This is a genomic window from Mesorhizobium sp. M8A.F.Ca.ET.181.01.1.1 (assembly GCF_004792025.1).
In the GTDB taxonomy this organism is placed as follows: domain Bacteria; phylum Pseudomonadota; class Alphaproteobacteria; order Rhizobiales; family Rhizobiaceae; genus Mesorhizobium.
In genome coordinates this window covers 283886-340065 of the sequence record NZ_SRTV01000002.1, presented here as the reverse complement: position 1 = coordinate 340065, position 56180 = coordinate 283886, and the positions used below count along the sequence as shown (strand labels likewise).

At 63.8% G+C, this 56180-nt stretch carries 57 protein-coding genes and 2 tRNA genes (2 of these 59 running past the window's edge); 23 read left to right on the top strand and 36 right to left on the bottom strand.

Annotated elements, in window-relative coordinates:
* Window positions 1–582, bottom strand: partial view of a TetR/AcrR family transcriptional regulator gene (locus EN824_RS09985; RefSeq protein WP_189343625.1) — the 5' portion only. The gene continues 48 nt to the left of window position 1, outside the view; 582 of the gene's 630 nt are visible here — the first part of the coding sequence; it begins with the start codon at window positions 580–582; its stop codon lies beyond the left edge, outside the window.
* A gap of 148 nt (window positions 583–730) precedes the next feature.
* On the opposite strand from EN824_RS09985, the gene EN824_RS09980 reads away from it, so the two are divergent.
* The gene (locus EN824_RS09980) at window positions 731–1498 is read left to right on the top strand and encodes an NIPSNAP family protein (protein ID WP_135932192.1); all 768 of its coding nucleotides are present in this window, start codon (window positions 731–733) and stop codon (window positions 1496–1498) included.
* On the opposite strand, the gene EN824_RS09975 is transcribed toward EN824_RS09980, so the two are convergent.
* Together EN824_RS09975 and choX are read right to left on the bottom strand one after the other, a co-directional pair.
* On the bottom strand, window positions 1499–2332 hold the full coding sequence (locus EN824_RS09975; RefSeq protein WP_189522152.1) for an alpha/beta hydrolase: 834 nt from the start codon (window positions 2330–2332) through the stop codon (window positions 1499–1501). It lies immediately after the preceding gene.
* Entirely contained in the window at window positions 2329–3267 is a 939-nt protein-coding gene (choX, locus tag EN824_RS09970) for a choline ABC transporter substrate-binding protein (RefSeq protein WP_135932191.1), read from the bottom strand. Before choX ends, EN824_RS09975 begins: the two co-directional genes overlap by 4 nt.
* An 81-nt stretch (window positions 3268–3348) precedes the next feature.
* On the opposite strand from choX, the gene betI reads away from it, so the two are divergent.
* From betI to EN824_RS09945, 5 genes are all read left to right on the top strand, one after another.
* The gene (gene betI / locus EN824_RS09965) at window positions 3349–3987 is read left to right on the top strand and encodes a transcriptional regulator BetI (RefSeq protein WP_135863855.1); all 639 of its coding nucleotides are present in this window, start codon (window positions 3349–3351) and stop codon (window positions 3985–3987) included.
* A 109-nt stretch (window positions 3988–4096) separates the two neighbouring features.
* The gene (locus tag EN824_RS09960; protein ID WP_127871490.1) at window positions 4097–4870 is read left to right on the top strand and encodes an SDR family oxidoreductase; all 774 of its coding nucleotides are present in this window, start codon (window positions 4097–4099) and stop codon (window positions 4868–4870) included.
* A 319-nt stretch (window positions 4871–5189) separates the two neighbouring features.
* Window positions 5190–6587, top strand: a complete 1398-nt coding sequence (gene fumC / locus EN824_RS09955; protein WP_135932190.1) for a class II fumarate hydratase — start codon at window positions 5190–5192, stop codon at window positions 6585–6587.
* 446 nt (window positions 6588–7033) lie between these two features.
* Entirely contained in the window at window positions 7034–7456 is a 423-nt protein-coding gene (locus EN824_RS09950; protein ID WP_135863851.1) for a DoxX family protein, read from the top strand.
* Window positions 7457–7579: 123 nt separating this feature from the next.
* Window positions 7580–8002 (top strand): DoxX family protein, encoded by a 423-nt coding sequence (locus EN824_RS09945; protein WP_135932189.1) that lies wholly within the window; start codon window positions 7580–7582, stop codon window positions 8000–8002.
* Here the strand turns inward: EN824_RS09945 and ppx are convergent, their stop codons facing one another.
* Both ppx and EN824_RS09935 read right to left on the bottom strand, forming a co-directional pair.
* On the bottom strand, window positions 8003–9538 hold the full coding sequence (gene ppx / locus EN824_RS09940) for an exopolyphosphatase (protein ID WP_135919726.1): 1536 nt from the start codon (window positions 9536–9538) through the stop codon (window positions 8003–8005).
* Window positions 9538–11730: an RNA degradosome polyphosphate kinase gene (locus tag EN824_RS09935; RefSeq protein ID WP_127277326.1), complete on the bottom strand. Its 2193-nt coding sequence runs from the start codon at window positions 11728–11730 to the stop codon at window positions 9538–9540. The genes ppx and EN824_RS09935 overlap by 1 nt, the downstream gene beginning before the upstream one ends.
* A gap of 167 nt (window positions 11731–11897) precedes the next feature.
* On the opposite strand from EN824_RS09935, the gene EN824_RS09930 reads away from it, so the two are divergent.
* Both EN824_RS09930 and EN824_RS09925 read left to right on the top strand, forming a co-directional pair.
* Window positions 11898–12143: a zinc-finger domain-containing protein gene (locus EN824_RS09930; RefSeq protein ID WP_127871484.1), complete on the top strand. Its 246-nt coding sequence runs from the start codon at window positions 11898–11900 to the stop codon at window positions 12141–12143.
* Window positions 12144–12163: 20 nt separating this feature from the next.
* Entirely contained in the window at window positions 12164–13402 is a 1239-nt protein-coding gene (locus tag EN824_RS09925; RefSeq protein WP_135932188.1) for an FAD-dependent monooxygenase, read from the top strand.
* A gap of 17 nt (window positions 13403–13419) precedes the next feature.
* On the opposite strand, the gene EN824_RS09920 is transcribed toward EN824_RS09925, so the two are convergent.
* From EN824_RS09920 to EN824_RS09890, 7 genes are all read right to left on the bottom strand, one after another.
* Window positions 13420–14085: a TIGR02117 family protein gene (locus EN824_RS09920; RefSeq protein ID WP_135863842.1), complete on the bottom strand. Its 666-nt coding sequence runs from the start codon at window positions 14083–14085 to the stop codon at window positions 13420–13422.
* Between the two features lie 113 nt (window positions 14086–14198).
* On the bottom strand, window positions 14199–15002 hold the full coding sequence (locus tag EN824_RS09915) for an amino acid ABC transporter ATP-binding protein (RefSeq protein ID WP_127277334.1): 804 nt from the start codon (window positions 15000–15002) through the stop codon (window positions 14199–14201).
* Between the two features lie 24 nt (window positions 15003–15026).
* Window positions 15027–16184: an amino acid ABC transporter permease gene (locus tag EN824_RS09910; RefSeq protein ID WP_127277336.1), complete on the bottom strand. Its 1158-nt coding sequence runs from the start codon at window positions 16182–16184 to the stop codon at window positions 15027–15029.
* A 4-nt stretch (window positions 16185–16188) separates the two neighbouring features.
* Window positions 16189–17376: an amino acid ABC transporter permease gene (locus EN824_RS09905; protein ID WP_135915369.1), complete on the bottom strand. Its 1188-nt coding sequence runs from the start codon at window positions 17374–17376 to the stop codon at window positions 16189–16191.
* 62 nt (window positions 17377–17438) lie between these two features.
* Window positions 17439–18467, bottom strand: a complete 1029-nt coding sequence (locus EN824_RS09900) for an amino acid ABC transporter substrate-binding protein (protein ID WP_127871480.1) — start codon at window positions 18465–18467, stop codon at window positions 17439–17441.
* Between the two features lie 425 nt (window positions 18468–18892).
* Window positions 18893–19753, bottom strand: coding sequence for a DUF2182 domain-containing protein (locus tag EN824_RS09895; protein ID WP_127281049.1), 861 nt, complete (start codon window positions 19751–19753; stop codon window positions 18893–18895).
* 9 nt (window positions 19754–19762) lie between these two features.
* Window positions 19763–20398 (bottom strand): DUF1326 domain-containing protein, encoded by a 636-nt coding sequence (locus EN824_RS09890; protein WP_127871479.1) that lies wholly within the window; start codon window positions 20396–20398, stop codon window positions 19763–19765.
* A 345-nt stretch (window positions 20399–20743) separates the two neighbouring features.
* Between EN824_RS09890 and EN824_RS09885 the strand changes: the two genes are divergently transcribed.
* The 5 genes from EN824_RS09885 (at window position 20744) to EN824_RS09865 (ending at window position 24992) form a co-directional block, all read left to right on the top strand.
* Window positions 20744–21925: a cystathionine beta-lyase gene (locus EN824_RS09885; protein ID WP_135883565.1), complete on the top strand. Its 1182-nt coding sequence runs from the start codon at window positions 20744–20746 to the stop codon at window positions 21923–21925.
* Between the two features lie 218 nt (window positions 21926–22143).
* The gene (locus EN824_RS09880) at window positions 22144–23223 is read left to right on the top strand and encodes an HPP family protein (RefSeq protein ID WP_135863836.1); all 1080 of its coding nucleotides are present in this window, start codon (window positions 22144–22146) and stop codon (window positions 23221–23223) included.
* 126 nt (window positions 23224–23349) lie between these two features.
* Window positions 23350–24036: an RNA polymerase sigma factor gene (locus EN824_RS09875; RefSeq protein WP_189522151.1), complete on the top strand. Its 687-nt coding sequence runs from the start codon at window positions 23350–23352 to the stop codon at window positions 24034–24036.
* A 105-nt stretch (window positions 24037–24141) separates the two neighbouring features.
* On the top strand, window positions 24142–24666 hold the full coding sequence (locus EN824_RS09870) for a DUF4142 domain-containing protein (RefSeq protein ID WP_135863834.1): 525 nt from the start codon (window positions 24142–24144) through the stop codon (window positions 24664–24666).
* Complete coding sequence (locus EN824_RS09865) at window positions 24663–24992, top strand: cupredoxin family copper-binding protein (RefSeq protein ID WP_189343623.1); 330 nt, start codon at window positions 24663–24665, stop codon at window positions 24990–24992. Before EN824_RS09870 ends, EN824_RS09865 begins: the two co-directional genes overlap by 4 nt.
* 160 nt (window positions 24993–25152) lie before the next feature.
* Here EN824_RS09865 and EN824_RS09860 read toward each other — a convergent pair whose 3' ends face one another.
* Window positions 25153–26043 carry a crotonase/enoyl-CoA hydratase family protein gene (locus EN824_RS09860; protein WP_135863832.1) on the bottom strand — a complete coding sequence of 297 codons (891 nt, stop codon included), beginning with the start codon at window positions 26041–26043 and terminating at the stop codon, window positions 25153–25155.
* 85 nt (window positions 26044–26128) lie between these two features.
* On the opposite strand from EN824_RS09860, the gene EN824_RS09855 reads away from it, so the two are divergent.
* Window positions 26129–26722 carry a TetR/AcrR family transcriptional regulator gene (locus tag EN824_RS09855; protein ID WP_135863830.1) on the top strand — a complete coding sequence of 198 codons (594 nt, stop codon included), beginning with the start codon at window positions 26129–26131 and terminating at the stop codon, window positions 26720–26722.
* Here EN824_RS09855 and EN824_RS09850 read toward each other — a convergent pair.
* The 6 genes from EN824_RS09850 to EN824_RS09825 all read right to left on the bottom strand — a co-directional run bounded on the left by EN824_RS09850 (window position 26719) and on the right by EN824_RS09825 (window position 31179).
* On the bottom strand, window positions 26719–27945 hold the full coding sequence (locus tag EN824_RS09850; protein ID WP_127276647.1) for an anion transporter: 1227 nt from the start codon (window positions 27943–27945) through the stop codon (window positions 26719–26721). The two genes, EN824_RS09855 and EN824_RS09850, sit on opposite strands and share 4 nt — an antisense overlap.
* A gap of 149 nt (window positions 27946–28094) precedes the next feature.
* Entirely contained in the window at window positions 28095–29057 is a 963-nt protein-coding gene (locus EN824_RS09845) for a glycosyltransferase family 4 protein (RefSeq protein ID WP_127276645.1), read from the bottom strand.
* Window positions 29058–29265: 208 nt separating this feature from the next.
* Window positions 29266–30054 (bottom strand): GGDEF domain-containing protein, encoded by a 789-nt coding sequence (locus EN824_RS09840; protein ID WP_127276643.1) that lies wholly within the window; start codon window positions 30052–30054, stop codon window positions 29266–29268.
* A 191-nt stretch (window positions 30055–30245) separates the two neighbouring features.
* Window positions 30246–30467 (bottom strand): hypothetical protein, encoded by a 222-nt coding sequence (locus EN824_RS09835; protein WP_127276641.1) that lies wholly within the window; start codon window positions 30465–30467, stop codon window positions 30246–30248.
* A gap of 284 nt (window positions 30468–30751) precedes the next feature.
* Window positions 30752–30828: transfer RNA gene (locus tag EN824_RS09830), tRNA-Arg, on the bottom strand.
* A gap of 45 nt (window positions 30829–30873) precedes the next feature.
* A complete protein-coding gene (locus EN824_RS09825) occupies window positions 30874–31179 on the bottom strand; it encodes an ETC complex I subunit (protein WP_127276639.1) in 306 nt (101 codons plus the stop codon).
* Window positions 31180–31303: 124 nt separating this feature from the next.
* On the opposite strand from EN824_RS09825, the gene EN824_RS09820 reads away from it, so the two are divergent.
* Both EN824_RS09820 and EN824_RS09815 read left to right on the top strand, forming a co-directional pair.
* A tRNA-Pro gene (locus EN824_RS09820) sits at window positions 31304–31380 on the top strand.
* A 146-nt stretch (window positions 31381–31526) separates the two neighbouring features.
* Complete coding sequence (locus EN824_RS09815; protein ID WP_245464286.1) at window positions 31527–31913, top strand: hypothetical protein; 387 nt, start codon at window positions 31527–31529, stop codon at window positions 31911–31913.
* A 190-nt stretch (window positions 31914–32103) separates the two neighbouring features.
* Here EN824_RS09815 and hdaA read toward each other — a convergent pair whose 3' ends face one another.
* The 3 genes from hdaA to EN824_RS09800 form a co-directional block, all read right to left on the bottom strand.
* A complete protein-coding gene (hdaA, locus tag EN824_RS09810) occupies window positions 32104–32808 on the bottom strand; it encodes a DnaA regulatory inactivator HdaA (RefSeq protein ID WP_127276636.1) in 705 nt (234 codons plus the stop codon).
* A 1-nt stretch (window position 32809) separates the two neighbouring features.
* Window positions 32810–33985, bottom strand: coding sequence for an AI-2E family transporter (locus EN824_RS09805; protein ID WP_127276654.1), 1176 nt, complete (start codon window positions 33983–33985; stop codon window positions 32810–32812).
* Between the two features lie 79 nt (window positions 33986–34064).
* The gene (locus EN824_RS09800; RefSeq protein ID WP_127276634.1) at window positions 34065–34619 is read right to left on the bottom strand and encodes a CDP-alcohol phosphatidyltransferase family protein; all 555 of its coding nucleotides are present in this window, start codon (window positions 34617–34619) and stop codon (window positions 34065–34067) included.
* 206 nt (window positions 34620–34825) lie between these two features.
* On the opposite strand from EN824_RS09800, the gene purM reads away from it, so the two are divergent.
* Genes purM through EN824_RS09785 form a run of 3 tightly spaced genes read left to right on the top strand, consistent with a single transcriptional unit; the run spans window position 34826 to window position 37170 of the window.
* On the top strand, window positions 34826–35935 hold the full coding sequence (gene purM / locus EN824_RS09795; RefSeq protein ID WP_127276631.1) for a phosphoribosylformylglycinamidine cyclo-ligase: 1110 nt from the start codon (window positions 34826–34828) through the stop codon (window positions 35933–35935).
* Window positions 35932–36645: a phosphoribosylglycinamide formyltransferase gene (purN, locus tag EN824_RS09790; protein ID WP_127276629.1), complete on the top strand. Its 714-nt coding sequence runs from the start codon at window positions 35932–35934 to the stop codon at window positions 36643–36645. Before purM ends, purN begins: the two co-directional genes overlap by 4 nt.
* 15 nt (window positions 36646–36660) lie before the next feature.
* Window positions 36661–37170, top strand: a complete 510-nt coding sequence (locus EN824_RS09785) for a histidine phosphatase family protein (protein ID WP_127276627.1) — start codon at window positions 36661–36663, stop codon at window positions 37168–37170.
* Between the two features lie 47 nt (window positions 37171–37217).
* Here EN824_RS09785 and EN824_RS09780 read toward each other — a convergent pair whose 3' ends face one another.
* Complete coding sequence (locus EN824_RS09780; RefSeq protein ID WP_127276624.1) at window positions 37218–37460, bottom strand: DUF680 domain-containing protein; 243 nt, start codon at window positions 37458–37460, stop codon at window positions 37218–37220.
* Window positions 37461–37897: 437 nt separating this feature from the next.
* Between EN824_RS09780 and EN824_RS09775 the strand changes: the two genes are divergently transcribed.
* Both EN824_RS09775 and EN824_RS09770 read left to right on the top strand, forming a co-directional pair.
* Window positions 37898–38575, top strand: coding sequence for a response regulator (locus tag EN824_RS09775; RefSeq protein WP_127276622.1), 678 nt, complete (start codon window positions 37898–37900; stop codon window positions 38573–38575).
* Window positions 38572–39930, top strand: coding sequence for a sensor histidine kinase (locus tag EN824_RS09770; protein ID WP_127276619.1), 1359 nt, complete (start codon window positions 38572–38574; stop codon window positions 39928–39930). Before EN824_RS09775 ends, EN824_RS09770 begins: the two co-directional genes overlap by 4 nt.
* Window positions 39931–39955: 25 nt before the next feature.
* On the opposite strand, the gene EN824_RS09765 is transcribed toward EN824_RS09770, so the two are convergent.
* From EN824_RS09765 to EN824_RS09725, 10 genes are all read right to left on the bottom strand, one after another.
* On the bottom strand, window positions 39956–40834 hold the full coding sequence (locus EN824_RS09765; RefSeq protein ID WP_127276617.1) for an ABC transporter permease: 879 nt from the start codon (window positions 40832–40834) through the stop codon (window positions 39956–39958).
* Window positions 40835–40845: 11 nt separating this feature from the next.
* Window positions 40846–41655: an ABC transporter ATP-binding protein gene (locus EN824_RS09760; protein WP_127871470.1), complete on the bottom strand. Its 810-nt coding sequence runs from the start codon at window positions 41653–41655 to the stop codon at window positions 40846–40848.
* A 105-nt stretch (window positions 41656–41760) separates the two neighbouring features.
* Window positions 41761–42777, bottom strand: a complete 1017-nt coding sequence (locus EN824_RS09755) for an ABC transporter substrate-binding protein (RefSeq protein WP_127280273.1) — start codon at window positions 42775–42777, stop codon at window positions 41761–41763.
* A 159-nt stretch (window positions 42778–42936) separates the two neighbouring features.
* Complete coding sequence (gene dapB, locus EN824_RS09750) at window positions 42937–43719, bottom strand: 4-hydroxy-tetrahydrodipicolinate reductase (protein WP_127280272.1); 783 nt, start codon at window positions 43717–43719, stop codon at window positions 42937–42939.
* 9 nt (window positions 43720–43728) lie between these two features.
* The gene (locus EN824_RS09745) at window positions 43729–45822 is read right to left on the bottom strand and encodes an ATP-dependent helicase (protein ID WP_127280271.1); all 2094 of its coding nucleotides are present in this window, start codon (window positions 45820–45822) and stop codon (window positions 43729–43731) included.
* Between the two features lie 71 nt (window positions 45823–45893).
* Window positions 45894–46067, bottom strand: a complete 174-nt coding sequence (locus EN824_RS35160) for a hypothetical protein (protein ID WP_167531203.1) — start codon at window positions 46065–46067, stop codon at window positions 45894–45896.
* 286 nt (window positions 46068–46353) lie between these two features.
* Complete coding sequence (locus tag EN824_RS09740) at window positions 46354–46551, bottom strand: hypothetical protein (protein WP_127871467.1); 198 nt, start codon at window positions 46549–46551, stop codon at window positions 46354–46356.
* Between the two features lie 281 nt (window positions 46552–46832).
* The gene (locus tag EN824_RS09735; protein WP_127280575.1) at window positions 46833–47993 is read right to left on the bottom strand and encodes a M20 aminoacylase family protein; all 1161 of its coding nucleotides are present in this window, start codon (window positions 47991–47993) and stop codon (window positions 46833–46835) included.
* Window positions 47986–49233, bottom strand: coding sequence for a Zn-dependent hydrolase (locus EN824_RS09730; RefSeq protein WP_127280576.1), 1248 nt, complete (start codon window positions 49231–49233; stop codon window positions 47986–47988). Before EN824_RS09730 ends, EN824_RS09735 begins: the two co-directional genes overlap by 8 nt.
* Window positions 49230–50438: a diaminopropionate ammonia-lyase gene (locus tag EN824_RS09725; RefSeq protein ID WP_135863814.1), complete on the bottom strand. Its 1209-nt coding sequence runs from the start codon at window positions 50436–50438 to the stop codon at window positions 49230–49232. Before EN824_RS09725 ends, EN824_RS09730 begins: the two co-directional genes overlap by 4 nt.
* Before the next feature lie 105 nt (window positions 50439–50543).
* Here EN824_RS09725 and EN824_RS09720 point away from each other — a divergent pair, with 105 nt between their 5' ends.
* Together EN824_RS09720 and EN824_RS09715 are read left to right on the top strand one after the other, a co-directional pair.
* Window positions 50544–51023 carry an Lrp/AsnC family transcriptional regulator gene (locus tag EN824_RS09720; protein ID WP_127280719.1) on the top strand — a complete coding sequence of 160 codons (480 nt, stop codon included), beginning with the start codon at window positions 50544–50546 and terminating at the stop codon, window positions 51021–51023.
* Between the two features lie 64 nt (window positions 51024–51087).
* Window positions 51088–52230, top strand: a complete 1143-nt coding sequence (locus tag EN824_RS09715; protein WP_127280718.1) for an NAD(P)/FAD-dependent oxidoreductase — start codon at window positions 51088–51090, stop codon at window positions 52228–52230.
* A 15-nt stretch (window positions 52231–52245) separates the two neighbouring features.
* Here EN824_RS09715 and speB read toward each other — a convergent pair whose 3' ends face one another.
* The 3 genes from speB to EN824_RS09700 form a co-directional block, all read right to left on the bottom strand.
* Window positions 52246–53052 carry an agmatinase gene (gene speB, locus EN824_RS09710; protein ID WP_127280717.1) on the bottom strand — a complete coding sequence of 269 codons (807 nt, stop codon included), beginning with the start codon at window positions 53050–53052 and terminating at the stop codon, window positions 52246–52248.
* Between the two features lie 110 nt (window positions 53053–53162).
* On the bottom strand, window positions 53163–55283 hold the full coding sequence (locus EN824_RS09705; protein WP_135863812.1) for a molybdopterin oxidoreductase family protein: 2121 nt from the start codon (window positions 55281–55283) through the stop codon (window positions 53163–53165).
* A gap of 238 nt (window positions 55284–55521) precedes the next feature.
* Window positions 55522–56180: the 3' end of an ABC-F family ATP-binding cassette domain-containing protein gene (locus tag EN824_RS09700; RefSeq protein WP_135932187.1), read on the bottom strand. Its footprint extends 1219 nt past the window's final position; only the last 659 of its 1878 coding nucleotides appear in the window; its start codon lies off the right edge, out of view; the stop codon is at window positions 55522–55524.

Genomic DNA, 56180 nt, shown 5'->3' with positions numbered 1-56180 from the left:
CGGATCGCCCTGCGATGATGCCGCTTGCGCGGCGCTCTCGAACGCCGCAAGGCAATCGCGCAACGGGCTGGCGTCCTGCGCTGCCTTGGCCATCGACATGGCACCGGAATAGGCGGCGACGGCAACCATCGCAAACTGCCGGGGGTCCGTGCCTTGCTCCCTGCCCTCCTGCTGGTCGGCGCTGATCTTGTCGGCGATCGCCTGGCGCCATGCAGCGAAGATGCCGGCAAGCGCAATCCGGAACTCGGGATCGGCGAGCGAGAGCTCATGCGCCAGATTGTTGAGCGGGCAGCCGCGCACGAAACCTTGCCGTTCCAGTTCCGCCGCCACGGCTTCGAACACCTGACGCACGCCATCACGCGCCGAAGCCGCCGCTTGCACCGGGGCGATCCACGTCTCCTCGACCGCCGCCGCCACACGCTCGTCGATGACCGCCAGCGCCAGCGCCTTCTTCGTCGGGAAATGATGATGCAGCGCGCCGGCGCTGACGCCTGCCGCCGCCATCAGGTCGCCGAGGCTGGAAGCATGATAGCCGCGTGCCTGAAACGCGTCTTCCGCGACGTCGAGCACTTTCCGGCGCATGCCCTCAGGGTCGTTGATGCGCTTGCCTCGGGCTCGCCTTGGCCGGATGTTGAGCTCTGCTGACATTCTCGAAGGATAGCATGTTGACAAAACAGGGCAACCGGTCTGTTTATAAACAGGGTGATCAACCTGTTTTGGAGAACGCCGGATGAACCCGACCCCGAATGCCACGCCGAAGCCGGCGGCACTCGCCTCGCCGATCGTCGAATTGCGCCAGTACTCGTTGAAGCCCGGCCGGCGCGAAACGTTGATCGAGATCTTCGACACGGAGTTCATCGAAAGCCAGGAAGACGCGGGGATGACCATCATCGGCCAATTCCGCGACCTGGACCGCCCCGACATGTTCGTCTGGATGCGCGGCTTCGACAGCATGGATGCCCGCAAGGACGCTCTGGGCGCGTTCTATGACGGCCCTGTATGGGCCGCACACCGCGATGCCGCCAATGCGACGATGATCGATTCCGACGATGTGTTGCTGCTGCGACCGGCGTGGCCGGGTGCCGGCTTCGATCTGTCGGGGCTGCGCCGACCATCGGCGGCCAAAAGCACAAGCGATCGGAATGGGTTGCCCGGTCTGGTTGAGATTTCGATTCATCATTTGCGGCCGGGCACCGGGGCCGATGTCGCCGGGCGCTTCCGGGCGGAGATGGTTGCGCGGCTTGCCCAGAACGGCGCGCGTCTGCTCGGCGCCTTCGTGACGGAGCCGGCCGCAAACACGTTCCCGCGACTTCCCGTGCGGGCCGGAGAAAACGTCTTCGTCGCCGTTACCGGCTTCCACGACGCCGATGCCCATGCCAACCATAGCCTCGCCGCTTCGTCGGCGTGGCGGGCGCTCATCCAGAGCATGCAAGCCGTCAGCACAAAGCCGGCAGAGACGTTGCGGCTGGTGCCCACGGCCCGATCGCTGTTGAGATGATCAGCGGCCGGTCAACATTTCCGCGATCGCCGAGGCGACAAAGGCCGGGTCCTCCCAGTGGGGATTATGACCGCAATTTTGCGCCCGGACGAGACTGGATCCGGTCAGCGCCTCGGCCAAAGCCTGCTGGTGCGCCTCGCCGAAAAGTGGGTCGCAGGCGCCGGCGATGATCAGCGTCCGGGTCCGTACCGCCCGTGCCTCGGTTGCCAGGTCGGTCATGCGGACTTCCTCGAGAATGCCGCGCCAGCGGGCCGCCGGCATGGCGGAAGCTTCCTTCGCCAGGCCGGCGAGAAAAGGCTGCGGTACCGAGGCCCCACATGCATGCCACCAGGCAAAGAACGGATCGGTTGGCGATATCGGGTCGCGCAAGGCCCGGATGCCGACCGGCAACGGATGGTCCGGCGTGAAGCCGGGCTTCAACGCGCTGGCCAGCACGACCAGGCCACCGACCAGGCCCGGATGCCAAGCCGCCAAGGCAATCGCCACCATGCCGCCCAGAGAATGACCGACGACGACAGGCCGGTCCAACCGCAGGTGCCGGATCAACCCGGCAATGTCCTCGGCGAAATCCGCGACGCGGCAGCCGTCGCCCGCTTGCGAGGCACCATGGCCACGCAGGTCGGGCATGATCAGCCGGCGGCCGGCCAGATGCGGCGCCAGCAGTGAAAAGCTGCGGCTGGTGTCCGTGAAACCATGAATCAGCAACAGCGGCGGCCCGGCGCCGGCGATCCCGACATAGGCGATGTCGAGATCGCCCGTGTGGACCCATTGCTTGCGGGCGGCCCAGGCGTCCTGTTCCACCTCGGCAACGGGCAAGGCGTCCGGCAGTCTCACAGGCCGAGCTTTTCCTTGACGGCGGCAAGACCAGGCTTGCCATCGAAAGTGGTGACACCGGCGAGCCAGGCATCGAGGCGGTTCTTGTTCAGCGTGATCGCCTTCAGCGCCCCGTCCTCCGGCTTCATGCCGTCATTGATGAGGTAGCCCATGCCGACATTCTCGAAGTCGATGTCGAAGACGAGATTTCCGAGGAGCCGCGCGACGTTCGGACATTCCTGCAGGTAGCCCGTGCGGACCTGCGTCGTCACCGTCGCGGCGCCGAAATTCGGGCCGAAGAATTTGTCGCCGCCGGTCAGGTACTTGAAGTCGTACATGGTGTTCATCGGATGCGGCGCCCAACCCTGGAAGACGATGAACTGCTTCTCCTTGATCTCGTAGCCGACCTCCGACAGCATGCCGGCTTCGCTGGACTCGACCACGTGCCAGCCATCGAGGCCAAAAGCCGGATCGGCGATGGCATCCATCATCAGCTGGTTGGAGCCGGGCTCGATGCCATACATCTTCTTGCCGAACTTGTCGGCGAACTTGTGCAGGTCCGAGACGTCCTTGACCCCTGCCTCCCAGACATAGGTCGGTACGGCAAACGTGTATTTGGCGCCGACGAGATTGACTCGCACATTCTCGATCGAACCGTCCTTCTTGTAGGGCTCGTAATAAGTGACCATCGCCGGGTCCCAGTAGCCCAGGAACAGGTCGAGATCGCGGTTCTTCATGCCTTCGTAGATGACGTTGATGCCGAGCACCTCGCTCCGTGGCTGATAGCCCAGCGCTTGCAGAAGCACATTGCCCACCCCCGTGGTGAAAGCGAGATCGTTCCAGCCGGGCTCGGCCATACGGACCGCACGGCATTGCTCGGCGTCCGCCGCCTGGGCAGCCTGAGAGGCCAAGACCAGCGCGGCAAGACAGGCTCCGTTTGCAAGGATGCGCAACATTTCCGTTCTCCTCATTGCTCAAATTGACCAATCGGTCTTTTTATTGTCCCATTGGTCAATGATTGATCTCGCGGGACGAAAATGTCAACGTGGATTCGTGATGCATGGAACGATCCCGTGAAACTGAAGCGCCTTGGCGACATACGCCGCAAGGAATTGCGGCAGGCGGCCTTCGCGGTTCTGGAGCGCGAAGGCATTGCTGGGGCCACGCTGGAAAAAGTCGCCGCCCAGGCCGGTGCCTCCAAAGGCATCGTGCTGCACTACTTCCGCAACAAGCAGGAATTGTTCGAGCACGCCATGCGCGAGGCCAACGCGGTCCTGGGCGACGCGGTGGTCGCAAGGCTTCGCCAGGCACGGACGTCGATGGAACGCCTGGATGCGGTGATCGAGGGCAATTTCGAGGAGCATCTCTTCCTGCCGCCTCTTTGCCATGCCTGGCTTTCGCTCTGCGCCGAGGTGCCGCGCGATGAAAAGCTGGCGCGCATCCAGAAGGTGATCCACGGGCGCATGCGCTCGAACCTGTTGTCCGGCCTGCGCGGCCTCGCGTCACCCAGCGAGGCCGACGACATCGCGCTTGGCGTCACGGCCTTGATCGACGGACTTTGGCTTCGCCTCGGCCTGCAGCCAGGCAGCGTCTCGCGCGAACAGGCGATCCGGCAGGTTAAGAACTATGTCGCCGCGCGGCTGGCCACTCGGGATCGCTCGACCGCCCGCGCGTGAGCAGTCGGCTGCCGAAGTTCATACCCTGGGATAGCCTGATGGCTTGACCCCGTCGCGCACATGCGGTGCGATCCCTCTGTTTGATGCCAAACACATGGTGAGGTGAGCGATGAGGCTTCACGGCAAGCGGGCGTTGATCACCGGTGGATCGGACGGCATCGGCCTGGCGATCGCCGAGGCATTCCTGCGCGAGGGCGCCGATGTGCTGATCGTCGGCCGCGACGCGGGCAAGCTCGAAGCCGCTCGCCAGAAGCTGACGGCTTCCGGCCCGGTCGGTACCGTTGAGACATTGTCGGCCGATCTCGCCACCAGCCCCGGCATAGCAGCGGCGGTCGAGCACGCGAAAGCTTCCGGCCGGCCGCTCGACGTTCTCGTCAACAATGCCGGTGTTGCCTATCTCGTGCCATTCGAGACCGTCAGCGAGGCGCAGTTCCAGCACTCCTTCGCGCTCAATGTGTCGGCGGCCTTCTTCCTCACACAGGGGCTGCTGCAGCATTTCGGCACCGGCGCATCCGTCATCAACATCTCGTCCTACTTCGCCGACAAGATGATCCCGAAGCGTCCGTCCAGCCTCTACTCCCTGTCCAAGGGCGCGCTGAATTCGCTGACCAAATCGCTCGCCTTCGAACTTGGCCCGCGCGGCATCCGCGTCAACGCCATCGCGCCCGGCACGGTCGACACGGCCATGCGGCGCAAGACCGTCGACAACCTGCCGGTCGAGGCAAAGGCGGAGCTGAAAGCCTATGTCGAGCGCAGCTATCCGCTGGGCCGCATCGGCCGCCCTGACGACCTCGCCGGGATGGCGGTCTATCTTGCCAGCGACGAGGCCGCCTGGACCAGCGGCGCGATCTTTGCCATCGACGGCGGCTATACGGCAGGGTGAGGACAGCTAATCTCCCCCCTTGTGGGGGAGATGGCCGGCAGGCCAGAGGGGGGCGCTGTCCCGCCAGCCTTCCGCTCCTGTTCGAAGGTCACGGAAAGGATTGTCGATGCGCAATTCCGGGCCGCCGTGTCCGTTATCTCATCTTCCAGACGCCGCGATCCTTCGCGCCCCCCTCTGCCCTGCCGGGCATCCTCCCCACGAGGGGGGAGATTGACCTTTCCTTCAACCGATTTGCATCCGCACCCGCGTCATTCTCCGCTTGAAGCCATTTGTGCAACGCGATACGCCCTTGCGCAAATCGACAGACCGGAGATTTCCCGTGAGCGCTGAAAAGACCAGAACTGAAACCGATACGTTCGGCCCCATCGAGGTTGCCGCCGACCGGTATTGGGGCGCGCAGGCACAGCGTTCCCTGGGAAACTTCAAGATCGGTTGGGAAAAGCAGCCGGCTTCGATCGTGCGCGCGCTCGGTATCGTCAAGCGGGCGGCGGCGGAAGCCAATATGGAACTCAAGCGGCTCGATCCGGCCATCGGCAAGGCGATCATCGAGGCCGCGCAAGAGGTCATCGACGGCAAGCTCAACGATCATTTCCCGCTGGTGGTCTGGCAGACCGGCTCGGGCACGCAGTCCAACATGAACGCCAACGAGGTGATCTCGAACCGCGCGATCGAAATGCTGGGCGGCGTCATGGGCTCGAAGAAGCCGGTGCACCCGAACGACCACGTCAATATGAGCCAGTCGTCGAACGACACCTACCCGACGGCCATGCACATTGCCTGCGCCGAGCGCATCGTCCATGACCTGATCCCAGCGCTGCACCATCTGCACAAGGCGCTGGACGCCAAGGCCAGGGCCTTCAATCACATCATCAAGATCGGCCGCACCCACACCCAGGACGCCACGCCGCTGACGCTCGGCCAGGAATTTTCCGGCTACGCGGCGCAGGTTGCCTCGTCGATCAAACGCATCGAATTGACGCTGCCCGGCCTGCAGGAACTGGCGCAAGGCGGCACCGCCGTCGGCACCGGCCTCAACGCACCGGTCGGTTTCGCCGAACGGGTGGCCGATCGCATCGCCGCCATATCGGGCATCGCCTTCGTCACCGCGCCGAACAAGTTCGAAGCGCTCGCCGCCCACGATTCCATGGTTTTCTCGCACGGCGCCATCAATGCGGCGGCCGCGGCACTGTTCAAGATCGCCAACGACATCCGTTTCCTTGGCTCCGGCCCGCGCTCGGGCCTCGGTGAATTGTCGCTGCCGGAAAACGAGCCCGGCTCCTCGATCATGCCGGGCAAGGTCAACCCGACCCAGTGCGAAGCGCTGACGCAGGTCTGCGTGCAGGTGTTCGGTAACAATGCCGCGCTGACCTTCGCCGGCAGCCAGGGCCATTTCGAGCTCAACGTCTACAATCCGCTGATGGCCTACAACTTCCTCCAGTCGGTGCAGCTGCTGGCCGACGCTTCTGTCTCGTTCACCGACAATTGCGTGGTCGGCATCGAGGCGCGAGAGGACAACATCAAGGCGGCCCTCGACCGTTCGCTGATGCTGGTGACGGCGCTTGCGCCCACCATCGGCTACGACAACGCGGCCAAGATCGCCAAGACCGCGCACAAGAAAGGCACGACGCTGCGCGAGGAAGCGCTGGCAACCGGACTGGTCAGCGAGGCCGACTATGACCGTCTGGTGCGGCCGGAGGACATGACCCATCCGGGGTAGGTCCCTGCGGACAGGCCCAAGAGGTCGTCATTCCAGGGCGAAGCAGGAGCGAAGCTCCGTCGCGAAGACCCTGGAATCCATGCCGCTACTTCAGTCGAAGGGCACAACGGTGTAGATCCTCCACCGCTTGCGACTGTTTTGAGGTCGCGGCATGGATCCTCGGGTCTGCGCGCGTCGCGTCGCTCCTTGCTTCGCCCGTGGATGACGACGTCACGAGCGTCTCGGCTAATCTCCGAAGCAAGTGCTCGCAAACTTCGGAACCGAGGATCCCGTTTTGCGGCAGCACAATTTACTTCTCCAACCCAATCCCGCGACACGATTTTCGCGCGCGGCCGCCAATCCCGAAAACATCCTTCCTGTGAACAATGTGTCGCCGCATAGCCGACTTTGGTGAACAGTCGGCATCGTCTATGTGAGTGGTCATTCAACCCATTCGGAGAGCCACCATGTCCATCAACACTTCCGCCGCCGGCGCCGGCACCGCGTCCAACAGTTCTGTCACCATCCTTCTCGGCCGTATCCTGCTCGCAGTCATTTTCCTGCTTTCCGGATTCGGCAAGCTGTCAGCCATTTCCGGCACCGCCGCCTATTTCGGCGGCCTCGGCCTGCCGGCACCGACGGCGACGGCCGTCATCGTCGGCCTGATCGAGCTGCTTGGCGGCCTTGCCGTCCTCGTCGGTTTCCAGACCAGAATCGCCGCCTGGGTGCTCGCGATCTTCACGATCGCAACCGGGCTGGTCGCCCACACCGGCTGGGCCGACCAGATGCAGATGATCCAGTTCCTCAAGAACCTCGCCATCACCGGCGGCTTCCTGCTGCTGGCCTCCTCGGGTGCCGGCGCCTATTCAATCGACGCCAAGCGCGGCTGACGCCTTCCCCTCCCAAGGACCCGAAACAAGCGGCGCGGAATTTTCCGCGCCGCTTTTTCGTTGTGTGATCACAGGCGTAGACTGCAATGGTCGCCGGTGACCGTGCCGGCAAGGGAGGGTGCCATGGGTCGCAATGCATTGCTTATGGTTTCGCGGCTGCTGTTTGCCGTGCTGTTCGTGCCGTCCGGCTTCCAGGCGCTCGCCAATATTGCCGGGACCACCAGCTATTTCTCCGGTCTTGGCCTGCCGCTGCCGGCGCTCGCCGCCTGGGGCACCGGGCTTTTCGAGCTGATCGCGGGACTGCTGATCCTCGTTGGGTTCCAGACGCGGATCGTCGCGCTGCTGCTGGCCGCCTTCTGCATTGCGGCCGGCTATATCGGCCACCATGGCCAAGGCGCCGGTGATGCGGCGCTCGCTTTCCTGCACCAGCAGATGCTGATGAAGGATATCGCGATATCGGGCGGTTTCCTGGCGCTTGCCATGGCTGGCGCCGGCGCATGGTCGGCCGACGGGCGAGGCTTCGGCATAGGCGCCGACGCGACTTGACTATTTGACCGACACGCTCTGGCCGCCCTCGACCGCCAGCACCAGACGACGATTGGTGACGCGCGCCAGTTGCGCCAGCCGGCCGGCCGGCCGCTCGCCGTAGAGATCGGAAAGCGAAGCCGGCAGCACCAGCGCCAGCACGCCGTTGGCGCGGCTTTCCCATTTCAGCCTCGGCATGATGCCGGGCATCGCGGCCGTCAGCAGATAGACGACGCGCATCATCGCCGCCAGCACGCGGGCACGCTCCAACAGGCGGGGCGGCGCCAGCGCCTTGATTTCGGGCGCCACCAATTCATTGAAGACGCCGTCATGACGGTAGGCGTTGGTCAGCGCCAGGTAGGCGCGGCCGGGATGATCGACGCCGATGAAGGACGCATGCGCGATGATGTTGAGCGACTGCTTGCCGCGATATTCCGGATGAGCGCGCCAGCCGATATCGGCAAGCAGGCAGGCGGCATGGCGGTAGCGCGCTTCGTCTTCCGTCTCGTCGATGCCGAAAGCCTTGAAGGCCTTGCCGGTCCATTCGACCAGATCATGCGCGTGGTGGACCGAACGCGAGCGCAAAAGCGCAAGCTCCTCGGCGGCCGAGATCAGAGGATCGGCCTTCTGCTCGGCCGCCTCGAGCAGTGAATAGAGAAAGCCTTCGCGCACGCCCTGCGCCGAAACGACGATCCTGGACGGTTGCATCGCCGTCATGATTTCCTGCAGCACGAGCGCGCCGTATGGCAGCAGCGAGCGGCGGTTCTTGGAGACGCCCTCGATACCCCTCACCTTTTCGACCTCGCCCCTGGCCACCTGCTTGAGGAAGGTTTGGGCACTGTCGGCCGATATCTCGTAGTGGTGCATGACGCCGAGCGGGTAGTTGTTCATCTCCATGTGCAGCCTGGCGAGGTTTCGCCAGGTGCCGCCGACGGCGTAGAAAGTCCTGCCCTGCCCGCCCTTCAAGAGCTTGGCCCGGGCCAGTTCCTGGCGTGCGATCTTCTGCGCCTGGACGAGCGAGTTCTTCGCCATGTCCTGCAGGCGCAGGCCGCCGAGCGGCAGCGTGATGCCGTCGCCGATCGCCTCGCCATCGATGTCGATCAGTTCCAGGCTGCCGCCGCCAAGGTCGCCGGCAATACCGTTGGCCGGATGAAAACCTGAGATGACGCCGAGCGCGGAATAATGCGCTTCCTGGCGGCCGGAGAGCACGCGGATCTCGGTCTTGAGCACCTCCTCGGCGCGATGGATGAAATCGGGACCGTTGATCGCCTCACGGGCCGCGGCGGTTGCCAGCACGTACATGTGTTCGGCACCGGCCTGGTCGGAGAGCGCGCGGAAACGGCGAAACTCCTCCATCGAACGCGCCACCCCTTCGGGGTCGAGCTTCCCTGTCGAGACGATGCCGCGGCCGAGGCCGGCCAGCATCTTTTCGTTGAACAGCACGGTCGGCGAACGCGCCAGCCCCTCATAGACGACAAGACGGATCGAATTGGATCCGATGTCGATGATGGACAGCGGTCGGCGGTCCTGCAGCCGGCCCTGGGAATTGAACAGCATCAGGTGGTGGCGTTCTTCTTGCGGCGCTTGAACTGCGCGATTCGCTTGGGCGCATGCGATTTCAGCGCGTCACCCCGTCCCGACAGGCTCGGATTGGTCATGAAATATTCCTGCGCGTTGAACGGTTCCTCGCCCTCCTCCAGCACCACGCGCCGGGAGGTTCCATCAGCCAATACGTCGAAACTTTGCTGATTGTCCATGATGTTGCCCAGCATGATCTGGCCCAGAATCTGTTCATGCACAGTTGGATTGGTGATCGGCACCATGGTCTCGACGCGGCGGTCGAGATTGCGCGGCATCAGGTCGGCCGAGGAGATGTAGACAATCGCCTCGTCCGAGGGAAGGCCATGGCCGTTGCCGAAGCAATAGATACGGCTGTGCTCGAGGAACCGGCCGACGATCGACTTGACCCTGATGTTCTCCGACAGGCCCGGCACCTGCGGCCGCAGACAGCATATGCCGCGCACGACGAGGTCGATTTCCACACCGGCGCGGCTGGCATCGTAGAGCGCATCGATGATGATGGGGTCGACGAGCGCGTTCATCTTCATCCAGATGCGCGCCGGCCGCCCCTCCAACGCATGGGTGATCTCGGCTGAAATGTGCTGGAGGATGCGGTTCCTCAGCGTGAAGGGCGAGATCGCCAGCCGCATTTCGGCGGTCGGCTCGGCATAGCCGGTGATGAAATTGAACAATTGGGCGACGTCGCGGGCAATCGTCGGATCGGTGGTGAAGAAGGACAGGTCGGTGTAGATGCGTGCCGTCACCGGATGGTAATTGCCGGTGCCGAGATGGACGTAGTTGCGCAGCTTGCCGTCCTCGCGCCGTACCACCAGCGACATCTTGGCATGGGTCTTGAGTTCGAGGAACCCGAACACGACCTGCACGCCGGCACGTTCGAGATCGCGCGCCCAGCGGATGTTGGCTTCCTCGTCGAAACGCGCCTTGAGCTCGACCAGCGCCGTCACCGACTTGCCAGCCTCGGCCGCGTCGACCAGCGCACGCACGATCGGGCTGTCGTTGGAGGTGCGATAGAGCGTCTGCTTGATCGCCACAACTTCGGGGTCGGCCATTGCCTGGCGCAGGAACTGCACCACCACGTCGAACGACTCGTAGGGGTGATGAACGACGATGTCCTTCTCGCGGATGGCGGCAAAACAGTCGCCGCCATGCTCGCGGATACGTTCGGGAAAGCGTGGATTGTAGGGCGTGAACTTCAGGTCGTCGCGGGGAACGGAGACGATCTCGGAGATCTGGCTGAGCGCCAGCGGCCCGGTGAGCACGCTGATGCGGCTCGACGAGACGCCAAGCTCGCCGGCGACGAAATCGCGCAATTCCCCCGGCATCAGCATGTCGAACTCGATGCGGATAACCGAACCGCGGCGGCGACGCTTCAGCGCCGTTTCGAACAGCCGCACAAGGTCTTCCGACTCCTCTTCGACCTCGATATCGCTGTCGCGGATGATGCGGAACGTGCCGGAGCCCTTGACCTCGTAGCCGGGGAACAGCTTGCCGATGTAAAGGCCGACCGCCTCCTCCAGCGGAATGAAGCGGACATGGTTCTTGCGGTCCGGAAGGCGGATAAAGCGCTTCAGCGCCACCGGCAGGCGCAGCAATGCGCTCATCTCCTCGCCATTCTTGCGGTGGCGAAGCTGCAGCGCCATGGAGAAGCCGAGATTGGGAATGAACGGGAACGGATGCGCCGGGTCGATCGACAGCGGGGTGAGCACCGGAAACACCTGGTCCTGGAAATGCTCTTCCAGCCAGACCTTTTCGTCCTTGGTCAGCGCATCGCGGGTGATGCTCTCGATGCCTTCCTTGTTGAGCAGAACCGTGAGTGCCGAAAGGCTCTTCTGCTGGTCTTCCTGCAGCCGCTCGACTTCACGCAGCAATTGTTCGAGCTGCTGTTCGGGGGTGCGTCCGTCCGGGCTCTTCAGCACGATGCCCTCGCGCACCTGGCCGGCAAGGCCGGCGACGCGCACCATGAAGAACTCGTCGAGATTGGCGGCCGAGATCGACAGGAAGCGGACGCGCTCCAGCAGCGGGTGATGGGTGTTCAGCGATTCTTCGAGAACGCGGCGATTGAACTGCAGCCAGGAGAACTCGCGGTTGACGAAACGGTCCGGATTGCCTTCCGGGCTCGCTGCCGTGACGTTGTTGAATTCGCTCTGTACCGGCTTCAATTCGTTCATGATTCCCGCTCTTTCGCCCGCCCTGGCCGGTTAACCGGCTTAACTTATCCTGTGGCAGGCTTTTGCGACAGTTCTCTGACAGGCTTTTGCGACAGTTTGATTTCATCGAACTTGCAAAGAGGCTTGATATGATCCAGATGCAGAGAGACTGCGTTAAGGAGACGACGATGGCAGGCGGTTCCATTCCCCATTTCCAGAACGATGCGGGCCATCCGGCAATCGACATCGGGGTCAAGGAATTCATGTGCACGGGCGCCAACCCGCCTTTCGATCATCCGCATGTGTTTCTCGACATGGGCGACGACAATGAGAAAGTCTGCCCCTACTGCTCGACCCTCTACCGCTATTCGCCGAAGCTGAAGGCGACGGAAACCCTGCCCACGGGCTGCCTCTACATCGACCAGGCCGCCTGAAGCCTTTCGCGGCAAACCGGATGGACGACACGCGCTCCCGGCAAGTCGTCATCGCCGGAGCTGGCATTGCCGGACTGACCGCGGCGGTTGCCTTCGCCGAACGCGGTTATCCCGTGCAGGTGTTCGAGCAGGCGCAGCGCCTTGAAGCGGTCGGCGCGGGCATCCAGCTCTCTCCCAATGCGACACGCATCCTTCGTCAACTCGGCGTGCTCGACCGACTGCTGTCGGCGGTGGTAAGGCCGGAGGCCGTGGTATTGAAGGACGCAAGGACGTTGCGCCAACTGGCGCGCGTGCCGCTAGGGGAAGCCGGCGAGAGCCGCTGGGGCGCGCCCTATCTCGTCGCCCACCGGGCCGATGTGCAGAGCGCGTTGATGGCACGGGTTGCCGAGATACCTGATATCCATCTCACCGTCGGGGCGCGCGTCCAAAGAATTGCGACTGGCAGCCATGGTGTCACGGCGACCGTCGAGATCGGTGGCAATACGGCGGAGGAACAAGGCTCCTTGCTGGTCGGCGCCGATGGCGTCTGGTCGTCGGTGCGCGAGCTTGTCGATGCACAAAGGATGGCATCGCCAAGAAGCCGTTTTTCGGGAGAGTTGGCCTGGCGCACCACCGTCGCGGCAGACAGCAGCGCCGGGCGGGCCTTCGCCGCGATCGGTGCAGCCGATTGCGTCACGACTTTCCTGCATACGGGTTTCCACATGGTCGTCTATCCCGTCAGTAAGGGCGACGCATTCAACCTCGTCGCCTTCACCAAAGGCGAGCGCATTACCGAGGGCTGGTCCGGCCATGCCGATCCCGGCATACTCGCCGCCGCCATGCGCGGCACCGCGCCAGGACTCGTGAAGCTGGTGGAAATAGCCGGCCCGTGGCTGGCCTGGCCGCTGCATACCGTCGAACAGAGACAGCCTTGGACAATGCCAGCCGGCATCGCGCTGATCGGCGACGCCGCGCACGCAATGACGCCGTTCGCGGCACAAGGTGCCGCGATGGCGATCGAGGACGCCGCGATGCTCGCCAGCCTGGTCGCCGACTTCCCCGGCGACCTGACGCAAAGCCTCACCATCTGGGAGAAGCTGCGACGACCGCGCATCGAAAAGGTACTGAAACGCGGCGCGCTCAACCGCCTCGCCTGGCACGCCCGGGGACCGGTGGCATTGGCGCGCAATCTGGTCCTGGCGACGCGGCCAGGAGAGAAGCTCGCGGCGGATTTGGATTGGCTTTACGGCTGGGAACAGCAGCAGGTCATCCGTCGCTGAAAGGAGCTGCGGCAAAGCTAATTATACAGCCGCATCGACAACCCAAGCGATGCCGGCAGCGGGTTCCACCAGCCGGTGCGCAGGCCGGCAGTGCGCAGTGCGGCCGCAGCCCAGGTGTTGCAGCCGATCAGCGCGTTGAAACGGCCATTGGCCTCATAAAAACGGTCGAAATTGGAATAGGCGGCATTGTCGATGACGATCGGGCCGCTCGGTCCCTGCTGAAAACTCGCTTCGACAAAGTCGAGCAACGCGGCAAAACGGTCCTCGCCCACGTCGAAGCCGGCGACATCGGGGCGCGGCTCGGAGATATCGCCGGCGACGTCGACATGCATCACCGAAGCATCGAGTGTCAGCGCCTTGAATACCGGCAGCGCCTTCACTTGCGACCATGTCGGCGTTTCCAGGTAGAAGGCGCGCCCGCCCCAGCCGAAGACGAGGTAGCGCACTTCGGGGGCGTCCGAAGGCAGGCCGGCATCGGCAAGAAAACGGAAGCGCCGGCGCACCCCGTCATCCACCGGAATGGCGATGTCGGTGTGGATTGGGTTCTTCAGCACCAATATGCGCCGCGTGCCCTCGCCTGCGGCAGCCGTGGGCCAGAGCGGCCGCGGCACCAGCGTGCCGAGCGACACAGCGAGCACCACTGCGGCAACCAGCATGACCAGCAAACGCAGGAGTTTTTTCATCGGTGCGGCTTCGCGATTCGTCGCGGCTCAATGGAGAAGATCATTATCCGATCGGCCAGACGCAAAAAGCCCGGCCATGGCACGGCCGGGCTTCCCTGATTCCAGTGAAGCGCTCAGTGCAGAATCTGCGACAGGAACAGTTTCGTGCGTTCGTGGCGCGGATGGTCGAAGAACTCGGCCGGCGTGTTCTGCTCGACGATCTGGCCCTGGTCCATGAAGATCACCCGGTTGGCGACTTTCCGCGCAAAACCCATCTCGTGGGTGACGCACAGCATGGTCATGCCCTCTTCGGCCAGCCCCACCATGGTCTCCAGCACTTCCTTGATCATTTCAGGGTCGAGCGCCGAGGTCGGCTCGTCGAACAGCATGATGCGCGGGTTCATGCACAGCGAGCGTGCGATCGCCACGCGCTGCTGCTGGCCGCCGGAAAGCTGGCCCGGATATTTGTTGGCCTGCTCGGGAATCTTGACACGCTTGAGGAAATGCATGGCGATTTCCTCGGCCTGCTTCTTCGGCGTCTTGCGCACCCAGATCGGCGCCAGTGTGCAGTTCTCCAGGATGGTCAGATGCGGGAACAGGTTGAAGTGCTGGAACACCATGCCGACCTCGCGGCGCACCTCGTCGATCTTCTTGAGATCGTTGGTGAGTTCCTTGCCGTCGACGATGATCTTGCCCTTCTGGTGCTCCTCCAGCCGGTTGATGCAGCGGATCATGGTCGATTTGCCCGAGCCGGACGGGCCGCAGATGACGATGCGCTCGCCGCGCATCACTTTCAGGTTGATGTCCTTCAGCACATGGAACTCGCCGTACCATTTGTGCATGGCGACGATGTCGATGGCGACATCGGTGGTGGAAATCTGCATCTTGGCGGCGTTGACCTTGATCTCTTCCGCGCTGACGGCGTTTTCGGTGGCCATGGCTGGGTCCCCTTGTTCTTTTGTTTAGCGTTTGTAGCCGGTGTCGAGTCGGCGTTCCGTGTACATTGAATAGCGCGACATGCCGAAGCAGAACAGCCAGAAGACGAAGGCCGCGAACACAAGACCGGATTTCGCGGTCTGCGCCGTTGCCCAGTTGGCATCGGAGAAGTTCTGCTTGACGATGCCGAGCAGGTCGAACATCGAGATGATGAGGACCAGGCTGGTGTCCTTGAACATGCCGATGAAGGTGTTGACGATGCCGGGAATGACCAGCTTCAGCGCTTGCGGCAACACGATCAAACCCATCTTCTGCCAGTAGCCGAGGCCGAGCGAATCGGCGCCTTCATACTGGCCCTTGGGGATCGCCTGCAGGCCGCCGCGCACGACTTCGGCCATGTAGGCGGCGGCAAACAGCGACACACCGATCAGCGCCCTCAGATATTTGTCGAAGGTGACGCCGGCCGGCAGGAACAGCGGCAGCATGACGCTGACGAAGAACAGCACCGTGATCAGCGGTATGCCGCGCACGGCTTCGATGAAGATGACGCACAGCATCTTGACGATCGGCATCTTCGAGCGCCGGCCGAGCGCCAGCACGGTGCCCAGCGGCAGCGACACGGCGATGCCGACGAAGGACAGGCTCAGCGTGATCAGCAGCCCGCCCCAGCGTGAGGTTTCGACATGCGGCAGGCCGAATATGCCGCCGACCAGAAGGAAGAAGGAAACGATCGGCAGCACCAGGAACAGCAGGATCGCGTTCAACCCCTTGCGCGGCACACGTGGCATCAGCATCGGCACCAGCAGTGCCACGAACAGGATGGCGACCAGGATCGGCCGCCAGCGCTCCTCGACCGGATAGGTGCCGAACATGAACTGGCCGAACTTGGCGTTGACGAAAGCCCAGCAGGCGCCGCTCCAGCCGTCGGGCTGAATACCGCCTTGCGCGACGGTCGCGCAGACCGTGCGGTCCGGCCCGGTCCACTGTGCGTTGATGAACGCCCAGTTGATGACCTGCGGCAGTACCCAGGCGACGATGACGATGCCGAGGATGGTGAGGATGGTGTCGCCGACCGAACCGATCAGGTTCCTGCGCACCCAGGCGACGGGACCGCTGACGCTCGCCGGCGCGGGCTGCGCCAGCGCCATTTCGGTCCGCACCCAGGACATGTCGTGTTCCTGCATGGCTCTACCTCTCCACCAGCGCCATTCTGGCGTTGACCACGTTCATCACGGCCGAGGTCACCAGGCTGAGTATGAGATAGGCGATCATCATGATCAGCACGCCTTCGACCGCTTGTCCGGTCTGGTTCAGAACCGTGCCGGCTGTCGCCGTCAGGTCGGGATAACCGATGGCGATCGCCAGCGAGGAGTTCTTGGTCAGGTTGAGATACTGGCTGGTCAGCGGCGGAATGACGATGCGCATGGCCTGCGGCACCACGACCAGCCGCAGGATCGACCCGGATCGCAGACCAAGCGCTGCCGCCGCCTCGGTCTGGCCCTTGCTGACGCCCCTGATGCCGGCGCGCACGATTTCGGCGATGAAGGCCGCCGTGTAGCAGGATAGCGCCAGATAGAGCGACAGGAATTCCGGTTTGACCTGGAAGCCGCCGGTCAGGTTGAAGGTCGACTGTTTTGGAAGATCAAAGGTCAGCGGAAAGCCGCTCAGCACGTAAGCGAGCAGCGGCAGGCCGACGATCAGCGCGGCGGAAGTCCAGAACACGGGAAATTGCTGGCCTGTCGCCATCTGCCGCTGACGCGCCCTGCGGGCGACGAACCACGACATCGCGATGCCCACGACAAGGGCGACCAGGATCAGCCAGGAGCCGTCGCCCCAGACCGGGCGCGGAAAATAGAAGCCGCGCTGGTTGAGGAAGGAGCCGAAGGGCAGATGATAGGAGTCGCGCGGCGCCGGCAGCACGGCGAGCACGCCGGAATACCAGAAGAAGATGACCAGCAGCGGCGGGATGTTGCGGAAAATCTCGACATAGACCGTGCAGATCTTCTGGATCAGCCAGTTCTGCGACAGGCGACCGATGCCGATGATGAAGCCGATAATGGTGGCGGTGATGATGCCGGCGGCGGCAACGATGATGGTGTTGATCAGGCCGACGACGATGGCGCGGCCATAGGTCGAGTCCGACGTATAGGCGATCGGCGTGTCAGATATGTCGAAGCCGGCGCGCCCCTTGAGGAAGCCGAAGCCCGAGGCGATGTGCAGGCGCTGCAGATTGTCGATGACGTTCTGCACGATCCACCAGATGGAGCCGAACAACAAGACGACGACCAGCGTCTGGAAGAAGAGGCTGCGTATTCTCGGATCATTGACGAAGGAGCCGCGGCTCGGCTCCTCGCGTAGGATTTCCTGCGATGCCATGTCACGTCCCCTGTGAAAGAGAAACCGGAAGGCAGGTGCCTGCCTTCCGGATCACATTTCGATCAGCGGATCGGCGGAGCGTATTGCAGGCCGCCCTTGGTCCACAGCGCGTTGATGCCACGGGCGATCTTCAGCGGGCTGCCCGAACCGACATTGCGGTCGAACATTTCGCCGTAATTGCCGGTGGCCTTGACGATGTTGACGACCCAGTCGTTGGAGACGCCGAGATCGGTGCCGATCTTGGTGTCGGCCTCCTGGCCGAGCACGCGCTTGATCTCCGGGCTGGCGGAGTTCTTCATCTCGTCGACATTGGCCTTGGTGATGCCGAGCTCCTCGGCGTCGAGCAGAGCGAAATAGGTCCACTTGACGATGTGGTACCACTGGTCGTCGCCCTGGCGAACGGCAGGTCCGAGCGGCTCCTTCGAGATGATCTCGGGCAGCACGACGTGATCGGCCGGCGAGCCGAGCGTCAAGCGAATGCCGTAAAGGCCCGACTGGTCGGTGGTGTAGACGTCGCAGCGGCCGGCATCATAGGCGGCGTTGACCTCTTCCAGCTTCTCGAAGACGACCGGATTGTACTCCATCTTGTTCGCCTTGAAGTAGTCGGCGAGGTTGAGCTCGGTGGTCGTGCCGCTCTGCACGCAGACGGCGGCGCCCGAAAGCTGCAGCGCCGAATTGACGCCCGGCAGCTTCTTGGCGTTGATCATGAAACCCTGGCCGTCATAGTAGGTCGTGCCGATGAAATTCAGGCCAAGCGCGGTGTCGCGGTTGATCGTCCAGGTGGTGTTGCGCGACAGGATGTCGACCTCGCCGGACTGCAGCGCGGTGAAGCGCTCCTTGGCGCTGAGCGGCGTGAACTTGACCTTGGTGCCATCACCGAAGACGGCGGCGGCAACCGCGCGGCAGAAATCGGCGTCGATGCCTTGCCAGTCGCCCTTGTCGTCCGGCGCCGAGAAGCCGGCCAGACCGGTCGAGACGCCGCACTGGATGAAGCCCTTCGCCTTGACGGTGTCGAGCGTGCCGGCCGACGCGGCCGACGCCATCAGTCCGAGCGTGGCGACGCCGAGAATGCCGATAGCAATGTGTTTCATAACCCACAGACCCTTTTCTGTTTTTTCAGGCAGTGACCCTGATCTTTTCTCCCGTGTGAACGCAGCTCCCATCCCGGCCCATTCCCGGAACCCCGCGTCGCAAATCGACGCGCCGCCTCCCATTCACGAACAGCATCGAAGGCGATAATTCTCGTGAGGTCAAGGAAAATGACCGAATTGCAACGGGTTTGAAAATCGATTGTCCGAAATGCCTGAATTGCAGACAAACGCGCCCGCGATTTAGTCACAAGCGCGAATTGAATCGGCAAAGCTCATTTGCCGCGGATGTGAGCCGGTTCCGTGAAATCCATTGCCGGCAATACCTGAGTGTTACTGCCTCCAGCACGAAATGCATTGACGTCGCGGAATACCCCCGGCCGGCGATTGCCGGTCAATATTGCTCGTGAACAAAGCCGGTACGCAGGTCAAAGCGCGGGAAAGACGAGCCAGACGCCGATCGCAACCATCAATGCGCCGGAGATGCGCGGGATCAATTGCCCGGCCGGGACCATCTTCTCCAAGAGAACAAGGATGGCGATGCCGGCGATCCACAGGACGTTCATGACACCGCCGACAAACAGCAAGGCCATCAGCGCCCAGCAGCAGCCGAGACAATAGGCGCCGTGGCCGATGCCGAGCCGAAGCGCGCCGGGCGGGGTGGTGCGGAAGCCGCCATGGCTGGCCAGGAATGCGATCGGCGCCTGGCATTGGCGCAGGCAGACGCCCTTGACCGGCGTCCATTGATAGAGGCCGGCGGCGATCAGGACGAGGCCACCGAGGGTCGCACTGTTGGTAGCCATTGCCGGATCAAGCAAGGCGAAATGGGCGAGCACCCATTGCGCGCCGGTGGCCGCGATGCTGAAGACGATCCAGACGATGAGATAGCCGGCAAAAAACCATGCCGTCGACGCGATAGGCTGGCCATCGACCCGTGCCTTGCGGCCGACGCCTGCATAGAGCAGCAACATCGGCGCGATCGAAGGCGTCATCATGCCGACCATCATCACGGCCCACATGGTGAAGATGAAGACGAAATCGGCCGATGCCCAGGTCCTGAAACCCGGCGCCACGGCGGCGCCCATATCCATGCCACCAATATCCGTGTTCGACATGTCCATCCCGGCCATGCCGCCTGCCGCGCCGTCCGCGACGGGGACACCAGGCATGGCCATGTCGGCGGCGAGCCAAAGGACGTAGGTCCAGGCGAGAATGGCAATCACGACGAGCGCGGTCATCACGACCGCGCGGTCGCGCCGCAGCACAGCCTCGAGAGCCGTGTCGCCCATTGGATCAGGTCAATGCACGACGCCGCTCTGCGTGAGATGCAGATTGGCGAAATGGCTGTGCGTGTCGGCCACCTCGAACTTGATCGGGCCGGTCGCCTTGGTCCAGCCACGACCGATCTCGGCGATCGCGTATTCGAAGCCGTGCGGCAGGTCGATGCGCGCCCTGTGCTCGGCACCGGTGACCGGGTTCTTGATCGGCTCGCCATGGCCGTCAGTGACGCCCTTGACATGCAGCCGGCCGGTTCGCGCGTCGACGTCAACCTTGAAATCGATCGCGGCGAAGATCGGATCGTGGAATTTCTCCAGCGTGGTCGAAAAAACCTGGAATATCGTTGCGCCCGGCTCGGTGTCCTGGCCGCCCAATATGCGAAGCAGAGCTTCACGCTGGGCTTCGCTGGCCCTCTCGTCGATAACCACCGCGGCCTCGCCCCTGCCCTGGTGGATCGCGCCGGGCCAACTGAAAATGCCGACGAACCGCAACCCGTCCAGCTTGGTGTCGCCGTGATGGCCGGTCTCGATCTCCATGCCGGCGACCGCCTGGCAGAATCCGTATGTCGGCATGGCGTTGAACTGGCACGGACAGCCATAGGCGCAATTGCAGTTGATGAATTCGCGCGCCTTCATCGTCCATTTGACGTCAGGCATTGCATTCCTCCCTTTGCCGCGCTCGGTGGGCGCGATACCCGGATTGGGGACCAGGAGAGGTAGCCGGCAAAACCATCCGGCAGCATCTGATCGAAGCAATCCGGCGATTAATATTAGGGCTTGATTATATATCTTTCACAGCCGGCTACAATAGGCCGACCGGCCGGCGACCGGGCTTCCGGCAAGGTACGGCCGCCCTGGTCGGTCCGATTCAGATCAACCCCCAGCTGTTTTCCGGACCCGGGAATTGGCATATTCGAAGTCCATTCCTGGCGGACAGTGGGCTGTTGCACGGTCCACGACGCCGCACTATGGCTAGCGCCTTATCAGACAGGGCGACCAAGAATGGCGAAAGACGGCAGCGAGCAGGGTTCCGGCAAGGTGGGCATCAACACCCGGCTTGCCCATTCAGGCAACAACCCGCACGACTATTTCGGCTTCGTCAATCCGCCGGTGGTGCACGCCTCGACCGTGCTGTTCCCCAATGCCGCCGCGATGGCCGCACGCAACCAGAAATACACCTACGGCACGCGCGGAACACCGACGACCGATGCCCTCGCACAGGCGATCGATGCGCTGGAGGGGTCCGCCGGCACGATCGTGGTGCCATCGGGCCTGGCGGCGGTGACCATTCCGCTGCTCGCCTTCGTATCGGCGGGCGACCATCTGCTGATCGTCGATTCCGTTTATCACCCCACGAGAAACTTCGCCGATACGATGCTGAAGCGATTGGGCGTCGAGGTCGAGTATTATGCGCCCCGTATCGGCGCCGGCATCGCGGCCTTGATCAAGCCGAACACCAAAGTGGTGTTCACCGAATCGCCGGCCTCCAACACATTCGAGGTGCAGGATATCCCGGCGATCGCCAAGGCGGCGCATGCGGCCGGCGCCATCGTGATGATGGACAACACCTGGGCGACACCACTCTATTTCCGGCCGCTCGACCACGGCGTCGACATCTCGATCCACGCGGCGACGAAATATCCGGCCGGCCATTCGGACGTGCTCCTCGGCACGGTCTCGGCCAATGAGGCCTGCTGGAAGCAGCTCTACGAGAGTTTTTGCACGCTTGGCTGCTGTTCGGGACCCGACGATGTCTATCAGGTGCTGCGCGGCCTGCGCACGATGGGCGTGCGGCTCGACCATCATCAGCGCAGCGCGCTTGCCATCGCCTCATGGCTCGAAAGCCAGCCGGGCGTGGCGCGGGTGCTCCACCCTGCCCTTCCCAGCCATCCGGACCACGATCTGTGGAAGCGGGACTTTTGCGGTTCGAGCGGCATCTTTTCGATCGTGCTGGCCGGCGGTGGCCAGCGGGAGCAGCACGCTTTCCTCGACGCATTGCGCATCTTCGGCCTCGGCTATTCCTGGGGCGGCTATGAGAGCCTGGCGGTGCCGGTCTGGCTTGTCGACCGCGTCGTTGCGAAAGGCCCTTATGAAGGTCCGTTGATCCGCTTGCAGATCGGCCTCGAGGATGTCGACGACCTGAAAGCCGACATCATGCGCGGGCTTGCAGCGGCCGCCGCCTGATCTGTCTGGCCGCCCGGAAGAGTTGGCAGACGGCCACAACACACTGACGCTGATGGCAAAGCGCGAGCCGCTCGCAGCATCCCGGCGAGCGGTCTCGCGCAATATTATTCTCCCACGCCGCGACTTTGCGGATTTGTTTGACTTTCAAATCCGCGAGTTCGGCTCCATTGCGTTGGACAGGGCGTCCGCGCCAAATCCATTTCGTCATAAAGCTTGCCATGGCCTTTCGTCTTTTTGTTCCCATCCTCGCCGGCGCGACGCTGCGTGAACGCGTCCTGGCGTGTATCGGCGCCACGATCGGCATTGCCCTGACCGGCGTGATCAGCGGGCTGGCGATGGGCGGCGGCCCGCATGTGGCCCTGCTGGTGGCGCCGATGGGCGCCTCCGCCGTGCTTCTGTTCGCCGTGCCGGCGAGCCCGCTGGCGCAGCCCTGGTCGATCATCGGCGGCAATTCCATATCGGCGCTGGTCGGCGTGACCGTGGCGCATTTCATCCATGATCCGGTGATGGCCTCGGGTCTCGCGGTGGCCTTGGCGATCGCCGCGATGTCGTTCACGCGCTGCCTGCATCCGCCAGGTGGTGCCGCCGCGCTGACGGCGGTGCTCGGCGGGCCGGCCGTCATCAGCGCGGGCTTCCTGTTCCCGTTCGTGCCGGTGGCCTTGAATTCGACCATCCTGGTGGCGCTGGGCTTCCTTTTCCACAAGCTGGCGCGGCGCAACTACCCGCATGTCGCCGCACCGCCCGCAAACAGCCACGGTACCGCCGATCCGCCGGCTCAGCAGCGCGCCGGTTTCCAGCCCGAGGACATCGACGCGGCGCTGACGGCGCTCGACGAGACCTTCGATATCGACCGCGACGACCTCGAACGACTGCTGCGACAGGTCGAATTGCAGGCCATGGTGCGGTCGCACCGGACGCTGCTGTGCGAGGACATCATGTCGCGCGACGTGATTTCGGTGCCCGAACAAGCCACCACCGACGAAGCACGCCAGCAACTGCTCGATCATAATATCCGTACGTTGCCGGTGGTCGATGCGGATGCCCGGCTGGTTGGCGCCGTCGGCCTGCGCGAGCTGACGAAAGCCGTAGAAACGGTGAAGGACGTGATGGCAAAGGCCGGCACCGCCTCGCCCGAGACGCCGGCGATGAGCCTGCTTCCCGTGCTGACCGACGGCCGCAGCCATGCCGTGGTCATCGTCGACGGCGAGCGGCGCATTCTCGGCCTGATCACGCAGACCGACCTGCTGGCGGCGGCCGCCCGCGTGCAGACGGCAGACAAGGGTCTGGCAGCGGCCTAGAATAGCGGACGTGGATCCCACCGATCTGGGAACCTTTTGCCGGCAGGCGCATCCAACGTGCAGTCAAGCGCCTGTTCGAAGAGGCGCCTGTTCGAAGAGGCGTCTGTTCAGGGAGATCCGGTCGCGATGAGCAAGCTCGCAACGCCCGCCACGGTGCCTATGATTGCCGAAAGCCTTTCCGGCGACATGCTGCTCGTCCACCGGGCGCTGGCGCGCGAACCGGATGCCTTTCGCGCCATCATGAAGATACACAACCAGCGGCTCTACCGCATCGCGCGCGGCATTCTGCGCAACGATGCCGAAGCCGAGGATGTCGTCCAGGAGGCCTATGTCAGCGCCTTCGCCAGCCTTGCGGCGTTTCGCGGCGAATCCACGCTTGCCACATGGCTGTCGCGCATCGTCATCAACGAAGCTCTTGGCCGCCTGCGCAAGAAGCGTCGCACAGTTGGGATGCCTGACAACCCGGAAGCGCAAATCATCCGGTTTCCCCTCAATTCCAACGACGATCCGGAGCGGGCGATGGCGCAGCGGCAGATTCTCGCACTTGTCGAACGGGCGACCGACAGTCTGCCCGACATCTACCGCATGGTCTTCGTCGCCCGCGTCATCGAGGGCCTGAGCATGGAGGAAACCGCCGATTTGCTTGGTGTGCGGCCGGAGACCATCAAGACGAGGCTGCACCGGGCCCGTGTCCTGCTGCGCAAGGCGCTGGACAATGAAATCGGTCCGGTGCTGCTCGATGCCTTCCCGTTCGCCGGACGGCGCTGCGAGCGACTGACCCAGGCGGTGATGGGACGGCTGGGTTTCGAATGATGCCGTCCTGATTTTCCGGGAACGTTTCCTCCCGTCGCGCATCCAATGAGCGTCAACTGAAATTTGAGCCCGGCTCCTCCGCGCGGTCGGGCCAAGGAGGATGCCATGTTCACCCGATATACCGTTGCCCTTGCCGCCCTGCTTCTCGTCGGCGCTGCCCCGGTCGCGCAAGCCGCCGACAAGCCGACGGACCCGCAGATCGCCCATATCGCCTATACGGCCGGCGTCATCGACATCGAGGCGGCCAAGCAGGCGATCAAGAAATCAAAGAGCAAGGAGGTGATCGATTTCGCCAAGGACATGGAGCGCGACCACGAAGCGGTGAACAAGCAGGCGCTCGATCTCGTCAAGAAGCTGAAGGTGAAGCCCGAGGACAACGCCACCAGCCAGGCGCTGACCAAGGCCGCGACTGAGGAACGCGCCAAGCTCGCCAAGCTGAAAGGTGCGGCTTTCGACAAGGCCTATATCGAAAACGAGGTGGCCTATCACAAGCAGGTCAACGGCGCGCTCGAAACGCTGCTCATTCCCTCGGCCAGCAATGCCGAGCTGAAGAGCCTGCTCGAGACCGGCCTCAAGATCTTCCAGGGCCATGAGCAGCATGCCGAACACGTCGCCGGCATGCTGAAATGAAAGCGGGCGCCTTGGACCATCTGGCGGGGCTGGCCATGCTGGCGCTGGTACCTACGCTGACAGCGGCGCCGGCAGCGGCGGCAGCCATCCAGGTCACCATCGAGAAGCTCGTCTTTTCGCCGGCCAGCGTCGATGCGAAGGTCGGCGACACGATCGAGTGGGTGAACAAGGACGTGATCGCCCATACGGCTACGGTGAAGGGTGGCTGGGAGGTGATCATCCCGCCGAAGAAGTCGGCAAGCCTGAATTTGAAGGCGGCGGGAACCATCGACTACTTCTGCCGCTTCCACCCCAACATGAAAGGCCGCTTGGTGGTGGCGCCGTGAGACTGAGAGATCGATGGCGAAAAGACCATTTCGCCGTCGATCGGAATATTAGAGCAAATCCAGGAAAAGTGCGTAGCGGTTTTCCGTCCGGAATTGCTCCAGGTCTATCGGCCACGGCTCTCTTTGAAGGTTCGGTGACTTGTGTTGCTCCCGCTAGACGTCAAGGGCCGTGTGGCGGCGAAGGCGTCCTGGTCCGCGTCCCGCGCCGGTCGATCGCCAACGAGGCTCGCCGCGCCTCATCGGGCCGTGTGATATGGGTCCACGAACCGTCGTAGCTCGGCTTGCGCCGCTCGATCCACGCATTCAGCCCTTCACGCAGGTCGGCGGTCGGAGCCATGCGGGCGAATTGCTCCGCCTCAATCAGCAGTCCCTCGGCAATACCCTGGTTGAGGCCCCTCGCCACCGCCGTGAGAATGCCGGTGACGGCCGGTCCGGAATGCCGCAGGATACGCTTGGCCAGATCAAATGCCGCCGGCATCAGTTCGGCATGCGGCACAACCTCGTTGACGAGACCCAGCTCAAGCGCCCGCGGCGGCGGAAACCAGTCGCCCGTCAACAGCAGTTCGAGCGCCCGCTTGCGCCCGGCCAGCCTCGGCAGGCGTTGGGTTCCACCAAAAGTCGGCGGCATTGCAAGGTTGATTTCGGGCTTGGCGAACAGCGCACGGTCACTGGCGATGGCGAGCGGAACGGCCTCGGTGATTTCGCAGCCACCGCCAAAGGCAATGCCGTTGACGGCAGCGATGACCGGTTTGCGGAACGCTTCCAGCCGTGCCGTCAGCCGCTGCCCGCGCATGACGAAGTCGCGCATTGCGATATCGGCGCCAAGCGCCACGCTGGCCGAGAATTCATGGATGTCGCCACCCGCCGAAAACGCCCGCTCCCCTGCTCCGGTGAGGATGACAACCCGGACGCCGTCATCGACTTCAATGTCGTTGAGAACCGCAAGCAGGCGATCGATCAGGGCATAATTCAGTGCATTGAGCTTTTCGGGACGATTGAGGGTGAGGACGGTAACCCCGTCGCGGGTCTCGCTCAGGACAAGATCGGTCATTTGGCTTCCTTCCAGCTTGTTGACGAGTTGGAAGGTTACGTCGTTCGCACCTTGTGTATATTCACTAGTCGGTATACTTAGACCCATGGCCGAAGCACAAAGCCCCACCCGCAAGCGCCTAGTCGATGCCGCAACCAGATTGTTCTACGCGGAAGGAATCGGCCGTGTCAGTGTCGACGCCGTCGCCGAGGAAGCGGGCCTCACCAAGCGGACGCTCTACTACCACTTCAAGAGCAAGGACGACCTCATCGCAGCCTATCTCGACGGCCGCGATCAGCCCAATCTGAAACGGATGGCCGGCTGGTTCGAAGCCGAGCAAGGGGGCGTGGACAGCAAGGTCGAAGCCATCTTCACCAATCTGGCCCGGGCCACGCGCCATCCAAAATGGAAGGGATGCGGCTTCCTGCGCACAGCTGCCGAGCTTGCCTCGATGCCTGGACACCCGGCGGTCAAGGTCGGGGCGCGGCACAAATCCAACTTCGAGACATGGCTGGCCACGGAATTGTCCGGGCACGATATCGAGAGGCCGCAGGCACTGGCCCGCGAGATCGTGCTGCTGATAGAAGGCTGCTTTTCGATCATGCTGATCCATCGCAATCCCGACTACGTCGAAGCCGCCGGACGAGCCGCGGCGACGCTGGTCAGGGCGCGGATGTCGGTCAGTCAGATGCAGGGCTAGGCCCCGAACGCCAGCCACGCCGTACCGGCGGCGAGCGTGATCAGTGTCAGCGGCAGGCCGACCTTGAAGAAGGCACCGAAAGACAACGGTGTACCAGCGGCCTTGGATTGTTCGGCGACGATCAGGTTGGCGACCGAGCCGAGCAAGGTGAAGTTGCCGGCCAGCGTCGAACTCATGGCCACCACCAGCCAGGCGCGCTCGGGGTTTTCCAGGCCGGGTATGAATGGCCTGAGCGCCAGCACGGCAGGAACATTGCTCATGATGTTGGACAACACGGCGGTGAACCCCGACAGCCTCCAGACGTCGTCGAGCCCGATGTTCTTGGCGGAGGCGATCATGTCAGGCGTCAGCAGCGTCTTTTCCGCGCCGGCAACCACCACGAACAGACCCGCGAACATGAACAGCAGCGGTCCGTCGATCTCATGGTAGATGCGCGATGGCTTGATGGCGCGCGTGAGCAGCAGGATGGCGCCGCCGATGAGCGCCGCCTTGGCTACGGGAACACCGGCGAAGAAGGCGATCGCCAGCCCGATGCAGACGACCACGGCCTTCAGCACCTGGCCACGATGCATGCGGCCGCGCGAGATGTGTGGCGCCAGTTCGCCGTTGCGCCTGAATTCGGCGCGATAGACGATCCGCACAATGACGATGACCGCGACAAGGCCGAACAAGGCGACCGGCGCGAGCGCCGCCGAAAAGGCCGGATAGGAAATCCCCGACAGCGCGCCGATGACCATGTTCTGCGGGTTGCCCGTGATGGTGGCGACGCTGCCGCAGTTCGAAGCGGTGGCGGTGGCGATCAGATAGGGGATCGGATTGCGGTTGATGACACGGGTGACGTGGACGACGATCGGCGCCATGACCAGGCAGATGGCGTCGTTGACCAGGAAAGCCGACAGCACGCCGGTAAGGAGCGTCACCATCACCAGGAGCATGAACGGCGCATGCGCGTGCTCGATGGCAATGGCGCCGAGACCGCGAAAGGCACCCGATACTTTCAGATGCGCCACCACGATCATCATGCCGAGCAGAAGCGTGATGGTGTCGAAATTGATGGCGCGATAGGCATCCTCCATGCTGAGCGCGCCGATGGCGATCATCGCTGCGCCGCCAAGCAGCGCAATGCCCGCGCGGTCAAGCCGCAGGCCAGGGATGCGGCCGATGGCGACGCCGGCATAGGTAAGGACCAGGATCAGCAGTGCCGCGCCGCCCATCAATGTCATCGGTAGAAGCCCTGCTCGATCTGCCCGCGCGCCGATGCCGGCCGCCCGCGATTCACGTGATGCCAGCTTTAGCGCGATGTCGGGATTGATGCCAAACGGCTAGGTGGCTTGTTGGCGGAGAATATCCGAAGGCAGATGGCGCGGTGCGGCTAACGCCGATAGAAATCCAGCCGTTCTTGCAACGCCTGCGATGAAAACATCTGTTCGACGGTCAGCCGCGCCTTGCGGCCGACCGTCGCCCGCAGGCCCGGGTCGGCTTTGAGATCCGCCAGGATCCGCGCCGCCTGTTGTGTCGTTTCGAACAGGAAGCCGTTTTCGCCATGTCTGATGTGGTCGACGTAGCCACCATGCGAATGGCAGACCACGGGCAGGCCGCAGGCCATCGCCTCGAACACCACCCGGCCGAACGTCTCCACATGCGAACCGGTGCGATAGTAGAAGACGTCGAGCGTCGGCAGGAACTGTTCGGCGGCGAATTCACCCTGCGGCAGGAGTTCGAGTTGCGGATGCGGCGCGAGCTTGTCCTTGAGCGGCGTGCCGCCCTGAATACGGACCGCGGTGCCATCGCCAAGCAATGCCTCATAGAGCGCCACATCGTCGCGGTGATGCTTGTCCGCCGTGTCGCGGCTCAGCCGCCCCACCGTGAACGGACCGTTTGGCCTTGCCCGTCGTGGCGAGAAGCGCCCGATATCGATCGGCGAGGCATGGACGACGCCTTCGACCTGCAGCACGCGCCTCTGAAATTCGGAGATCAGCACCAGTTCGGCAGCCGGCCAACGCAGCAGGCGCGGCCTGCGTGTCGTCAGGGCGATGAGCTTGGGATGAAAGGTGTTGAAGACATAGATCAGCCGGCGCGGCCGCGGGATCAGGTAGGGCCACATTTTGTTGCGCCAATGCGCGCCAAGAAAGACATAGGTGCCGCCATCCGGCACATTGCGTGTTGCCGGCGAGACGCGGCGTATCGGAAATTCCTGCATCAGGCCTTCGGATACGCGCGACGAGGTTGCCCACAGGCACACCCGTGAGTCGGCGCCCAAGAGCCGGTACAACTCCAGGGTTTCGCGCTCACTGCCGCCAAACTGGTTCTGAAAGCCGTTGAATAGATGGATCATGGTCGCGGTGCTTACTCGGCTCTAGCCGGGCGTCTCGCCATTCAATTGCCTGCACCCAAGGGCCGTGCTGTACCCGCGAATGGCACGATCGAGGGACTAAGAAGCAGGACTATTTCTGGCGATACTCCGTACATTACTGCCCGGAGGAAGCACACGGATAATCAAGCGTCAAGCAAGCGGTGGGTGTCAGCCTACTACGAGGCTGCCGTCAGTGCAGGGTAGCGGCGCTGGCCGGAGACGCCAGGGAGGCTTCCGCCGGATCGAAGCTGACCTGATCGCGTCCATTCGATTTCGCGGCATAAAGCCGTCTGTCGGCGGCCGAGAATATTGCCTCGTAGGTGGTCGGCCCGCTGAAGCTGGTACCGCCTATGCTGACGGAAAGCGGACAGGAGCGGCCGCCCGGGGAAAAGTCCATTTCGCGTATCCGTCGGCGGATGCTTTCGGCAACCAGCCAGGATTGCGAGGGGTCGACACCGGGAAGGAATACGCCGAACTCCTCGCCGCCGATGCGTCCGACGATATCGCCGCCGCGCAGCTGGCCCTTGATCGCCTGCGCGATCAGCTTGAGCGCCTGGTCGCCGCAATCATGGCCGAGGCGGTCGTTGATCGACTTGAAGTGGTCGGCATCGATGATCAGCAGCGCGCCGGAACGGGTCTCTTCCTGCTTGCGGGTCTGCTCGAGATAGGCCTCGACCAGCATAGAGAAGGCGCCGCGGTTCAGCACTGCCGTCAGGCTGTCCGTCGCGGCGATGACACTGAGGTCGCGCTGGGCTATCGCCAGTTGGCGGATCTTCCACATCAGGAAAAACAGAAACGAGCCACCCAGCACCAGGGGCAGCAGAAGGTCGGTCAGCTTCGCGCGCCAGACAGACTCGGGCGAAAGATAGGGGAAATTGAACGAATCGACGAAAAACGCCACGGCAATGAAGAATGCCGTGCCGGCGGCGGTGACGGCGATCACCCTGCCCCAGCTGGTCGGCGACAGGTCCAGCTTCATCCCCTTCACTCCGTTAGCCGTCCCTACTATGACGTGCCAACGCAAACAAAATGATAAGACTTTCCTTTCAATTCGAGATCGGATGGCAGGGAGACGGGATCGGATGGCCGGGGGCGGGCACGATCGCCAACAGGCGGCCGTGCCCCGGTGGTTGAAGGCTCATCGGATTCCTGACAGGGAGAATTCCGAAGTCAGCGGTTGGACGCCTGTCCAGCCGCCTCGACGACGAAGGATGCCGCGATCATGTCGTCGGCATCCAGCCACAAGGAACCGTCGCCGGCCCCCATGATGGCGGCGACCTTGTGAAAGGTTTTCATTTCATGGCCGGAAATTTCGGCATCCTGCATGCGGGCCCTGAGTTCGGCGATGCGCCGCACCAAGGCAGGGGACGTTCCAATCTCACGTTTCGACATGGCCTGGCTTCTCCTCCCCCAACCCATTCTCGTTGTGCCTGCCCTACCCTATTCGCCGGACCGCACATTGCCTTTTCATGAGGCTCCACGAATACAAGGCCCCGAACGCCTGGGCTTGGCCGAGGTTCCAACAGGACAGATCACGAAATAATTCCAGGGCCCCCCGCGCCGGTGGGCCCGAGACTGCCGTTTCAGGCTTCCATTGCACGGCGTCGCGGCACTGGCAGGCAAGGGTGAGGATTGGTTGACCTCGTCAGGTCATGCGGCGTAAGCCTTTGAAATTATGGCGATCCCGACAGGATTCGAACCTGTGACCATCGGCTTAGAAGGCCGGTGCTCTATCCAGCTGAGCTACGGGACCGCTGGCCGGCTCGGGGCCGGTAGATGTTCGCGCTGGGCTAGCCGGTCAATGCGTCCAGGGCGTCCTGCGGTCATAGCGGAAATTCTCCGCATAGGAAATCTGGCGGCGCTTGGGCTCTTTCGGCTCTTCGACGCGGAAGGCAAGCCCTTCCTTTTCGGCGTAGGCGACGGCCTCTTCCTTGGTGCCGAAGGTGAGCCTGATCTGGCTTCTCATGTCTCCCGACGTGGTGTAGCCCATCAGGGGGTCGATCTTCTTGCGCATCTCGGGATCGAATTCCAACACCCAGTGGCCGGTCTTGGCCTTGCCGGACTGCATCGCGGTTTTGGCTGGGCTGAAAATGCGCGCGGACATGGCCACCTCATTGTTGTGCAAGGCGGCATCGCCGCCCTAGGGCCGTCATTACTGCGCATTGGCAGCGGCGGCAAGGTTTTTGCACTTGCCATGTAACACCGAAATGAATAGGCAACAGACCGTTCGGAGTGTAGCGCAGGCTGGTAGCGCATCTGGTTTGGGACCAGAGGGTCGGGAGTTCGAATCTCTCCACTCCGACCATCCCTTCTTATCCCATGCGATCTAGGCGCCCTCGCCGGCGACGAGAGCCGCAATCAAGGCCGCCGTGCTTGTCTTGCCCTTGATTGTCCTCGTTTCGCGCCGGCCAAGGTGCGCGCCTTCATCGACTTCGTGCAATCGCGTCTGGATTGAGCGAGCATCAAGGGCTTTTGGCCAATATTCGGGCTTCATCATTTCAGGCTCGCTTCCCTCGCTATTGCCGGCTTAAACTCCGGCAAAATGGGGGATTTGCGGTGCTTGGGATCGATGCTTGGGTGTCGCTGTTCGGGCCGGCCTATTTTGCCTATGCGGGCGTGACGGTTCCCTTCATGGTGGCGTGGGCGATCGCCTGTGCGGCCTTGGCGATGTGGAACAATCGCGAGAGCCGCGGGCACGCCAGGCTGGCACCAGGCATCGTTGCCTCCCGTTCGTGGGCAGCCAGCACCGGGATTTTTGTGCTGGTCGCGGCCTGCTATATTGCCTCGCATTCAGCCGTCTATCTGTTGGTCCGGCATTTCGTCAGACTTTGGCTGTGATTGGCCGCAAGTGAAAGGCAAGCTCGCCGGGCGAGAACCCCAAGCACCTCATTCCCGGCGAGCCTACAACCTGATTTGGAACGCAATCAGGACCGGGGTCAGCCGGCAAGCTCACGCTGCAAGATGGGTGCCAGCTGTTATTTCCCGAAATGGGACGGCGGTTGCGGAGCGATTGTAACATCGAGGCACTCTAAATCTCGAATTCGCCCTGCCCCTCGTCCATGGCGTTGACGGTTTCGGCCGCCAATGCCCTTGTGATCGCCATCTTGCGCTCCAGCGCGGTGCGATCCAGACGCTCCACCACGCGCATCGCGGTGGCCAGCGAACGCTCGATGCGCCGCACCAGATACTGCACGACATGCGGTTCGACCTCGACCTGCCGGTCGGCGAACAGCTTGGTGATGACGCCGGCGAGCAGGAGATCGTCGGGCTCGTGGATCTCGACGGTCGCCGCCGCCTTCAAACGCGAGGCAAGATCGGGCAGCTTGACGCCCCAGGCCGACGGAAAGCGTCGCGCCGTCAAGAGCAGCGTCGAGCCGGCACCGCGCACGGCATTGATCAAATGGAACAGGCCCTGCTCATCGACCGCGCCGATATCGACATCGTCGATCAGCGCCGGCCGCGCACCGAGATTGGCGATGCTGTCGCCCATGCGCCTGGCGTCGACGGCAAGCGCGTTGGCGCGGGCACGCCAGATCGAGGCCAGGTGCGTTTTGCCCGAACCAGCGGGGCCTGCCAGCACCACCACCGGTGCTGGCCAATCCGGCCAGCGGTCGACCAGCGCGGCCGCCTGGTTGTTGGTGCCGGAGACGACCAGCTCGTCGCGCGAATAACCGGTGCCGTGGCCGAGATCGAGCGGCAGCTGGCGCGGCGGGTCGGTTCGCTGGGCAGTCACTTCAGCGACGCGGTTGCGTGCGGTGGCCGCCGCCGCGATCGGCCGGCAACGGCGGCGCGAGCTCTGTCGCATGGCCCTTGTAGAGCGGCGATTCCAGGTAGCGGGCGATGGCGAAGCGTACCAGAACTGCCACCGCCGCGGATGCTGGAACGGCAATCAAAAGCCCGACAAAACCGAACAGCGCGCCGAAGGCGAACAGCGCGAACATCAGCCACACCGGGTGCAGGCCGACGCTTTTGCCGACCAGCCTGGGCTGCAGGATGTTGCCTTCGATGAACTGGCCGATGAAGAAGACCACGGCAACGGCGACGATCATCGTCCAGTCCGGCCAGAACTGGACGAAGGCAACGCCGACGGCCAGCACCAGCCCGGTCAATGAGCCGACATAGGGGATGAAGGAGATCAGCCCGGCGAACAGGCCGATGAGGATGGCGAAGTTCAGCCCCGTCAGCGTCAAGCCGGTGGCGTACATGGCGCCCAGCACCAGGCAGAGCGTGCCCTGCCCGCGCACGAAGCCGGCAGTGGCGGTGTTGATGTCGCGCGCGATGGCGCGCACCGTCGCGACGTTGTCGCGCGGCACCCAGCTGTCGATGACCGCCACCATGCGGTCCCAGTCGAGCAGCATGTAGAAGGCCACGACCGGCGTCACCACGAACAGGCTGACCACCGAGACCAGCGCCATGCCCGAACTCCACAGCGAGGTAAATACGGTGGTGATCAGGCCAAAGCCGGAAGTCAGCAGCGAATTCAATCCGTCGCGCAAGCCATTGGCGTTGACGCCGAATCTCTGTTCCAGCCATTTCGGGTCGAACGACGTGATCAGGCTCTGCAACCGGGTCAGGTACTCCGGCAGCTTGCCGGCGAAATCGGTCATCTGCGTCGCCAGCACCGGAATGAGGATGACGAAGGCCAGCACCAGCACGATCAGGAAGGTAATGAGGATGACCACCGTCGCCATGAAACGGCTGAGGCCGAGCCGCTGCAGCCGGTCGGCGACCGGATCGAGGAAATAGGCAAGCACCATGCCGGCGACGAAGGGCAGCAGGACGCCGCTGAAGACATAAAGGAAAAGCGCCAGGATCGCGGCACCCGCCAGCCAGAAGAAGATCTGGCGGTAGAAGGTCGAAGCCGCCTCTGCCTCCGCCGCCGTCTCGCCGGCCGGAACGTCGACGACCATCTGGTCGTCGACGGTCTTGCCCCGCGTCACCGCTTTGCGGGCAGCCGGCTTGCGGGCAGCCTTGCCGTCGATGGGCATGTCAGCCCGATTTACCGCCTTCGCCATAGCCGTTCATATGCCTCAGCCAAGCCACGAGATAGGCCGCGGCCGAAGCCACGGTCAAGACCCCGGACAGCAATATGAGGGCGGGCCGCAGAGGGTCGAGGTGCACGGCAAAGGCGAGTTCACCCAGCACGACCGCCGCCAGCACGATCTGTATGGCGGTATTGGCCTTCGACACAAGAAACGGTTTTATCTCGACCGGATGGGCCATCACCGTGGACAACAGAACCGCGCAGACGATCAGCGCGTCGCGTGACACCATGGTGACGACCAGCCAGAGCGGCAATTGCCCGATGAAGCCCATGACGACGAACACCGAAACCAAAAGCAGCTTGTCGGCCATCGGATCGAGATAGGCGCCGAGCGTCGACTGCTGGTCGAAGCGGCGGGCGATGAAGCCGTCGATGCCGTCGGAAACGCCTGCAATAACGAAGCCGGCAAAAGCCCAGTCCCAGCGCGCCTGCAGCATGGCCAGCACCACGGCAGGCACCAGCACAAGGCGCAGGATGGTGATCAGGTTGGGGATGGTCAAAGTATTACCCCGCCGTATTATGCCTGGAGATAGATGAGGGAGATGAAGGGTCGAGGCAAGGGAGCAGCCTGGGGCGAAGCAAACGTTGTGTGCGATGCCCCGGCTATCCACGCTTTTGTCGGGCCAAACGGCGCCCGGTTCGGCCGTTATCCTTGCGGACCGAAACCGTTCATGCGAAGAGCCCGCAAACGAGCAGGAAAATTGCGATGAGCAAGCGCGAAACCGGCCAGCATAAAACGGGCCAGAACAAAACGGCCAAGCGCAAGAACGGGCTCACCTATGCCGAGGCCGGCGTCGATATCGATGCCGGCAATCTCATGGTGGAGAAGATCAAGCCGCTGGTGCGCGCGACACGCCGGCCGGGCGCGGATGGCGAGATCGGCGGCTTCGGCGGTCTGTTCGATCTCAAGGCTGCCGGTTTCACCGATCCGGTGCTGGTCGCCGCCAATGACGGTGTCGGCACCAAGCTCAAGATCGCCATCGATGCCGGCAACCACGACACGATCGGCATCGACCTGGTCGCCATGTGCGTCAACGACATCGTCGTGCAGGGCGCGGAGCCGCTGTTCTTCCTCGACTATTTCGCCACCGGCAAGCTCGATCCCGACCAGGGTGCCGCGATCGTCGGCGGCATCGCGCAGGGCTGCCGCCAGGCCGGCTGCGCGCTGATCGGCGGCGAGACCGCCGAAATGCCGGGCATGTATCACGGCAAGGACTATGACCTTGCCGGCTTTGCGGTGGGCGCGGCCGAACGCGGGCAGCTTTTGCCCACCGACGACATCGTCGAAGGCGACGTGCTGCTCGGGCTAGCCTCCTCCGGCCTGCATTCGAACGGTTTCTCGCTGGTGCGCCGCATCGTCGCCGCCAGCGGCCTGGCGTGGAGCGATCCGGCACCGTTCAACGATGAGGCGACGCTCGCCGGGGCGCTGCTCGAGCCGACCCGCATCTACGTGAAATCGATCCTCAAGGCGATTCGCAACACGCATGGCATCAAGGCGCTCGCCCACATCACCGGCGGCGGCTTCCCTGAAAACATTCCGCGCGTGCTGCCCAAGGACTTCTCGGCCGAGCTTGATCTCGAGGCGATCGACGTGCCGCCGGTGTTCTCGTGGCTGGCGAAGACCGGCGGCGTTGCGCCGGAGGAGATGATGCGCACCTTCAATTGCGGCATCGGCATGATTTTGGCTGTCGCTTCGGGGCAGGCGGCGCAGGTCGCGGCCGTGCTGCAGGAAGCCGGCGAGACGGTGACGCCGATCGGCCGCATCGTGCCGCGCCGCGACGCCGGCGTCATCTATCGGGGCTCGATCGGGCTATGAGCGCGCCGAGAAAACGCGCGGTCGTCCTGATATCGGGGCGCGGCTCCAACATGACCGCGCTGATCGCGGCCGCCAGCGATCCGGCCTTTCCGGCCGAGATCGTCGCCGTCATCTCCGACAAGGCCGACGCCGCGGGCCTCGGCATCGCCAGGGCACGCGGCATCGCCACGCAGGTCATTTCCCGCGCCGACCATGGCGGCAAGCAGGCACATGACGCGGCGATCGACGCGGCACTCGCGGCCTTCAATGCCGACATCGTGGCGCTGGCCGGCTATATGCGCATCCTGACCCCCGGCTTTGTCCAGAAATGGCAGGGTCGCATGATCAACATCCACCCTGCCTTGCTGCCGGCCTTCAAGGGGCTCGATACCCATGCGCGCGCGCTGGCAGCCGGCATCCGCATTCATGGCTGCACGGTGCATTTCGTGACGCCGGAGATGGATGACGGCCCGATCATCGCCCAGGCGGCGGTGCCGGTGATGGTCGGCGACAATGCCGATACGCTGGCAGCGCGCGTGCTGAAGGCCGAGCATCGGCTCTATGCGCTGGCGCTGGGACTGGTGGCCGAAGGCAAGGCACGCATGGAGGCGGGCCGCACCGTGCTTGCCCACTTCGCCGACGATGCCGAGAACGGCACCTCGGTGGTGATGGCGCCCGACCCGCTGCGTGAGGAAGCCGACCTGGAGCATCTGGCGCGGATCACGCCCTGAGCCGAGAACGCGGCCATGAAACAGCTTCTCCTGCTTCGCCACGCCAAATCGAGCTGGGATGATCCTGATCTCGATGATTTCGACCGGCCGCTCGCGGAACGTGGATTGAAGGCAGCCCGATTGATCGGCCGCGAGCTTGCGGCGCGCGACTGGCTGCCGGATCAGGCGCTGGTGTCGTCGGCGCTACGCACCCGCGACACCTGGCGATTGGTGGCCGCGGAGTTGCCGGTGCATCCACGAGTCGCGTTTGCTCAGCCACTCTACGAAGCTTCGGCTGCGGACATTCTGGACCAAATCCATAAGGCCGACCCGTCGAGCCTTTGCCTTGTGGTGGTTGGCCATAATCCGGGGCTTGAGGACCTGGCAGAACAGCTTGCCGGACCGCGATCGGAGGCGAAGGCGCGCAAGAGGCTTGAGGAAAAGTTGCCGACAGCAGCCCTTGCGCGCCTCGTCTTCGAGGGCGAGTGGTCCGCCCTGTTCTCCGCGCGGCTGACGCATTGCCTGCGCCCGAAGGATTTAAGCTAGAACCCATGCCAGGCGGATGCGGCGGACAGTCCGCCGCGCCCGAGACATCAGTTGCCCCAGATGCCCTGGCCGGGCTCCGGCCAGTCGATGGCGGGCTTCATCTTGGTGTCGGCAGCCTTGTGGCTGGTCATATTCGTCTTGTTGTCGACGGCGCCGGTGACTGCGTGATCCACGCCAGCGACCGGGGCAACCGGCTGGTTGGCATTGTCGGAGCCAAAGTGGTCGCTGCCGGCGAACGCACCTCCGGTTGCGATAAGGATAGCGGCGGTAGCGAGAGCAAGCCTGTCCATTTCAATCTCCTGGTTCATCCGTTGGGCGGCGTCTTGGGAGGACGGTTCCGCTGAGGAGAAGACCAGAAGCAGCCTGGTTTTATTCCTGAACGCGAAATGTTTTTTGCCGACTGCGGAGATCGGCTGATGAAGCCAATGCCTTGGGCTCATCCAAAAAAAACAAGAGCCGCGAGCCAAGCCCACCGCTCTTTGTCGTCGAGGTCGTCGAGGCCCTGCGTGGATCAGTTGCCCCAATTGCTCTGGCCTGGGTCCGGCTGATTGGAATCGTCGCTCGGACAGTTTGGAGGTTTCGCCGGCCACGGCCCAAGCCGCATTTGCCTTGCGTTGCGATCGATACTATCGATCATTTTGGGTCCGATTGGCGAATGGGATCGACGATCGAGCCCGAGGCGACCCGTTGAGACCGAAAGCGGGCGGATGCTGGAACGGCAATAGACATGCGATTGCTGCTTGTGGAGGACAATCGCGAACTGGCGGACTGGCTGGGCAAGACCTTGCGCCAGGCGAACTATGTCGTCGACATCGTCCATGACGGCGAGGATGTCGAGCACGCGCTTGCCGCGGGCGACCACGCGCTTGTCATTCTCGATCTTGCGCTGCCTCGCATGGGCGGACTGGAAGTGCTGCGCATGCTGCGAGCCCGCGGCAACCGGGTGCCGGTGATCGTACTGACCGCCAATGCCAGCCTCGATGGCCGGGTCAAAGGCCTCAACGAAGGCGCCGACGATTATCTGGCTAAGCCCTTCCAGATCGAGGAGCTTGAAGCACGCATCCGCGTGCAACTGCGCCGCGTCAATGACCGGACGGCACCGGTCGTTGCCTGCGGCGACCTCGTCTTCGACACCAACACCAGGCTGTTCTCGCTCGGCGGGGAGGCGCTGGCGCTGACGCCGCGCGAACATGCCTTGCTCGAGCAATTGATGATCAAGGCAGGACGCACCGTAAGCAAGGCCGCACTGTCCGCGGCGATCTATGATTTCGAGACCGACGCCGATCCCAGCGCCATCGAGATCTATGTGCACCGTGTGCGCAAGAAGCTTGAAGGGTCGCGCGTCCAGATCGCCACTTTGCGTGGCCTCGGCTATCTCTTGCGCCACGATGATCTGGCGCCATGAGAATTAACAGTCTTCGGCTGCAACTTCTGGCCTGGGTGGTGTTGCCGCTCGCCGGGCTCGCCACCGTCAATCTGTGGACCAGCCATGGCAATGCCCTGGCGACCGCCGATCTTGTCACCGACCGCATGTTGGTCGGATCGGCACGGATGATTGCCGAGCAGGTCGCAATGACCGACGGAGTGATCAACGCCACGGTGCCGCCGGCAGCGCTCGAGATGTTCGACACCGGCGACCGCGACAGGGTCTACTACGGTGTCGAAGCCGCCGGAGGGCGGCTGTTGACAGGCTATCCCGGGCTACCCAAGACGCCTGGACGCCCCAGCATCGAAGCGACCTATCGCGACCAGACGCTGCGGCTGCTGACATTTACGCACGCGGTGGTCGGCGCCGGCGGCGACTCGCCGATATCGGTCACCGTCGGCGTCACGCTTTTCGGCCACGACGCGATGGTGCGGCATCTCTGGTTCAGCGCCTTCACCCAGCAACTGGCGCTGGTGGCGATTGCCGGCGTCTTCGTGCTGCTCGGCCTGCGGCGAGGATTGACGCCGCTCATCCGGCTGCGCGACGCAGTGCGCTCACCGAAACGCAGCGAACTCGACCCCATCGAAGTCGCCGGTGCGCAGAGCGAAATCCGGCCGCTGGTCGATGCGCTCAATGCCTATATGGAACGGGTGCGGGCGCAGATGGCGGCGCAGCGCCGTTTCATCGCCAATGCCGCGCATCAGTTGCGCACGCCGCTGGCGCTGTTGTCGACGCAAGCGAGCTACGCGCTGCGCGAAAACGCTGTGGATGCGCGCAAGGAAGCGCTTGTCGCCCTGCAGGCAAGCTCCGCCCGGCTGGCGAGGCTGGCCGAACAGCTCTTGACCTTGTCGCGCGCGGAACCGGGCAGCCGGCGACCGCGCGCCGATCGCATCGACCTGACGCAAGCCGCGCGCCAAGTGCTGGAAACGCACGCGCCCAGGGCCATTGATCGCAACGTCGATCTTGGCCTCGATGAGACTGGCGCCGTACCGGTCATCGGGGACGGCACGATGCTGCGGGAGATGATCGTCAATCTCGTCGACAACGCCCTGCGCTACACACCGGCAGGCGGCACCGTCACCGTCAAGCTCGCCGCCGCCGGTGGCGAGGCCGTGCTGACGGTTACCGACGACGGGCCAGGCATACCCGCCGACGAGCGCGACCATGTCTTCGAGCGCTTCTATCGGCTCACCGGCGCGACCGACGAAGGCAGCGGCCTCGGGCTCGCCATCGTGCGCGAGGTGGTCGAAAATGCCAGCGGTCGCATCACCCTTGCGGATGGCGCGACCGGCGGCCTGGTCGTCGAGGTGCGCCTGCCGTTGGCCGGCGGCTAGGGGTCCTTGCCCCGCTCCGATCTGCTTACTGCGTCTCGTGCAGCGGCTGCGGACGCCATTTCGCCAGCCGGTTCTCGACCATTGTCATCAGATATTCCGCGCCCAGCGCCACGACCATGATGATGACGATCGCGGCATACATGCCGGCGGCGTCGAAGGAGCCCTTGGCGATGTTGATCAAGAGCCCGATACCATAGCGTGAGCCGACGAACTCGCCGACGATGGCGCCGATGATGGCGAAGCCGAAGCTGACGTGCAGGCTGGCGAAGATCCAGCTCATCGCCGACGGCACGATCACCGAGCGGGTCAGCTGCCAGTCGGAGGCGCCGAGGATACGGGCATTGGCGATCATCGCCCGGTCGGCCTCGCGCACGCCCTGGAAGGCGTTATGGAAGACGACGAAGAACACCATGATGAAGGCCAGCGCCACTTTCGAAGCAAGGCCAAGGCCGAGGATCATGATGAAGATCGGCGCCAGCACCACGCGAGGGATGGAGTTGATGACCTTGATGTAGATGGAAAAGATGTCGGCGGCCATGCGGTTGCGGCCAAGCGCGACGCCGATGATGATGCCGGCAACCGAGCCTGTGACGAAGCCGAGGACGGATTCCTCCATCGTGACGTAGAGATGGTACCAGAGCGGCCCTTCGGACGTGCCTTCCGTCGTCCACTCATAGAGCCTCTGCGCGATCGCGCTTGGCGTGGCGTAGAAGAACGGATCGATCCAGGCCTTGCGCCCGGCGACTTCCCAAGCGGCGAGGAAGACGATGAGGATGGCATACCGCCAGAAGATCACCGTGCGGCGACGATGCTGCGCGGCCTTGGCGGCGGCGGCCTCTATTTCGGCGTCCGAAGTTCCCGGCCTGAAACTTCCTGCCCTGATGTCGATGGTGGCATCGGTCATTGTGTCCTCCCTCACGCGGCAGCGCGGGCATAGCTGGTCTCGACCTCTTCCTTGAGATCGGCCCAGATGGTGCGCGAATAGTCGATGAAGCTTTGCTCGTAACGGATGTCGGCGACGACGCGAGGGCGCGGCAGGTCGATGGTGTAGACCGACTTCACCGTCGCCGGCCCGGCGGTCAGCACATAGACTTTGTCGGCCAGCGCTATTGCTTCCTCCAGGTCGTGGGTGACGAAAACGACCGAAGCCCTGGCTTCGGACCACAGACGCAGCAGTTCCTCGTGCATGAGAACACGTGTCTGCACGTCGAGCGCGGAGAACGGCTCGTCCATCAGCAGAATCTCGGGGCCATTGATGAAGGTCTGCGCCAACGCGACGCGCTTGCGCATGCCGCCGGAGAGCTGGTGCGGATAGTGATGCTCGAAGCGCGCCAAGCCGACGCGCGCCAGCCAGTCGCGCGCCGCGGCCGTCGCTTCTGCCTTGGCCCTGCCACGGAAGAGCGGCCCGGCCATGACGTTCTCGATCACCGTGCGCCATGGAAACAGCGCGTCACTTTGAAAGACGAAGCCGATGCGGGAATCGATGCCCTTGACGGGTGCACCCATGACCCGGACCTCGCCCGCGCTTGGGCTCGCCAATCCGGTGACGAGGTTGAGGGTGGTGGACTTCCCGCAGCCGGTCGGGCCGACGACGGCGACGAATTCACCCCGCTCGACGGTCATGGTGAAATCACGGATCGCGGTCAGCGACTTGCCGGTGGGTGACAGGAAGCGGCGGCTGACATTGATCAGCTCAATTGCCGGTGCGCTTTTCTCTTGTGCCATGCTGGGCTAACTCCTCGAACGAAGAACCGCCGTCGGCCAGGGCCTCCGGACGTGAAAACCAGACGATTGCCGGCACGAGGCGGTGCATCGCGCCGGCAGACGGGTTTACTTCGCGTTCTTGACGAATTCCGTCGTGTAGGTCTTCGACAGGTCGATCTGCTTGCCTTGCAGGTCCTTCTTGAAGGCCGACAGCACAGTCAGCACCGTCTCGGGGCCGCCCTCGGGCATTACGCCGTCGGCGGTGAACATCGCCTTGCCGGCATCGAGGGCCTTCACATAGCCCTCCTTGTCGCCGACATAGTAGTCCTTCGGCATCTTGTCGGCGATTTCGGCGCCGCTATGGGTATTGATGAATTTCTGCGTCTTGACGAAAGCATTGGCCAGCTTCTGCACCACATCCTTGTGGGCCTCGACCCAGTCTGTCTGCATGTAGAGTGACGCGGCCGGGTATGTGCCGCCGAGCGCGGCTTTTGTGCCTTCCATCGTACGCATGTCGATAAGGACTTTGGCCTCACCCGTCTTGAGTAGCCGGGTGATGGTCGGCTCGGTCGTCATACCCGCCTGGATCTTGTCCTGTTGCATCGCGGCGATGAATGTATCGCCGGCACCGACGGGGATTGAGGTGAATTCACCCAGCTTCAAGCCGTTCTTCACGGCGAGGTATTCCGTCAGGAAGTTTGTCGAGGAGCCGAGGCCGGTGACACCAAGGTTCATGCCCTTGAAATCGGCCGGCGACTTGATTTCGGGATGCTTCGTCGAAACCAGTTCGACCTCGCCGGGCGCCTGGCTGAACTGGACAATGGACTCGACGAATTTGCCTTTGGCCTGGAGGTCGATGCTATGGTCATAGAAGCCGACAACGCCTTGCACGGCGCCGGCCAGCATCTCGTTTTCGGCATCGACGCCGGCCGGTTCGTTCAGCAACTCGACGTCAAGACCCTCGTCCTTGAAGTAGCCCAGGGCTTCGGTGAGCTTGGCGGGCAGATAGATCTGCTTTTCGTAGCCACCCACCATGATGGAAATCTTTTCGTCGGCCGCCGATGCCGCCGTGGCACCCGTGGCGGTGATGGCAAGCGTCAAGGCAACGGTGCGCAACGCACACTTCGAGATGAAACCGGTCACAAAACTTCCTCCATTTGGGCGACGCGCTGTGAAGCCGCGCCGCATTCCTCCCTCGCCGACCGTCGCGGGCCGGACATGCGGTGACACCGCAAAACCGTCATGACATGCCCAAGCTTTCAGCTGGCTTTCAGTCGCGGGGCAAAAAAATCGTTCGCAGCGTCACGCCCGAGCGCTCTGCCCCAGGACGTCGCGCATGTCGTATTCGCCGGGAGTGCGGCCCGCCACCCAGAGAGCGGCGGCGATGGCGCCACGCGCGAACATGACGCGGTCGCCGGCCACATGCGACACGGTGACGGTCTCGCCCTCGGCGCAGAAGGAGACGCTGTGCTCGCCGACGATGCTGCCGCCGCGCGCCACCGCGAAGCCGATCTCGCCCACCGGCCGCGCGCCGGTGGCGCCATCGCGGACGCGCCTTGCCACCATGTCCAGTTCGACGCCGCGCCCGCCGGCAACGGCTTGCCCCAGCATCAGCGCCGTGCCCGAGGGCGCATCGATCTTGTGGCGATGATGCGCCTCGAAAATCTCGGCATCCCAGTCTTGCGGAGCGAGTGCCCTCGCCGCCTGCTCGACCAATCCGACCAGCATGTTCAGGCCGAGCGAAAAGCTGCCGGAGCGGACTATCGCGATGTTTTTGGCGGCATCGGCAATAATGGCCGCTTCGGCCGCATCGAAACCGGTCGAGCCAATCACCAAGGCTGGCCCGCCGCGTTGCGCACAGAAACTGGCCAGATCGGCGGAGGCAGCCGGCGTGGTGAAGTCGATGACCACATCGGCCATGGCAAGCGCTTCCTCGCGGCTCACCAGCCCATCACCGACACTGCCTGGGCGGTGAAAGCGGGCGGCAAGCGCCAGACGCGCATCGGCCCGCACCGCATCCGCCATCTGGCGTCCCATGCGGCCGAGAGCGCCCGATATGGCGATCCTGATCGGCGGCTGCGACATCGGCTCCTGCTATTTCCACATGCCGCGCATGCGCGCGCCGATGTCGACGCGCACCTCCGGCCGGGGTGCCCTGCCCTGCGCCGCTTGCGCGGCCGGCCACGAAAGCTGCTGGAACGCGGCAAGGATGGAGGCCGGGATGAAACGGGTGCGCGAGGCATAGAGATGACGGTCGCCACGCGCCGCCTGCCCGTGCGGAAAGAAGCGCTGCGGCATGATCAGGTTGAGGCTGTCCTTGGCTCGTGTCATCGCCACGTAGAGCAGCCGGCGCTCTTCCTCGATGTCCTCCTTGGTGCCGACGCCGAGATCGGCCGGAATGCAGCCATCGACCGTGTTCAGCACGAAGACGTTCTTCCACTCCTGGCCCTTGGCCGAGTGGATGGTGGACAGGATCAGATAGTCCTCGTCGCGATGCGGTGGCCCGGCCTGGTCGCTGGTCGCGTCCGGCGGATCGAGGGTCAGCTCGGTCAGGAAGCGTTCGCGCGAAGCATAGCCCGACCCGATTTGCTCCAGTTGCAGCAGATCCGCCCGGCGCGTGGTCGCATCCTCGTGGATGCGCTCCAGATGCGGTTCGTACCAAAGCCTGATCTGTTCGAGATCGGCTGGCCATTTGGCGCCGGCACGCAAGCCGGAATAGAGCGAGACGAATCCCGGCCAGTCGTCGGCGGCGCGCTGCGGTGGACGCCAGCCGGCCAGGCCCATCGCCTCGTCCAGCGCCGACGTCATGGCCTCGACGATCTGCGCGGCGGCGGAAGGACCGATGCCTGGCAAGAGCTGCAGCACGCGAAAGCCGGCGACACGGTCGCGTGGGTTTTCGGCAAAGCGCAGCACCGCCAGCACGTCCTTGACGTGGGCGGCATCGAGGAATTTCAGGCCACCGAACTTGACGAAAGGAATGTTGCGCCGCGTCAGTTCGATCTCCAGCGGTCCGCTGTGGTGCGAGGCGCGAAACAGCACCGCCTGTGACTTCAGCGCGGTGCCGGCCTCACGCTCCGCCAGGATGGTGTCGCAGACGAAGTTCGCCTGCTCGACCTCGTCACGCACGGTCACAAGTCTTGGCTTGTCGGTGGATTTGCGTTCCGACCACAGGTTCTTGGTGAAGCGCTCGGAAGCTTCGCCGATGACCGCATTGGCGGCGGCCAGAATGGTCTCGGTCGAGCGGTAATTGCGCTCCAGCATCACCACGTCGGCGGTCTGCGCGAACTGCCGGGGAAAGTCGAGGATGTTGCGCACCTCGGCGGCGCGGAACGAATAGATCGACTGCGCGTCGTCGCCAACGACCGTCAGCCCGGCGCCGTCGGGTTTCAACGCAAGCAGGATCGACGCCTGCAGCCGATTGGTGTCCTGGTATTCGTCGACCAGCACATGATCGAAACGCCCGCCCAGATGCGTGGCGATCTCAGGCTCGGCCGTCATCTGCGCCCAGTAGAGCAGCAGATCGTCGTAATCGAGCACGTTCTGCGCCTGCTTGGCCTCGACGTAACTGGCAAACAGCTGCTTGAGCTGCTCTGCCCAGCCGGCGCACCAGGGGAAGGCAGACCCCAGCACCTCACCGAGCGGGGCCTGCGCGTTGACGGCGCGCGAATAGATGGCAAGGCAGGTGCCTTTGGTTGGAAAGCGCGCTTCCGTCCTGGAGAAACCGAGTTCGTGGCGCACGAGATTCATCAGATCGGCGGAATCCTCGCGATCATGGATTGTGAAGGCCGGATCGAGGCCGATCTCCAATGCATAATCGCGCAACAGCCGCGCACCGATGCCATGAAAAGTGCCCGCCCAGGTGAGCGCATCCGTGATCACCGCGGCGTCGCGACCGAGCACTTCGCCGGCGATGCGCTCGACGCGTCTCGCCATTTCGGATGCGGCGCGCCGCGAAAACGTCATCAGCAGGATGCGGCGCGGGTCGGCCCCCTTGACGATCAGATGGGCGACGCGGTGCGCCAGCGTATTGGTCTTGCCGGAGCCAGCCCCGGCAATGACCAGCAGCGGGCCTGCAATCTTGCCGTCGCCATGTTCGACGGCCTGGCGCTGGGCATCATTCAGCCGGGCGAGATAGGCCGGCTGGACGGTCGAGTCGAAAAAGGTCGAATCATGGGCGGCGAGGTTCATCGCCCATCAAGCATCGTTTCCGCTTTGTTCGCAACAGAGAAGCGGCTCCGCCAATTCGGCGAGCAATACGATCAGCGTTTCGGGTCAACGCCCATCGCCGCCGATTGCCGGCGCAGCGCTTCGCGGTCGTTTGCAGGCGCCGGCAGCAGGAGCGGATCGACAGTGTCGGGGACCTCGTCGATCATCTTGCGGGCGAGACGGTAAGTGACAAAGGCCAGCGTGCCGACCAGAAGCAAACGGATCATGTGGGCGGTCCTCCTTCTCTGGATCAACTGGAGGCCGGGCCTTTTGTTCCCTCGGCGCAACCGCCGCAACCAAACCGGCGCCGCCTCGTTCTGACTTGGAGGAGGTAGCGATGAAAAAGCTAGGACTGATCCTCGCGCTCGTCGCCTTGGCGCTCACGGCCTGTGACAACAAACTGCCGCCGACAAAGGCGACTGGAGGGGACCAAGGTCTCGCAATTCCTGCCGCGAACAATGGCATTGCCAGGCAGTGAATGGTGGCCCGCACCCGACAATTGCGGGGTCGTCATCAACGCATTGCCGCGATGCATTCCTCGAGGCGGTCGAGGCGGAACTTGGCATTGCGCAGTTCGTGGCCTGCGTCCTGGCGCAATTGTCGTGTCTGGGCCGAGGCAGCGGTCAAGTTTTGTTCGAGTTCAGCGATACGCGCGCGCACTCGCCGCGCTTCGTCCTGACGCAACGCCTTTATCCAGCTCCGCCCGCGCATCCATGGCTCCCCCAGCACCCAAAGCGTGGAGTCTTGGCAGCAAAACGCTAACTTCCGCCAAGCGCCAGCATTCTAAATTTAACGAAAGCTAATTTAGCGCGCAGGGGAGAAGGCCGGCGCCGCTTGGGAGGTAATCTGATAGCGCCGGCCAGGCGGATATCAGGTCCGCCGCATGAAGCACGCTAGCTGAGTCTTGCCGCAGCGTCATGCGAGATCAAGGATATCGGCCTTTTCCGGGCGTTTTCCCCCGGTAAAATGCCGCGAAAAGCCCGCCCGTGGGTTCAAGTCCCAAGCCGCTGTCTGGCGATGGCGACATGGAAATCGACGCCGAACAACAGCCCGTCATCGTTGAAGTCGTAGCTGGAATTGTGAAGCGGCGCCGAACCCTCGCCGTTGCCGAGGAAGACGAAGCAGCCCGGCACGTGGTCGAGGAAGCGGGCGAAATCCTCCGACGCCGTCATCGGTTCGCGGGCGACCGCGATATTGCCAGGCTCGAAAACCGTCGTGGCGGCGGCGAAGGCCGCATCGACCAGTTCGGCATCGTTGCGCAAAGGCACGAATTCCCTGGTGTAGTTGACCTCGGCGGCAACATTGTACGTGGCAGCGATGCCTTCGGCGATGATGCGCATCTGGCGCTCGATCTCGGCGCTGACCTCGGGACGGAAGCTGCGCGCGTCGCCAAGGACGCGGGCAAAGCCCGGCAGTGCGTTGCGGGTGCCGTCGGTGATCAGCTCGGTCACCGAAACCACGGCGATGTCGGCCGGGCTCAGCCGGCGCGAGACGATGGTCTGAAGACTGGTGACCAGCGCACAGGCGGCGACCAGCGTTTCCTGACCCGAATGCGGCCGGGCCGCGTGGCCGCCCAACCCCTTGAGCACGATCTCGAAGATATCCTCGGCCGACATGACCGGACCGGCGCGGGTTTCGAAATGCCCGACGGGCAGGCCAGGCATGTTGTGTAGGCCAAAGACCTCGTCGAAGGGAAAGCGGTGCATCAGGCCATCGTCGAGCATCGCCAACGCGCCTTTTCCCCATTCCTCCGCCGGCTGGAAGATGAAGCGCACGGTGCCGTCGAAACCGCCCTCCCCGGCCAGAAGCTTGGCCGCACCAAGCAGCATCGCCGTGTGGCCGTCATGGCCGCAGGCATGCATGAGACCGGGATTGCCGGAGCGGTGTGGCGCGGTCGATTGCTCTGATATGCGCAGCGCATCCATGTCGGCCCTGAGCGCGATGGCACGGTTGCCGTTGCCGCGCTGCAACGTGCCGACGACGCCTGTGCCGCCGATACCCTCGGCGACATCGTCCAGGCCGAATTCGCGCAGCTTGGCCGCGACGAAGGCCGCGGTGCGTTTCTCCTCGAAGCCGAATTCGGGGTGCGCGTGCAGATCGCGCCGCCACCCGGTCATCTCCAGCTTCAGCGCGTCACGGTCGATTTCAGCCATTGCCTGATATCTCCTGATCCGCAAGGCGGGCGACGACATCAAGCAGGATGTTGGCGCCGGCGACAAGCTCGGCATCGTCCGTATGTTCGCGCGGATTGTGGCTGATGCCGCTGGCGCTCGGCACGAAAATCATCGCCGCGGGCGCAAGGCGCGCTATCATCTGCGCATCATGGCCGGCGCCTGACGTCATGCGCTTCGAGACCAATCCGCGGTTGCTGGCGGCAGCCTCGATCAGTTCGACGATGCGGCTATCGAAAATCACCGGCTCGAAGCGGGCCAGCCGCTCGACCGAGACCGTGACGCCATCGGCGGCCGCGAGGTCCTCGAGAAATGCGGCAAGTGCCGCCTCCTCCGCCTGCAGGCGGTGCTCGAAAGGGTCGCGCTGGTCGACGGTGAAGACGGCGCGCGAGGGAATGACATTGATGGCGTTTGGCTCGAAACGCATCGTCCCGACGGTTGCAACGGTCGGCGTGTTCGAGGCTTTGGCGCGGTCGTGCAGGAACGTGACGACACGCGCAGCCGCATGGCCGGCATCATTGCGCATCCACATCGGCGTGGTGCCGGCATGGTTGGCGATGCCATCTATGGTGATGCGCTGCCAGGAGATGCCTTGCAGGTTTTCCACGGCGCCGATCGGCACGCCTTCGCGTTCCAGCACCGGGCCCTGCTCTATATGCAGTTCGAGATAGACATGCGGTTTGAGGAAGCCGGGCTCCTCGTCGCCGGCATAGCCGATGCGGGCCAGCTCCTCCCCCAGCACGCTGCCGTCGGTGCCGACGGCGGCCAGCGCCGCCGCGATATCGACGCCGCCGGCATGGACCAGTGAACCCATCATGTCGGGGGAATAGCGAACCCCTTCCTCGTTGGTGAAGGCGGCGACCGCGAGCGGGCGCGACGGGACATAGCCTGACCCCTTCAGCGTCTCGATGACCTCCAGGCCGGCCAGTACACCGTAGCAGCCGTCATAAATGCCGGCATCGATGACGGTGTCGATATGCGAGCCGACGAGGATTGGCGCCTGCCCGGCGTTCTCAGGTACCTGCCAGATGCCGAAGATGTTGCCCATGCGATCGATGGCGATTTCGAGCCCGGCCTCGCGCAGCCAGCCGACGAAGCGGTCGCGACCCAGCCGGTCGGCATCGGAGGCGGCCAGCCGCACCAGCCTGCCCTCGCCATCACGGCCGATGCCGCCGAGTTCGCGGATGCGGCCAAGCAGTCTTTGTCCGTCGATCGAGATCATGGCGTTGCTCCTGAAAGCATCTTGCCGGCAAGCACATCCGCCGGGTTCATGCCGACGAGCTCGGCATAGCGGCGGGGGTCGGTCGCGGCTTCGGTGTTGATGACCAGCACGCGCGAAGTGGCGTCGAGGCCAAGCTCGGCCTTGTGACCGGCCATCGCCCGGATCAGTCCGGCAAGACCGACCCCTCCGCTTTCACCGGCAACGATGGCCGGATCGTTGCCGGACGGCCTTGCCAGCCGCCGCATCACGGCGACGGCGTCGTCCTCGTCGACGGTCATGAAGGCATCGGCGACGCGTGCCAGCACGCGCCAGGCGACCGGCGAGGCCTCGTAGCATTCGAGCATCGCCATGACCGTCGCCTCGCCATGCGCGATCTTGACCGGGTGCCCGGCTTTGGCGGCGCCGAAGACGCAGGCGGCGCGCGCAGGTTCCACCACCGTGAAAACAGGCCTGGCTTCTCCGAGCACGATGGCGAGATGGCCGGCGATCGCCGCCGCGATGCCGCCGACGCCTGCCTGCACGAAGACATGCGTCGGCGGGTCGGAGAGCTGGCGCAGCGCTTCGCGCACGATCGCCGTGTAGCCCTGCATGACAAGCCCCGGAATGCGTTCGTAGCCCGGCCATGAGGTATCGGAAACCACCGTCCAGCCTTTCTCGGCGGCGATGCGCGCCGCCTGCCTGACCGAATCGTCATAATTGCCGTCGACGCGGATCATCTCGGCCCCGTAGCGGGCGATGGCCGCGACGCGTTCGTCGCTGACGCCGGCATGGACGAAGATCGCCGCCTTGGCACCGACGAGCTCGGCGCCCTGCGCGACGGAGCGGCCGTGATTGCCGTCGGTGGCGCAAGCAACCGTCATGGTCGCCGCGACCGACCGAACTTCGGGCCGATCGAGATCGCCGACATCGACGGAGCGGCCCAGACGCTTGCTGGCCTCTTCCAGGACCAGACGGAAGACCGCATAGGCGCCGCCCAGCGCCTTGAAGCTGCCGAGGCCGAGCCGAAAGCCCTCATCCTTGACGTGCAAGGCCGCGAGACCGAGCTCGCCCCCCAGCGCCGGCAACGCGTGCAGCGGCGTTGCCAGGTGATTGTCACGGCGGGCAAGGAAACGCTCGACGGTGTCCGCTCCGGCGATGCCGAGGGTTTCGGCATCGGCCGCGCCCAGGGGCCGGCGGTGCAAGGCATTGTTATTGGGCAGGAACATTGGCGGTCTCCTCGGCGTCGTCCGAGAGAAGATATTGCAGGACATGCGCAAAAGGCGCTGTAATTCGGCTCTCAAAATGCAAGTTTGTTTCGTCAGGATACGCCAATGCCGCAGTCGCCGGTCTCCCTCGACAGCTTCGATCTCGCCATCCTTGCCATCCTGCAGCGGGACAATACGACGCCGCAACGGCTGATCGGCGAGGCGGTGAACCTGTCGGCGCCGGCCGTGCAGCGCCGCATCAAGCGCATGGAACAGACCGGTGTCATTGCCGGCAACGTCGCCGTGGTGGAGCCGGCTGCCGTCGGCCAGCCCATCACCATCTTCGTCGAGGTCGAATTGGAGAGCGAACGCACCGAACTGATCGATGCGGCCAAGCGGCAATTCTCGGCAGAGCCGCACGTGCAGCAATGCTATTATGTCACCGGCGAAGCCGACTTCATCCTCGTCATCACCGTGGCCGACATGGGCGCCTATGAGGCGCTGACGCGAAAACTGTTCTTCGGCAGCAACAATGTGCGGAAGTTCCGCACCTTCGTCGCCATGGACCGCGTCAAGGTCGGGTTGACGGTGCCCTTGCCTGGATGAGCCCGTGGCACCCTTGCCACGTTTCTGACATTCTCAGGATCGCGAATTGGCGGTGGAGGCGCGCATGGACGAAACCACGAAGGTCGCGATCATCGGTGCCGGGCCAGCGGGCCTGGCGGTTGCCGCGTGCCTGCGGCAAGCCGGGGTGGATTTTGTCATCCTCGAAAAGGAGCAGCAGGCCGCGCCGGCCTGGCGGCGTCACTATGATCGCGTGCATCTGCATACGACCAAACGCTACTCGTCGCTGCCCTTCGTCCCCTTCCCCAAGGATTATCCGCGCTATGTGCCCCGCCATCTCGTGGTCGAGTATCTCGATGCCTATGCGAAGCGTTTCGACCTCGAGCCCCGCTTCGGCGAAACCGTGCGGGCGATCACCCGGGAGGGCCGCGGCTGGCGGGTGGAATCGACGTCGGGCGCCTTACGCGCCTGGCATGCGGTGATCGCGTCTGGCTACAATGCCGAGCCCTTGCTGCCAAAATTTACCGGCATCGACGCCTTCAAGGGCAAGACGCTGCACAGCGCGGACTACCGCAACGCTACGCCTTTTGCCGGCCAGTCGGTGCTGGTCGTCGGCATGGGCAACACCGGTGCCGAGATTGCGCTCGATCTGGCGGAAGGCGGTGCCCGGCCGACGATCTCGGTGCGCGACGGCGTTCACATCGTGCCGCGCGAACTGTTCGGCGTGCCGATCCAAATGGTCGGCATGGCGACGCGGCTCGGGCCGCGGCGCATCAATGACGCCCTGTTCCCCCTCATTCTCGACCTTGTGCTGGGCAGGCTGGAGAAATTTGGGCTCAGACGGCCGAAGCAGGGATTGCTGCAACAGATCGCCCTTGCGTCGCGCATTCCGGTGATCGATGTCGGCACGATCGGCAAGATCCGCGAAGGCGCGATCAAGGTGGCGCCCGACATCGCCGAAATCTCGGAACGCGGTGCCCGTTTTGTCGATGGCGGCCACGGCGAATTCGACGCCATCCTCTTCGCCACCGGCTACCGGGCGGGCTATGCCAGGTTGCTCGAACCCGGCATCGAGCCAGGCCCCAGCGGCGTCAATGCCCGCGCTTCGGATCTCGGCCTCTATCTGGTCGGCTTCCACAATGCGGTCACCGGGCTGCTGCGCGAAATCGGCATCGAAGCCCAGGCGGTCGCCGACGACATCCGCCAGCGGCAAAACAGGAAAGAGGCGACCGAGACCCTGCCGGTGTGAAGCCGCGCCGCGTTCTCAATCCGCAGGCGATGTCCTGAGCATCATGCCGGCGATCTCCTTCGCCAGTTTGGCGGCGACAAGCGCCGTCACGTTGGAGAGGTCCTGGCTTGGATTGTATTCAACGATATCAGCGGCAACGATCGGCTGGTTGATGCCTTGAATCAGGTTGATGACCTGCCGTGTCGACAGGCCGCCGGGCTCGCGGTGGGAGACGCCCGGCGCAAAGGCCGGATCGAGCCCGTCGAGATCCATCGAGATATAGACCGGCGTCCCGAGATCGAGCTGAATGCTTTCGCTGAAATGCGCGGCCTCCACCACCTCGACGCCAAAGCGCTTGAACTGATCGCGGTGATGACCGTTCACGGTGCGCAGGCCGATCTGGATCAGCCGGTCGGCAAGCCGTTCCTCCATGATGCGTGCGAAGGGCGAAGTGTGCGAACGCGGATTGTCATCGTAGGCATGATAGATGTCTGGGTGGGCATCGATATGCACGATCGTCAGGCTTGGATGGCGACGGCGTACAGCGCGCAGCACCGGCCAGGAGATGGCGTGATCGCCGCCCAGGCTGATCAGCGGATGGCCCGCGTCCAGTGCGCGGCCGACTTCGCTTTCGATCCGCTGCCAGGGATCGCCCGGTTGGGTGAAGTCGATATCGCCATGATCGACGAAGCGGTCGCTCAGGTCGAAGCCGGTCTCGCTCCATGAGGAGTAAGCATCGCTGGTGAGTTCGCGCCTGATCAGCGGTGGCGCCTTGGCCGCACCCTGGAGGTAGGATGAATTCCCGTCATGCGGTATTCCCAGAAGCGAAATCGCGCCTGCCATCGACACTCTCCCATTGCGACGGACGAATGCCTCTATAGAGACGGGAGCTGGCATTCGCGACCGCTGGTGTTTGGGCCAGAGGTGAATCCGGATCAGGAAAATCTGCGGGGCTAGGCGCTCAGCTCCTGCGCCCGGCGCAACCACACCTTGTTGTCGTGGAAGGCCGCGCCGCCATAGGGCGCGGGGGCATCGGCGCCGGTCAGCACGTTGATGCCTTCGCCGCGCTCATGCGCGCTGTTCGGCCAGATGCCCTCGGCGATCACGACGCCACGCTTGATGCCGTCGAACAATCTGGCATGTAGCACCACCTCGCCGCGCATGTTGCCGACCTCGACCCGGTCGCCGTCGGCAAGTTCGAGAGCCGCCGCATCGTCGGGATGCAGCAGGAGTTCGGGGCGGCCTTCCTTCGCCCTTGAAACCGGTGTCTCGGAAAAGGTCGAGTTGAGGAAGTTGCGCGCCGGCGAGGTCGTCAGGCGGAACGGATGCGCTTCGTCGGCCACTTCGATCAGGTCGACATGATCGGGAAATTCCGGCAATCGCGCCACCGGGCCGAACAGGCCCATGCTCTTCGGCGGCCGGTTGGGAGCCGCCTGCCCGGTCCAGTCGGCGCGGAAGCGGAATTTGCCGTCCGCATGGCCGAAGCCCCGGATGAAATGCGCGGTTTCGAAATCCGGCTGCAGGTCGACCCACTTCTCTTCCTTCAAGGAATCGAAGCTGCCCAGCCCGCGCTTGCCGAGGATGATGTCGATATGCTGCTGCTCGGTGAGGCCAAAGCCCGGCCGATCGGCGACGCCGAGGCGCTGGGCCAGCTGCTCGATGACGAAATGGTTGGTGCGCGGCCCTTCCGGCGGCTCGATCAGCTTGGGGCCGAGCGTGATATGCTGGTTGCCGCCGCCCTTGTAGATGTCGTCATGCTCGACGAACATCGTCGCCGGCAGCACGACATCGGCCAGCTTGGCCGTGTCGGTCATGAACTGCTCGTGCACGCAGGTGAACAAATCGTCGCGCAAAAATCCCTGCTTCACCAGCCGCTGCTCGGGCGCGACATTCACCGGATTGGTGTTCTGGATGAGCATGGCCGTCACCGGCGGTCCGCCGTAGAGCGCGTCGCTGGCGCCGGTCAGCACCGGGCCGATGCGCGAGTGATCGAGATAGCGGATCGAGGGATCGCGCATTCTTGAGCCTTCCAGCACATCCTGATTGAGCTTGAAGATGCCGGAATTGGAATGGAAGGCGCCGCCGCCCTCATACTGCCAGGCGCCGGTGACCGCGGCGATGCATGACGCCGCATGCATGTTGACCGCGCCGTTGCGCTGGCGCGCAAAGCCGTAGCCGAGCCGGAAATAAGTCTTTTTCGTCGTGCCGACGAGCCGGGCGAAGGCCTCGATCTCGGCGACCGTCAAACCGGTGATATCAGCCGCCCACTCCGGCGTGCGGGTGCGCAGATGCGCTTCAAGGCCCAGAGGGTCGTCGGTGTATCTTTCGAGATAGGCGCGGTCGGCCAGGCTTTCTCTGAACAGGACATGCATGACAGCACAAGCCAGCGCGCCGTCGGTGCCGGGCTTCAGCACCAGGCCCATGTCGGCCTGTTTCATGGTGGCGTTTTCATAGACGTCGATGACGACGATTTTCGCGCCGCGTTCCTTGCGCGCCTTGATGGCGTGGGTCATGACATTGACCTGCGTGACCACCGCATTGGTGCCCCAGATCACGACGCAATCGGATTTGGCCATTTCTCGCGGATCGGGACCGCGCAAGGCGCCCGCCCCCATCATCCAGCCGGTCCAGGCGAGATTGGTGCAGATCGAGCCGAAGAAGCCCGAGTACTTCTTCACATGCCGCAGCCGGTCGATGCCGTCGCGCTGCACCAGCCCCATCGTGCCTGCGTAATAGTAAGGCCAGACCGTCTCCGATCCGTACTTCTCCTCGGCCGCGATGAAATTCTCGGCAACGAGGTCGAGTGCGGCTTCCCAGCTTGCCTCCTGCCAGACGCCCCCGCCCTTGGCGCCCTTGCGCACCAGCGGCTTCAGCAAACGGTCGGGATGATGGACGCGGTCGGCATAGCGGGCGACCTTGGCGCAGACGACCCCGGCCGTATAGGTATTGGACTTGGCGCCATGGACGCGGCCGATGCGGTTGCCGTCAAGCAGTTCGACCTCAAGCGCGCAGGTCGACGGGCAATCATGCGGACAGGCCGAATGGCCAATGCGGAGCTTCGCGTGCTGGTTCATGCCATTTGTCTAGCGGGTTTTGACGGTGGCGTGTAGGGCCAGATGATTAGCCAATCTCCCCCCTTGTGGGGGAGATGTCCGGCAGGACAGAGGGGGGCGCGAAGGATCGCGGCCTATCGAGCCCAATCAATGTGCCACCGAAGTTGGCGATGGTGATTGCAAAGAGACCGGCAGGTTGGCGGGACAGCGCCCCCCTCTGCCCTGCCGGGCATCTCCCCCACGAGGGGGGAGATTAGCTCTACTCCGCCGTCCCTTCCTCATATTCCGCCGACATGGTCAGCCATTTTTCCTCATGGCCGGCCAGCGTCTGGGCAAGCTGCGAGCGTTCCTTGGCGAGCCTGGTCGCAGTCGACGGATCCTTCTCGTAGACCGCCGGGTCGGACAGTTCGTCCTCGATACCGTCGATGCGCTTGCGGATACGGTCCATCAGCGCCTCGGTGGCGCGGATTTCCTTGGCCAGCGGCTCGAAGGCGGCGCGGCGTGCTGCCGCGTCGCGGCGGCGATCGGCTTTTGATGCCTTGTCGGCCTCGCGCTTGCCGCGGCGGTCGCCGGAGACGCCGGTCACCAGCGTCTTGTAGTCCTCGAGGTCGCCGTCATAGGGATTGACCGCACCATCCTTGACCAGCCACAGCCGGTCAGCCGTCGCCTCGAGCAGATGGCGGTCGTGCGAGATCAGGATGACGGCGCCGGGAAATTCATTCAGCGCATGGATCAGCGATTCGCGGCTGTCGATGTCGAGGTGGTTGGTCGGCTCGTCGAGGATGAACAGGTTCGGACCCTCGAAGGCCGACAGGCCCATCAGAAGGCGCGCCTTCTCGCCACCGGACAGATCCTTGGCGGGCGTGTTCATCTTCTCGGTGGTGAGACCGTACTGGGCGACGCGGCCGCGCACCTTGG

Coding starts and splice junctions, on each gene's coding strand:
- EN824_RS09980 (WP_135932192.1), top strand. CDS start 731: ATGAACCCGACCCCGAATGCCACGCCGAAGCCGGCGGCACTCGCCTCG.
- choX (WP_135932191.1), bottom strand. CDS start 3,267: ATGTTGCGCATCCTTGCAAACGGAGCCTGTCTTGCCGCGCTGGTCTTG.
- betI (WP_135863855.1), top strand. CDS start 3,349: ATGTCAACGTGGATTCGTGATGCATGGAACGATCCCGTGAAACTGAAG.
- EN824_RS09960 (WP_127871490.1), top strand. CDS start 4,097: ATGAGGCTTCACGGCAAGCGGGCGTTGATCACCGGTGGATCGGACGGC.
- EN824_RS09950 (WP_135863851.1), top strand. CDS start 7,034: ATGTCCATCAACACTTCCGCCGCCGGCGCCGGCACCGCGTCCAACAGT.
- EN824_RS09945 (WP_135932189.1), top strand. CDS start 7,580: ATGGGTCGCAATGCATTGCTTATGGTTTCGCGGCTGCTGTTTGCCGTG.
- ppx (WP_135919726.1), bottom strand. CDS start 9,538: ATGCTGTTCAATTCCCAGGGCCGGCTGCAGGACCGCCGACCGCTGTCC.
- EN824_RS09935 (WP_127277326.1), bottom strand. CDS start 11,730: ATGAACGAATTGAAGCCGGTACAGAGCGAATTCAACAACGTCACGGCA.
- EN824_RS09930 (WP_127871484.1), top strand. CDS start 11,898: ATGGCAGGCGGTTCCATTCCCCATTTCCAGAACGATGCGGGCCATCCG.
- EN824_RS09925 (WP_135932188.1), top strand. CDS start 12,164: ATGGACGACACGCGCTCCCGGCAAGTCGTCATCGCCGGAGCTGGCATT.
- EN824_RS09920 (WP_135863842.1), bottom strand. CDS start 14,085: ATGAAAAAACTCCTGCGTTTGCTGGTCATGCTGGTTGCCGCAGTGGTG.
- EN824_RS09915 (WP_127277334.1), bottom strand. CDS start 15,002: ATGGCCACCGAAAACGCCGTCAGCGCGGAAGAGATCAAGGTCAACGCC.
- EN824_RS09910 (WP_127277336.1), bottom strand. CDS start 16,184: ATGCAGGAACACGACATGTCCTGGGTGCGGACCGAAATGGCGCTGGCG.
- EN824_RS09905 (WP_135915369.1), bottom strand. CDS start 17,376: ATGGCATCGCAGGAAATCCTACGCGAGGAGCCGAGCCGCGGCTCCTTC.
- EN824_RS09900 (WP_127871480.1), bottom strand. CDS start 18,467: ATGAAACACATTGCTATCGGCATTCTCGGCGTCGCCACGCTCGGACTG.
- EN824_RS09895 (WP_127281049.1), bottom strand. CDS start 19,753: ATGGGCGACACGGCTCTCGAGGCTGTGCTGCGGCGCGACCGCGCGGTC.
- EN824_RS09890 (WP_127871479.1), bottom strand. CDS start 20,398: ATGCCTGACGTCAAATGGACGATGAAGGCGCGCGAATTCATCAACTGC.
- EN824_RS09885 (WP_135883565.1), top strand. CDS start 20,744: ATGGCGAAAGACGGCAGCGAGCAGGGTTCCGGCAAGGTGGGCATCAAC.
- EN824_RS09880 (WP_135863836.1), top strand. CDS start 22,144: ATGGCCTTTCGTCTTTTTGTTCCCATCCTCGCCGGCGCGACGCTGCGT.
- EN824_RS09875 (WP_189522151.1), top strand. CDS start 23,350: ATGAGCAAGCTCGCAACGCCCGCCACGGTGCCTATGATTGCCGAAAGC.
- EN824_RS09870 (WP_135863834.1), top strand. CDS start 24,142: ATGTTCACCCGATATACCGTTGCCCTTGCCGCCCTGCTTCTCGTCGGC.
- EN824_RS09865 (WP_189343623.1), top strand. CDS start 24,663: ATGAAAGCGGGCGCCTTGGACCATCTGGCGGGGCTGGCCATGCTGGCG.
- EN824_RS09860 (WP_135863832.1), bottom strand. CDS start 26,043: ATGACCGATCTTGTCCTGAGCGAGACCCGCGACGGGGTTACCGTCCTC.
- EN824_RS09855 (WP_135863830.1), top strand. CDS start 26,129: ATGGCCGAAGCACAAAGCCCCACCCGCAAGCGCCTAGTCGATGCCGCA.
- EN824_RS09850 (WP_127276647.1), bottom strand. CDS start 27,945: ATGACATTGATGGGCGGCGCGGCACTGCTGATCCTGGTCCTTACCTAT.
- EN824_RS09845 (WP_127276645.1), bottom strand. CDS start 29,057: ATGATCCATCTATTCAACGGCTTTCAGAACCAGTTTGGCGGCAGTGAG.
- EN824_RS09840 (WP_127276643.1), bottom strand. CDS start 30,054: ATGAAGCTGGACCTGTCGCCGACCAGCTGGGGCAGGGTGATCGCCGTC.
- EN824_RS09835 (WP_127276641.1), bottom strand. CDS start 30,467: ATGTCGAAACGTGAGATTGGAACGTCCCCTGCCTTGGTGCGGCGCATC.
- EN824_RS09825 (WP_127276639.1), bottom strand. CDS start 31,179: ATGTCCGCGCGCATTTTCAGCCCAGCCAAAACCGCGATGCAGTCCGGC.
- EN824_RS09805 (WP_127276654.1), bottom strand. CDS start 33,985: ATGGTCGTCGACGTTCCGGCCGGCGAGACGGCGGCGGAGGCAGAGGCG.
- purM (WP_127276631.1), top strand. CDS start 34,826: ATGAGCAAGCGCGAAACCGGCCAGCATAAAACGGGCCAGAACAAAACG.
- purN (WP_127276629.1), top strand. CDS start 35,932: ATGAGCGCGCCGAGAAAACGCGCGGTCGTCCTGATATCGGGGCGCGGC.
- EN824_RS09785 (WP_127276627.1), top strand. CDS start 36,661: ATGAAACAGCTTCTCCTGCTTCGCCACGCCAAATCGAGCTGGGATGAT.
- EN824_RS09780 (WP_127276624.1), bottom strand. CDS start 37,460: ATGGACAGGCTTGCTCTCGCTACCGCCGCTATCCTTATCGCAACCGGA.
- EN824_RS09775 (WP_127276622.1), top strand. CDS start 37,898: ATGCGATTGCTGCTTGTGGAGGACAATCGCGAACTGGCGGACTGGCTG.
- EN824_RS09770 (WP_127276619.1), top strand. CDS start 38,572: ATGAGAATTAACAGTCTTCGGCTGCAACTTCTGGCCTGGGTGGTGTTG.
- EN824_RS09765 (WP_127276617.1), bottom strand. CDS start 40,834: ATGACCGATGCCACCATCGACATCAGGGCAGGAAGTTTCAGGCCGGGA.
- EN824_RS09760 (WP_127871470.1), bottom strand. CDS start 41,655: ATGGCACAAGAGAAAAGCGCACCGGCAATTGAGCTGATCAATGTCAGC.
- dapB (WP_127280272.1), bottom strand. CDS start 43,719: ATGTCGCAGCCGCCGATCAGGATCGCCATATCGGGCGCTCTCGGCCGC.
- EN824_RS09745 (WP_127280271.1), bottom strand. CDS start 45,822: ATGAACCTCGCCGCCCATGATTCGACCTTTTTCGACTCGACCGTCCAG.
- EN824_RS35160 (WP_167531203.1), bottom strand. CDS start 46,067: ATGATCCGTTTGCTTCTGGTCGGCACGCTGGCCTTTGTCACTTACCGT.
- EN824_RS09740 (WP_127871467.1), bottom strand. CDS start 46,551: ATGCGCGGGCGGAGCTGGATAAAGGCGTTGCGTCAGGACGAAGCGCGG.
- EN824_RS09735 (WP_127280575.1), bottom strand. CDS start 47,993: ATGGCTGAAATCGACCGTGACGCGCTGAAGCTGGAGATGACCGGGTGG.
- EN824_RS09730 (WP_127280576.1), bottom strand. CDS start 49,233: ATGATCTCGATCGACGGACAAAGACTGCTTGGCCGCATCCGCGAACTC.
- EN824_RS09725 (WP_135863814.1), bottom strand. CDS start 50,438: ATGTTCCTGCCCAATAACAATGCCTTGCACCGCCGGCCCCTGGGCGCG.
- EN824_RS09720 (WP_127280719.1), top strand. CDS start 50,544: ATGCCGCAGTCGCCGGTCTCCCTCGACAGCTTCGATCTCGCCATCCTT.
- EN824_RS09715 (WP_127280718.1), top strand. CDS start 51,088: ATGGACGAAACCACGAAGGTCGCGATCATCGGTGCCGGGCCAGCGGGC.
- speB (WP_127280717.1), bottom strand. CDS start 53,052: ATGGCAGGCGCGATTTCGCTTCTGGGAATACCGCATGACGGGAATTCA.
- EN824_RS09705 (WP_135863812.1), bottom strand. CDS start 55,283: ATGAACCAGCACGCGAAGCTCCGCATTGGCCATTCGGCCTGTCCGCAT.